At 35.8% G+C, this 57,671-nt stretch carries 58 protein-coding genes and 1 riboswitch (2 of these 59 only partly in view); of the genes, 20 read left to right on the top strand and 38 right to left on the bottom strand.

Going from position 1 to position 57,671, the window contains the following annotated elements:
- Both EG339_RS18480 and EG339_RS18475 read left to right on the top strand, forming a co-directional pair.
- On the top strand, nt 1-1,733 hold the 3' portion of the coding sequence (locus tag EG339_RS18480; RefSeq protein ID WP_123872722.1) for a multicopper oxidase domain-containing protein. 1,012 nt of this gene lie to the left of the window's left edge; only the last 1,733 of its 2,745 coding nucleotides appear in the window; its start codon lies off the left edge, out of view; the stop codon is at nt 1,731-1,733.
- A gap of 27 nt (nt 1,734-1,760) precedes the next feature.
- Nucleotides 1,761-2,396 carry a DUF3347 domain-containing protein gene (locus tag EG339_RS18475; RefSeq protein WP_123871394.1) on the top strand — a complete coding sequence of 212 codons (636 nt, stop codon included), beginning with the start codon at nt 1,761-1,763 and terminating at the stop codon, nt 2,394-2,396.
- 133 nt (nt 2,397-2,529) lie between these two features.
- Here the strand turns inward: EG339_RS18475 and EG339_RS18470 are convergent, their stop codons facing one another.
- From EG339_RS18470 to EG339_RS18455, 4 genes are all read right to left on the bottom strand, one after another.
- Entirely contained in the window at nt 2,530-3,030 is a 501-nt protein-coding gene (locus EG339_RS18470) for a GNAT family N-acetyltransferase (protein ID WP_123871393.1), read from the bottom strand.
- 9 nt (nt 3,031-3,039) lie between these two features.
- Nucleotides 3,040-3,639, bottom strand: a complete 600-nt coding sequence (locus EG339_RS18465; protein ID WP_123871392.1) for a hypothetical protein — start codon at nt 3,637-3,639, stop codon at nt 3,040-3,042.
- 273 nt (nt 3,640-3,912) lie between these two features.
- Nucleotides 3,913-4,779, bottom strand: a complete 867-nt coding sequence (locus EG339_RS18460; protein WP_002979276.1) for a sigma-70 family RNA polymerase sigma factor — start codon at nt 4,777-4,779, stop codon at nt 3,913-3,915.
- Nucleotides 4,780-4,991: 212 nt separating this feature from the next.
- A complete protein-coding gene (locus tag EG339_RS18455; RefSeq protein ID WP_123871391.1) occupies nt 4,992-5,783 on the bottom strand; it encodes a S1/P1 nuclease in 792 nt (263 codons plus the stop codon).
- A gap of 466 nt (nt 5,784-6,249) precedes the next feature.
- On the opposite strand from EG339_RS18455, the gene EG339_RS18450 reads away from it, so the two are divergent.
- The 3 genes from EG339_RS18450 to EG339_RS18440 are packed head-to-tail and all read left to right on the top strand — an operon-like array spanning nt 6,250 to nt 9,290.
- Nucleotides 6,250-7,167: a type VI secretion system baseplate subunit TssG gene (locus EG339_RS18450; RefSeq protein ID WP_225718320.1), complete on the top strand. Its 918-nt coding sequence runs from the start codon at nt 6,250-6,252 to the stop codon at nt 7,165-7,167.
- 54 nt (nt 7,168-7,221) lie between these two features.
- Nucleotides 7,222-8,124, top strand: coding sequence for a TssN family type VI secretion system protein (locus EG339_RS18445; RefSeq protein ID WP_123871389.1), 903 nt, complete (start codon nt 7,222-7,224; stop codon nt 8,122-8,124).
- A gap of 26 nt (nt 8,125-8,150) precedes the next feature.
- Nucleotides 8,151-9,290, top strand: a complete 1,140-nt coding sequence (locus EG339_RS18440; protein ID WP_123871388.1) for a hypothetical protein — start codon at nt 8,151-8,153, stop codon at nt 9,288-9,290.
- A gap of 72 nt (nt 9,291-9,362) precedes the next feature.
- Here EG339_RS18440 and blaIND read toward each other — a convergent pair whose 3' ends face one another.
- Entirely contained in the window at nt 9,363-10,082 is a 720-nt protein-coding gene (gene blaIND / locus EG339_RS18435; RefSeq protein WP_123871387.1) for an IND family subclass B1 metallo-beta-lactamase, read from the bottom strand.
- 235 nt (nt 10,083-10,317) lie between these two features.
- Nucleotides 10,318-10,971: a metal-dependent transcriptional regulator gene (locus EG339_RS18430; protein ID WP_123871386.1), complete on the bottom strand. Its 654-nt coding sequence runs from the start codon at nt 10,969-10,971 to the stop codon at nt 10,318-10,320.
- Nucleotides 10,972-11,056: 85 nt separating this feature from the next.
- On the opposite strand from EG339_RS18430, the gene EG339_RS18425 reads away from it, so the two are divergent.
- Nucleotides 11,057-12,088, top strand: coding sequence for a threonine aldolase family protein (locus EG339_RS18425; protein ID WP_123871385.1), 1,032 nt, complete (start codon nt 11,057-11,059; stop codon nt 12,086-12,088).
- 59 nt (nt 12,089-12,147) lie between these two features.
- Here EG339_RS18425 and EG339_RS18420 read toward each other — a convergent pair whose 3' ends face one another.
- The 9 genes from EG339_RS18420 to EG339_RS18380 form a co-directional block, all read right to left on the bottom strand.
- Nucleotides 12,148-12,648 carry a hypothetical protein gene (locus tag EG339_RS18420; RefSeq protein ID WP_123871384.1) on the bottom strand — a complete coding sequence of 167 codons (501 nt, stop codon included), beginning with the start codon at nt 12,646-12,648 and terminating at the stop codon, nt 12,148-12,150.
- A gap of 264 nt (nt 12,649-12,912) precedes the next feature.
- Nucleotides 12,913-13,470: a DUF4256 domain-containing protein gene (locus EG339_RS18415; protein WP_123871383.1), complete on the bottom strand. Its 558-nt coding sequence runs from the start codon at nt 13,468-13,470 to the stop codon at nt 12,913-12,915.
- A gap of 37 nt (nt 13,471-13,507) precedes the next feature.
- Nucleotides 13,508-13,906: a DoxX family protein gene (locus EG339_RS18410; protein WP_123871382.1), complete on the bottom strand. Its 399-nt coding sequence runs from the start codon at nt 13,904-13,906 to the stop codon at nt 13,508-13,510.
- Between the two features lie 17 nt (nt 13,907-13,923).
- On the bottom strand, nt 13,924-14,502 hold the full coding sequence (locus tag EG339_RS18405; RefSeq protein ID WP_123871381.1) for a YdeI/OmpD-associated family protein: 579 nt from the start codon (nt 14,500-14,502) through the stop codon (nt 13,924-13,926).
- A 100-nt stretch (nt 14,503-14,602) separates the two neighbouring features.
- Complete coding sequence (locus EG339_RS18400) at nt 14,603-15,061, bottom strand: SRPBCC family protein (RefSeq protein ID WP_123871380.1); 459 nt, start codon at nt 15,059-15,061, stop codon at nt 14,603-14,605.
- Nucleotides 15,062-15,148: 87 nt separating this feature from the next.
- On the bottom strand, nt 15,149-15,478 hold the full coding sequence (locus EG339_RS18395) for an ArsR/SmtB family transcription factor (RefSeq protein ID WP_065397959.1): 330 nt from the start codon (nt 15,476-15,478) through the stop codon (nt 15,149-15,151).
- A gap of 123 nt (nt 15,479-15,601) precedes the next feature.
- The gene (locus EG339_RS18390; RefSeq protein ID WP_123871379.1) at nt 15,602-16,084 is read right to left on the bottom strand and encodes a hypothetical protein; all 483 of its coding nucleotides are present in this window, start codon (nt 16,082-16,084) and stop codon (nt 15,602-15,604) included.
- Between the two features lie 3 nt (nt 16,085-16,087).
- Nucleotides 16,088-18,106 (bottom strand): AAA family ATPase, encoded by a 2,019-nt coding sequence (locus EG339_RS18385; protein WP_123871378.1) that lies wholly within the window; start codon nt 18,104-18,106, stop codon nt 16,088-16,090.
- Between the two features lie 46 nt (nt 18,107-18,152).
- A complete protein-coding gene (locus EG339_RS18380; RefSeq protein ID WP_123871377.1) occupies nt 18,153-18,563 on the bottom strand; it encodes a helix-turn-helix transcriptional regulator in 411 nt (136 codons plus the stop codon).
- 149 nt (nt 18,564-18,712) lie between these two features.
- On the opposite strand from EG339_RS18380, the gene EG339_RS18375 reads away from it, so the two are divergent.
- Together EG339_RS18375 and EG339_RS18370 are read left to right on the top strand one after the other, a co-directional pair.
- Complete coding sequence (locus EG339_RS18375) at nt 18,713-18,958, top strand: SymE family type I addiction module toxin (protein WP_164466460.1); 246 nt, start codon at nt 18,713-18,715, stop codon at nt 18,956-18,958.
- 268 nt (nt 18,959-19,226) lie between these two features.
- Nucleotides 19,227-20,009 carry a YdcF family protein gene (locus EG339_RS18370; RefSeq protein ID WP_123871375.1) on the top strand — a complete coding sequence of 261 codons (783 nt, stop codon included), beginning with the start codon at nt 19,227-19,229 and terminating at the stop codon, nt 20,007-20,009.
- Nucleotides 20,010-20,378: 369 nt separating this feature from the next.
- On the opposite strand, the gene EG339_RS18365 is transcribed toward EG339_RS18370, so the two are convergent.
- On the bottom strand, nt 20,379-20,774 hold the full coding sequence (locus tag EG339_RS18365) for a VOC family protein (protein WP_123871374.1): 396 nt from the start codon (nt 20,772-20,774) through the stop codon (nt 20,379-20,381).
- A gap of 151 nt (nt 20,775-20,925) precedes the next feature.
- Between EG339_RS18365 and EG339_RS18360 the strand changes: the two genes are divergently transcribed.
- Complete coding sequence (locus tag EG339_RS18360; RefSeq protein WP_123871373.1) at nt 20,926-21,474, top strand: hypothetical protein; 549 nt, start codon at nt 20,926-20,928, stop codon at nt 21,472-21,474.
- A complete protein-coding gene (locus EG339_RS18355) occupies nt 21,471-22,067 on the top strand; it encodes a hypothetical protein (RefSeq protein ID WP_123871372.1) in 597 nt (198 codons plus the stop codon). Before EG339_RS18360 ends, EG339_RS18355 begins: the two co-directional genes overlap by 4 nt.
- A gap of 519 nt (nt 22,068-22,586) precedes the next feature.
- Here EG339_RS18355 and EG339_RS18350 read toward each other — a convergent pair.
- From EG339_RS18350 to EG339_RS18340, 3 genes are all read right to left on the bottom strand, one after another.
- Nucleotides 22,587-22,886 (bottom strand): hypothetical protein, encoded by a 300-nt coding sequence (locus EG339_RS18350; protein WP_123871371.1) that lies wholly within the window; start codon nt 22,884-22,886, stop codon nt 22,587-22,589.
- A 187-nt stretch (nt 22,887-23,073) separates the two neighbouring features.
- Nucleotides 23,074-23,859, bottom strand: a complete 786-nt coding sequence (locus EG339_RS18345) for a hypothetical protein (protein WP_185147659.1) — start codon at nt 23,857-23,859, stop codon at nt 23,074-23,076.
- 202 nt (nt 23,860-24,061) lie between these two features.
- Entirely contained in the window at nt 24,062-25,555 is a 1,494-nt protein-coding gene (locus tag EG339_RS18340) for a BspA family leucine-rich repeat surface protein (protein ID WP_123871370.1), read from the bottom strand.
- A gap of 331 nt (nt 25,556-25,886) precedes the next feature.
- On the opposite strand from EG339_RS18340, the gene EG339_RS18335 reads away from it, so the two are divergent.
- Nucleotides 25,887-26,465, top strand: a complete 579-nt coding sequence (locus EG339_RS18335) for a Crp/Fnr family transcriptional regulator (RefSeq protein WP_123871369.1) — start codon at nt 25,887-25,889, stop codon at nt 26,463-26,465.
- Nucleotides 26,466-26,522: 57 nt separating this feature from the next.
- Complete coding sequence (locus EG339_RS18330; RefSeq protein ID WP_123871368.1) at nt 26,523-26,951, top strand: GNAT family N-acetyltransferase; 429 nt, start codon at nt 26,523-26,525, stop codon at nt 26,949-26,951.
- 68 nt (nt 26,952-27,019) lie between these two features.
- Here EG339_RS18330 and EG339_RS18325 read toward each other — a convergent pair whose 3' ends face one another.
- From EG339_RS18325 to EG339_RS18315, 3 genes are all read right to left on the bottom strand, one after another.
- Nucleotides 27,020-27,835, bottom strand: a complete 816-nt coding sequence (locus EG339_RS18325) for a ferritin-like domain-containing protein (protein ID WP_123871367.1) — start codon at nt 27,833-27,835, stop codon at nt 27,020-27,022.
- Between the two features lie 25 nt (nt 27,836-27,860).
- The gene (locus tag EG339_RS18320) at nt 27,861-28,574 is read right to left on the bottom strand and encodes a ferritin-like domain-containing protein (protein WP_123871366.1); all 714 of its coding nucleotides are present in this window, start codon (nt 28,572-28,574) and stop codon (nt 27,861-27,863) included.
- A gap of 82 nt (nt 28,575-28,656) precedes the next feature.
- Nucleotides 28,657-29,226: a fasciclin domain-containing protein gene (locus tag EG339_RS18315; RefSeq protein WP_123871365.1), complete on the bottom strand. Its 570-nt coding sequence runs from the start codon at nt 29,224-29,226 to the stop codon at nt 28,657-28,659.
- A 464-nt stretch (nt 29,227-29,690) separates the two neighbouring features.
- Between EG339_RS18315 and EG339_RS18310 the strand changes: the two genes are divergently transcribed.
- Nucleotides 29,691-30,143, top strand: a complete 453-nt coding sequence (locus EG339_RS18310) for an RNA polymerase sigma factor (protein ID WP_262706870.1) — start codon at nt 29,691-29,693, stop codon at nt 30,141-30,143.
- Nucleotide 30,144: 1 nt separating this feature from the next.
- Nucleotides 30,145-30,951, top strand: a complete 807-nt coding sequence (locus tag EG339_RS18305; protein ID WP_123871363.1) for an anti-sigma factor — start codon at nt 30,145-30,147, stop codon at nt 30,949-30,951.
- A gap of 101 nt (nt 30,952-31,052) precedes the next feature.
- Here the strand turns inward: EG339_RS18305 and metE are convergent, their stop codons facing one another.
- A complete protein-coding gene (metE, locus tag EG339_RS18300) occupies nt 31,053-33,356 on the bottom strand; it encodes a 5-methyltetrahydropteroyltriglutamate--homocysteine S-methyltransferase (RefSeq protein ID WP_123871362.1) in 2,304 nt (767 codons plus the stop codon).
- A 175-nt stretch (nt 33,357-33,531) separates the two neighbouring features.
- Nucleotides 33,532-33,716: riboswitch (cobalamin riboswitch) on the bottom strand.
- A gap of 186 nt (nt 33,717-33,902) precedes the next feature.
- On the opposite strand from metE, the gene EG339_RS18295 reads away from it, so the two are divergent.
- Entirely contained in the window at nt 33,903-34,364 is a 462-nt protein-coding gene (locus EG339_RS18295; RefSeq protein WP_123871361.1) for an Lrp/AsnC family transcriptional regulator, read from the top strand.
- 76 nt (nt 34,365-34,440) lie between these two features.
- Here EG339_RS18295 and EG339_RS18290 read toward each other — a convergent pair whose 3' ends face one another.
- Nucleotides 34,441-36,825: a TonB-dependent receptor gene (locus EG339_RS18290; protein WP_123871360.1), complete on the bottom strand. Its 2,385-nt coding sequence runs from the start codon at nt 36,823-36,825 to the stop codon at nt 34,441-34,443.
- A gap of 167 nt (nt 36,826-36,992) precedes the next feature.
- Between EG339_RS18290 and EG339_RS18285 the strand changes: the two genes are divergently transcribed.
- Both EG339_RS18285 and EG339_RS18280 read left to right on the top strand, forming a co-directional pair.
- Nucleotides 36,993-37,346, top strand: a complete 354-nt coding sequence (locus EG339_RS18285) for an ISAon1 family transposase N-terminal region protein (protein ID WP_123869105.1) — start codon at nt 36,993-36,995, stop codon at nt 37,344-37,346.
- Between the two features lie 19 nt (nt 37,347-37,365).
- Nucleotides 37,366-38,304, top strand: a complete 939-nt coding sequence (locus tag EG339_RS18280; RefSeq protein WP_123871359.1) for an ISAon1 family transposase — start codon at nt 37,366-37,368, stop codon at nt 38,302-38,304.
- 120 nt (nt 38,305-38,424) lie between these two features.
- Here the strand turns inward: EG339_RS18280 and EG339_RS24340 are convergent, their stop codons facing one another.
- Nucleotides 38,425-38,709: a bacteriocin-like protein gene (locus EG339_RS24340; protein ID WP_066694205.1), complete on the bottom strand. Its 285-nt coding sequence runs from the start codon at nt 38,707-38,709 to the stop codon at nt 38,425-38,427.
- Nucleotides 38,710-39,147: 438 nt separating this feature from the next.
- On the opposite strand from EG339_RS24340, the gene EG339_RS18270 reads away from it, so the two are divergent.
- A complete protein-coding gene (locus EG339_RS18270) occupies nt 39,148-39,939 on the top strand; it encodes an XRE family transcriptional regulator (protein WP_123871358.1) in 792 nt (263 codons plus the stop codon).
- Nucleotides 39,940-40,039: 100 nt separating this feature from the next.
- Here the strand turns inward: EG339_RS18270 and EG339_RS18265 are convergent, their stop codons facing one another.
- From EG339_RS18265 to EG339_RS18255, 3 genes are all read right to left on the bottom strand, one after another.
- Nucleotides 40,040-41,434 carry an alkaline phosphatase gene (locus EG339_RS18265; protein ID WP_123871357.1) on the bottom strand — a complete coding sequence of 465 codons (1,395 nt, stop codon included), beginning with the start codon at nt 41,432-41,434 and terminating at the stop codon, nt 40,040-40,042.
- Between the two features lie 80 nt (nt 41,435-41,514).
- On the bottom strand, nt 41,515-42,714 hold the full coding sequence (locus EG339_RS18260; protein ID WP_123871356.1) for a GTP-binding protein: 1,200 nt from the start codon (nt 42,712-42,714) through the stop codon (nt 41,515-41,517).
- A 5-nt stretch (nt 42,715-42,719) separates the two neighbouring features.
- Nucleotides 42,720-43,058: a MerC domain-containing protein gene (locus EG339_RS18255; RefSeq protein WP_123871355.1), complete on the bottom strand. Its 339-nt coding sequence runs from the start codon at nt 43,056-43,058 to the stop codon at nt 42,720-42,722.
- Between the two features lie 89 nt (nt 43,059-43,147).
- Between EG339_RS18255 and EG339_RS18250 the strand changes: the two genes are divergently transcribed.
- Complete coding sequence (locus EG339_RS18250; RefSeq protein ID WP_123871354.1) at nt 43,148-43,534, top strand: Fur family transcriptional regulator; 387 nt, start codon at nt 43,148-43,150, stop codon at nt 43,532-43,534.
- A 97-nt stretch (nt 43,535-43,631) separates the two neighbouring features.
- On the opposite strand, the gene EG339_RS18245 is transcribed toward EG339_RS18250, so the two are convergent.
- The 7 genes from EG339_RS18245 to EG339_RS18220 form a co-directional block, all read right to left on the bottom strand.
- A complete protein-coding gene (locus tag EG339_RS18245; protein WP_123871353.1) occupies nt 43,632-44,114 on the bottom strand; it encodes a hypothetical protein in 483 nt (160 codons plus the stop codon).
- A 93-nt stretch (nt 44,115-44,207) separates the two neighbouring features.
- A complete protein-coding gene (locus EG339_RS18240; RefSeq protein ID WP_123871352.1) occupies nt 44,208-45,353 on the bottom strand; it encodes a hypothetical protein in 1,146 nt (381 codons plus the stop codon).
- Between the two features lie 10 nt (nt 45,354-45,363).
- A complete protein-coding gene (locus tag EG339_RS24335) occupies nt 45,364-45,504 on the bottom strand; it encodes a hypothetical protein (RefSeq protein ID WP_164466459.1) in 141 nt (46 codons plus the stop codon).
- 629 nt (nt 45,505-46,133) lie between these two features.
- Complete coding sequence (locus tag EG339_RS18235) at nt 46,134-46,571, bottom strand: response regulator (protein WP_228459021.1); 438 nt, start codon at nt 46,569-46,571, stop codon at nt 46,134-46,136.
- Nucleotides 46,572-46,766: 195 nt separating this feature from the next.
- Nucleotides 46,767-50,264 (bottom strand): PAS domain S-box protein, encoded by a 3,498-nt coding sequence (locus tag EG339_RS18230; RefSeq protein ID WP_123871350.1) that lies wholly within the window; start codon nt 50,262-50,264, stop codon nt 46,767-46,769.
- 55 nt (nt 50,265-50,319) lie between these two features.
- Nucleotides 50,320-51,666, bottom strand: a complete 1,347-nt coding sequence (locus EG339_RS18225) for a sigma-54-dependent transcriptional regulator (RefSeq protein ID WP_123871349.1) — start codon at nt 51,664-51,666, stop codon at nt 50,320-50,322.
- 266 nt (nt 51,667-51,932) lie between these two features.
- A complete protein-coding gene (locus EG339_RS18220) occupies nt 51,933-52,322 on the bottom strand; it encodes a GNAT family N-acetyltransferase (RefSeq protein ID WP_228459650.1) in 390 nt (129 codons plus the stop codon).
- A gap of 203 nt (nt 52,323-52,525) precedes the next feature.
- Here EG339_RS18220 and EG339_RS18215 point away from each other — a divergent pair, with 203 nt between their 5' ends.
- Nucleotides 52,526-53,092, top strand: coding sequence for a hypothetical protein (locus EG339_RS18215; RefSeq protein ID WP_123871348.1), 567 nt, complete (start codon nt 52,526-52,528; stop codon nt 53,090-53,092).
- A 161-nt stretch (nt 53,093-53,253) separates the two neighbouring features.
- Here the strand turns inward: EG339_RS18215 and EG339_RS18210 are convergent, their stop codons facing one another.
- The 3 genes from EG339_RS18210 to EG339_RS18200 form a co-directional block, all read right to left on the bottom strand.
- Nucleotides 53,254-53,481: a hypothetical protein gene (locus EG339_RS18210; protein WP_066691032.1), complete on the bottom strand. Its 228-nt coding sequence runs from the start codon at nt 53,479-53,481 to the stop codon at nt 53,254-53,256.
- 211 nt (nt 53,482-53,692) lie between these two features.
- Nucleotides 53,693-55,210 (bottom strand): TSUP family transporter, encoded by a 1,518-nt coding sequence (locus EG339_RS18205; RefSeq protein WP_123871347.1) that lies wholly within the window; start codon nt 55,208-55,210, stop codon nt 53,693-53,695.
- A 4-nt stretch (nt 55,211-55,214) separates the two neighbouring features.
- Nucleotides 55,215-57,671, bottom strand: the 3' portion of a protein-coding gene (locus tag EG339_RS18200; RefSeq protein WP_123871346.1) for a TonB-dependent receptor. It continues 417 nt past the right edge of the window; 2,457 of the gene's 2,874 nt are visible here — the last part of the coding sequence; its start codon lies beyond the right edge, outside the window — the gene reads right to left on this strand; its stop codon occupies nt 55,215-55,217.

Here is a 57,671-nt window from a genome sequence, read left to right as displayed (position 1 = left end):
TACAGAGTTATTGGGAAGCCATCAAATCAGGAAATCTTGGGACAAAAGCCTTGAATGAATGGAAAAGAATGGAAGCCATGGATGTAAGCGATGTGTATTATGATAAGTTTTTAATCAATGGAGTTCCAAGTTCTGGTTATACTAATCTTAAAGCAGGAGATAAAGTAAGACTGAGAGTTGCCAATGGTGGTTCATCCACTTATTTCTGGCTGAATTATGGCGGCGGAAAAATAAAAGTGGTAGGAAATGACGGAAATGATGTGGTTCCGGTAGAAGTAGACCGATTGATTGTTGGTGTCTCAGAAACTTATGATATTGAAGTGACTATTCCTGAGAATAAAAGCTTTGAATTCCGGGCCACTTCAGAAGACAGAATAGGCCACGCTTCTCTTTGGCTGGGTTCAGGTGAAAAAATAGAAGCTCCGAATTTACCAAGACTGATGCTTTTTGAAGGAATGAAGATGATGAACGGAATGATGGAAATGAGTGGAAATATGAAGCCAATGAACATGACGATGGGAAATCAGATGATGGATATGAACGAAGTAATGTATCCTGAACTTTCGGAAAATCAAAGGAAAACAACAATGAAGCACATTAATGAAATGATGGGTGTGAAAACGAAAGAAGATAAAAAAACTGATGACCATTCTCAACATACCGGAATGGATATGCAGCAGGAGAAAACCATCAAAAGGTTATCTTACAATATTTTAAAATCTCCTGAAAAAACAATACTTCCGGCAGACAGTGTTCGTCATATGAAATTTACGCTGGAGGGGAATATGAATCATTATTTATGGACATTAGACAATAAAACCGTTACAGAGACAGATAAAATTCTGATCAAAAAAGGAGAAATTTTAAGGATTAAGTTGTATAACAACTCTATGATGCGTCACCCGATGCACCTTCACGGGCACGATTTCAGACTCATCAATTCAAAAGGAGAATATTCACCCTTGAAAAATGTGGTAGATATTATGCCGATGGAAACTGTAACGATTGAATTTGCTGCCAATCAGGACGGAGACTGGTTTTTCCACTGTCATATCCTGTATCATATGATGGCCGGGATGGGAAGAATCTTCAGCTATGAAAATTCAAAACCGAATCCCCAGCTTCCGAACAGAAAACTGGCCTGGAAAAACTTTTTGAAAGATAATAAAATGGTAAGCTCTATGGCAATGCTGGATGTAGCAAGTAATAAAATCCATGCAGAAACCATGACGATGTTCGGGCCAAGATGGGCTAATCTGAATGAGTTTCATAGCAACTGGAACTTCGATCATTTTGAAGGAAGTGCAAAAGTGGGAAGATTCCTGGGGAAATTCCAATGGGCATTACCTTATGCTGGATTCAGAGTTCAAAAAAATCATGAAATCATGGAAAGACAAATAGCGGAAGATATGGGGATGGGTTTTCATGGCAAGAAAACCTGGTTCGGACAGCAGAAGGCTTCAAAAAGCAGATATTCATTTATAGTCGGGATGCAGTATGTATTACCAATGTTGATTACTGCAGATGCTAGTGTAGATCAGAACGGGAAAGTATTGCTGGAGCTGAGCAGGGAAGATATCCCGCTTTCCAGAAGATTGAGAGGAAACTTTAGCGTTAATTCAGATGGAGAATTCTCAACAGGAATAAGATATATTGTTCAAAAATGGCTATCCCTTTCCGGAAATTATGATAATGAAATGGGCTGGGGGGCCGGTGTTACATTAACGTATTAATTTTAAAACCCTATTATTTTAAAAATAATGAAAAATATAATAACCGTACTGTTAGTGGGAGCTGCATTATCTTCTTGTACTAAACCCGAAAATAAAATCTCTGAAAATAAAGCTGCACAACCGGAAATTAAAAATTCCGAAAAAACAGAACCTATTGTTGCTTCATATCAAAAAGAGGAAGTAAAAGAAAGTCCGGCAGAAAATAAAAAGGAAATGGTTGAGCTTTCAGCTTTTTCAATACAGCAAATAATCAAAGGGTATCTTCCTTTAAAAAATGCTTTAGCTCAGGATAATTCTCAGAAGGCTTCCGATGCTGCCAAGGGGTTGTTTTCTATATTAAAGAAAATAGATATCAGTAAGACCAGGGCAAAAGACAATTCTGAGTTGCGGGATATTTTGAAAAGTGCATCGGAAAGCGCAGAACATATTGGGGATAACGCTGATGATATTGTACTCCAGAGAGAACATTTACTTTCTCTAAGCAATGATATTACAGGTCTTATAGAAAAAGTAGGAACCGGTGGCTTACAATTATATCAGGATTTCTGTCCTATGTATGATAATGGAAAAGGGGGAACCTGGATTAGTGAAACAAAGGAAATTGTAAATCCTTACGAAGGAACAAAAATGCTCAACTGCGGATCTGTAAAAAAGGTCTTGTAAACACATGGACCGTTTTTTATAATGAAACCTGTTATAGCCGGAAATTAATTCCGGCTATTTTTTGATTAATGCTTTAAGGGATTAAACCCATCATAAAATTCTACAATATATTTCTGTAAACTGAAACAAAAGGTTATAATGTTAAAATATAACTTTCCGATACTTTTTTAAACCCATATCTGTTAAAAAACTGATGGGCACCATGATTATTCACTCCACTTTCCAGCAGAATGAAGCTGATATTCCATTTTTTAGATTCCTCAATGGCTTTTTCCAACAGTTTACTGCCTAAAGACTGGCCCCTTACAGACTGGTCCAAAAGCATATCTTCAAGGATGGCGTACTTTTTAAAAGGGCTGTTGATGACATTGAAAACCATCATTCCCACAATTTCTGCATTTTCATTTTCTGCGATAAGAATATTTAATTTAGAGTTCCCGTCTGAATTAAAATCTGTAAGGAGCTGTTCTGTTAAAATGACATCGAGGTCCGGATTCCAGTGATGGGTGTCTATGGCTCTGCCAGACATCATTTCGCCATGGGAAATATAGGAATCTGTTTTATGGGTGATAAAAAAGTCTACCAGTTCCTTGACGCGTGTTTTATCTGTAAGCCATTTTGTAGTATAGTTCATGAAGCCTTGTTATTTTAATTTTTTTAATTCTTCCAGTAACTGATTCTGTTTCTTGATGAACTGATCCAGGTTATCTGTCTTTAAAGGATGGGCATTTTGATATTTTTCAATTTCAGGTAGCGTTTTTCTGATTTTGAATATGGTATATTGGTCGTAGATCTTGCTTTGATTCGCTTTGGTTTTTTTAATTAGATCTCTGATAGCCTGGTTTTTTAAATTGTATTTATCTGCGCTGTTTTGAATTTCTTTTTCTATTTCATTTTTTGTGGCAGAATCAGTAATTGAGCCAGAAAGATTTTTGGCATCATGATAATAGTTTTCTGATTTATCAATGATATTGGTGTACTCACTAATAACAGTATTGGTTTCACTGTTAATATCTGTTATTCTTTTATCGAGATCCTGCAGTGCTTTATCATTTTTTAAAAGTTCATCATAAATATTCTGAACCAAATTTCCACCACGGGAATAACCACTTTTTGCAATGGATGAAATGGATGATTCTGCATTATCAACAGCGTTTTCTATAGCCGGCTGTTTTTGTGGTTTGTTCTCTCTGCATGAAAGTAAAGACAAAGCAAATGCAGCTGCGAAAAGTATTTTTTTCATTGTGATTGGGTATTGATTATATTTTGTTGTTGTGAGTTTAATAGTATTAGTTGATGGTCTTTATAGATTGTTACAGATGCTTCTCAACAGAATTAAATTCAACATTTTTATTCTTCAGATTTAAGATAACCGTCATACTTCCTATATTATCATTTACTTTTATCTTCAATGTATCATTGGAAAAAAGAGAAGAAGAATCCTGGTTCATCCATACAAAAATAAAAAAACGGAGCCTGAAAACAGACTCCGCCTATAAAATTGTTTGCGCTAAAATTATTTACCCAAATAAGACTTAAGGATCTTACTTCTGGTATTGTGTTTTAGTCTCTTAATTGCTTTTTCTTTGATCTGACGGACTCTCTCTCTTGTAAGATCGAAAGTTTCACCAATTTCTTCTAAAGTCATTGGGTGCTTTCCGTTCAGTCCGAAATATAATCTTACCAAATCAGCCTCTCTTGGAGTTAAAGTGTTTAATGCTCTTTCAATTTCAATCTGAAGAGATTCAAGCATTAAGTCTTTATCAGGACTTGGAGATTCTCCTGAACGTAATACATCATAAAGATTAGAATCTTCACCTTCTACTAAAGGTGCATCCATAGACAGGTGTCTACCGGAGTTTTTCATAGATTCTTTGATATCTTCCTCACTCATGTCAAGAACTTCAGCCAATTCTTCCGGAGAAGGTGGTCTTTCATTTTCCTGCTCAAGGTGAGCGTATGCTTTATTAATTTTATTGATGGAACCAATTTTGTTCAATGGAAGCCTTACAATTCTTGATTGCTCAGCCAACGCCTGTAAAATTGATTGACGGATCCACCATACTGCATAAGAGATAAATTTGAAACCTCTAGTTTCATCGTACCTTTTTGCCGCCTTCATTAATCCTAAGTTACCCTCATTAATCAAATCGGGTAAGGAAAGACCTTGGTTTTGGTATTGCTTAGATACAGAAACTACGAAACGAAGGTTGGCTTTAATTAATTTCTCCAATGCGGCTCTGTCGCCAGCACGTATTCTTTGTGCCAATTCTACTTCCTCGTCCGCAGTAATCAGTTCTACTTTACCAATTTCCTGCAAATACTTGTCTAATGAAGCAGTTTCCCTGTTGGTAACCTGCTTAGTGATTTTTAATTGTCTCATTTATTATTATCCTCAAAAAAGAGTTACTATATAATATACGTATGGAAATATAAAAAGGTTACACAAGTTTTACTTTTTTATTAAATATTTTGCCAGAGAAGAAAAAAAGATCAAATAAAGAATATACATAGGCTTTATACTTTACCAGCATTAAAAGCAAAAAACGGAACCAAAGTTCCGTTTTACCTAATATCTGTAAGAATTTATTTCAATTAGAATAGTTCATTCAATACTTTAGCTAATCGTAAGCCTCCATATAACAACTGTCTTTCAAGGGTATCATTGAATTTGTATTGATAATCGTAAGACAGTTTTGATCCATCAGGAGTCTGTGCATAAATCTTATTGGCAATTTTATGAGAATCATACAGCCAGTCTTCCAGAGTTCCGGATTGAATTTGGGCAACTTCTTCTTTAGATTTAATATCCAGAAGTTTAGAATACTCTGTGTAGCTGTATTTCTGGGAATCTACCAATTTACCATCCCAAACAGAGTGTAAATTTGTTTTATCCCCGAAATAGGTAACATTGATCTTGTTTCCTCCCAAATCTTCTGCTCTTCCCACATGCAATGGCTGGGCAAGGTCTCCCATAATATGAATAAGGAAAATTAACGCGATCTTTCTGTCTTTTGCTGATGTTTTTTCATCTTTAATCTGACTGGATAGGGTATTAACCTGAGTGTAAAGACTAGGCCCTGCCTGCATTTTTAAGTTCTGGTCAAAATTCTTAAAGTCAGTTTGCGGATCAATGTTTACGTAGTGCCATGATGAAGCCTGCTTCCAAACTCCTGTAGTGTCAGATTTGATAAAATCTGGCCAGTTAGCCCAATACGCAAGACGTTCTTTGCCCATTATTTTTTTAATTTCTCTTCTTGCCTTTCTGGAAAGGTGATTTTCTGCAATATCTGCAATTACTCTATGCCCCGTTAATCCCCACGCATAAGAATAAAGTGAAGAGGAAATGAATGCTAAAATCAGAATTTTAGAATAAATACTTTTCATTTTAAATAACAATTTTCAGTCTGCAAAGATACGACCACCTTTCCGAATGAACATACATAATCATGGATTTATTCCAAAAGATGATGTTAATAAAATTTAATCTGAGAAAAATAGGGATTTGTATTAGGTTTGCGGGATGATTTTTGTGATGGGGTTCGGGATAAGGACCGTGAGGTAATATATAATAAGGATGGCAGGTGAAATTTCAACATCCTGTTTTGAACTTTGAAGTAGAAAACGTTAAAATATTGATTTTGAATCGGTAACTTTAAACTTTAACCCTTGAATGAATTGGGCTATTACCGTATTTTTACGGTATTTACTGAAAATTATTCCTTTTAATGTCAATAAATTAGTATTTTTAAAATAAAATTATTGTCAAAATATTTTTTCAAACTTATGAGATATATTATCTTTACAAGTCATAATCACAGGAAACACTATGCATGAGAATAATATTGTAGATATGAACTATAATAAGCTGCAGACAGACTTTAAGGCAGAGGCTGTGGCTGTTAACCTTTTAAAATATCACCGGACGGTAAGCAATATATTTATTGAGAGAGTCGGGGTGAATGACCGTGCTTATCTTAAGGATATTAAAAGCATTTCAAGCAGTTATCTGGGTTTTGATGAAGAAGTGTTCACCATAGAAACTTATAGAGAAGGTATTTATGATTATCTTCCTGAAGGGTTATTTCACCCGCCTTCACTCGGAGCTTCAAGGAAAAATGTGGATACGGTTGTAAGAGAGATCAGAAAGCAAAAAAGAGTAGAAGAGGATGCCCGCAAATTTTTCCGTCCCTTTGAGCTGGAAGTCTTTTTCACGGAGATCAGTGCGCTTCTTAAAGAGTCTGAATTTGATATCACCAGCAATACGGATTCTTTGCTGGAAACAATAAGTGAGCTTTGGCCTCTTATTGATATGCTGGACAGGCAGAACGCTTATATATTTATACATATTCTCCCGTTTTTTCATCAGATTAGAGGAGATAAAAGATGGTTTGAAAGATGTATGACCGCTTTTCTTCAGGTTCCGGTTAAAGTAACTTTTTCTCCCAATGTTATTGATGAAATAGAAAAAAATGATGATTCAATGCTGTTGGGAAATTCAAGATTGGGTGTAACCTATATTCCTAGCGGAAGACATATGGACGGGCAGAGGAACTGGGTAGTGAATATCGGCCCCATTCCTTATGAGGAAATGAAAAAGTATATTCCGGGAAGCCCATTCAGGAAAGTTCTTCAAACACTGTATGATTATTTTCTTCCTGTAACTGTAGATATAGAAGAGAATTTCGTTACAGAAAAGCTGGAATATTCTTTCAGTCTTGAGGATGATGAAAGAAATGCCAGCCGCCTTGGTTACTCTACATTCCTCTAAATTATTTTACTATATTTACAACTACCAACAAAGTATAAATTCGAAAAGAAAAAAATGGAAATTTCTTCAGTAAAAGGTATTTTTTTAAGGTATATCTTAATGCCTTTAATCGCAATTATCATGATGTTTATCCTGGGTATTATCAGGAGAAACAAACCTGCGATCAAAATTAAAGTAATTATTATATACGTCCTTCTGTGCAGCTTATGTCTGGCACTTCCAGGCTTTTTTGGGTTTGCCGGAAATCTTTTTAACCCGTACTGGTATCTTATAGCACAAATTATTTACCTTATTTTTGGAATTATTCACGTTAACCTGCTGCACAAATATTTCAAAAAGCATATTGATTCTCTGGCAATGAGTATTTTGTTTGAATCTATACTTTCATTAACGTGTATTGCATTAGGTGGGTATTTGTTTACCCTGTTATTCAACTGGATGAGTAGAGGAACAGGATATGCTGTGATGGCGGCTACAAGCATGCTGATCTTTGTGGTTCCTATGGTATTTTATTACTGCTATATTCAGTTTATCAGTATTCCTTTTGATATTTATAAAACGTGGAGATACTCTCCGGAGCAAAAGCTTCCGGATTTTGAAGGGGCAGATTTTGACCGTCTGATGGTTCTTAATGTTGAATTAAGTAAAAATCTTGAAGATTCAAACCGCTTCAGAATCAAGGCTAAAACGCTTCCTACAGGAATTACCTTCGGGGACTGGTTTTACAGAGTGGTAGATGATTATAACCACAAAAACCCGGGATCCATCATTCATCTTTCTGATGAAGTAAGAGAACCTTATTACTGGATCTTTTATACTAAAAAATCGTTTTTCAGCTTTAGAAAATATATAGATTTCGACCAGGATATCACTGCAAACAACATTTCTGAAAATGAAGTGGTGATTTGTAAGAGAGTCATTCAGCATGAAGAGGAGGGAGTAGCAAGAAAATCATAAACACAAAAAATTAAAAAGTATTAAACATGATACAGCCTATTAAACATTTTGCAATCAATTGGGTGGATGGGATGAAGGTTTCCCAAAGACATCTTAATGATCAGGATAATTTCTTAATTGATACCATCAGAGATTCCAATTCACTCGGGATCACTACATATAATTACGGGCTTTTGCCTATTTCTACAGAGTATACAGACCGCACTATTTTTGATGTTCATAATACTGCTACCAATGACGTGCAGCTTGTTATCAAAAGATGCAGCGCTGTTACTATGGCAGGTTACCGTATTGAATTAACTGACAGAAGAATCAGTGTGAAATCACTGGCCAAATCAATGAGTGAAGAGCAGGCAGATGGGGAATATTATATCCTTATCTCTGTAAATCCGTTTGATAAAGTGCCTTTTGGAGATATTGACCCGGAAGAAATTCCGCCACGTCACCCGAACGCACAGCCTAATCACCATATTGAACTTCTTCCTGTAACTTCTTTGAATAGCAGCTATTCAGGAGGAAATTACCTGATTATCGGTAAGGTAGATTTAAAAGCAAACATTGCGCAGGTAGACTCTAATTTTATTCCACCTTGTACTTCTGTTCAGAGCCATCCTGCGTTGGTAGATTACTACAGCAGTTTTGCAAAATCTATTGGTAACCTTCAGCAATATGCTTTCAAGATTATCCAGAAGGCATCTCACAAGAACCAGAATACAGCATTAGCTCAGAATGTGAAGTTTGTTTGTAATACAATGGTGACTACTTTTGGAGATATGTATTTCCAATTCAGAAATATCACCCCTTACCAGCCACCGGTATTTTTAATTGAATCTTTTGCAAGATTAGCCCTTCATTTATATAACGCAACACAGCTTCTGGTTCCTGCAGAACTGGAAGAAATGCTCAACTACAGCTTAGAGTGGAGCGAAATTGCACCGCATACTCTGCTTAATCAGCTGTCTATTGTAGCAGAAACAAATTACGATCACCACAACTGTGGAGAGCCTTTACTTTACATCCAGCAGATGCTAAGAAGTTTAGAAACTATTTTCTCTAAACTGAGCGAACTGGATTATATTGGTCAGAGAAAAGAAAATATCATTGTTAATGAGCAGGAAGTCACTACCAATACCAATCCGAAGAGAGGATGGAGCGTACTGGATTAACTTAGTTCTTTATAAAATAGAAATCCCGGATGATTATTCATCCGGGATTTTTTATCGATTATGAAATCAGATCTATTTTTTATTCAGAAGTTCTAGAGTGTGTTCAACATGTCCACCGCCTTTCCATTCATCATGTCCCGGAATAATTAATGTTGCTTTAGAATATTTGGCTTTTAATTTATTTATAGTTTTGGGCCACTGTTCTACATTGGCTTCCTTAATATATCCTAAATCAGTAGCTGAATTACTTTTTACAAGACAGCCACCATCCAATACATTGTATTTAGGGAACCATACCACTACATTATCAGCAGTATGCCCTTCACCAAGAAAATCTACCACAAATTCTTCTCCGCCAATGCGGTACGGTTTTCCGATTTTGATGATTTCTGTGGATGTTGCTTTTCCGTCTTTTTTCAGGAACTCGTTGGTTTTGGCAGTTGCATATGTTTTAATCCCTTTATTATTGAAAAAGCTAAGGTCACCGGCGCGGTCATCATGGGAGTGTGTGGTAAATACCGCTACAACCGGTAAATTATGACGTTTTTTAATGGTATCCATGAGGCTTTGGTACTGTACTTTTTCCCATGGAACATCAAAGAGAACAACTCCTTTTTTAGTAACCAGATACATTGAATTTGCAGAATATTCTTTACCACCAAATACTCCAAAAGTTTTATAAATATGCAGGTTATTTTTGATGGGTGGTTCTATTACAAAATCTTTTACCTGCGCACTTGCAAAAGGGCTCAACAATATCGAAACAATAAAAAAACGGATGCTTTTTTTCATAATTTTAGGGTAATAGTTAAATTTTGGTATTTGTAAGAAAGATGAATCCCAACGGAATCTTCTGCAAACCTAATGAAATTAATTTTTGAAGTTTTTGATAGGAAAAAGTTTAACCGTTTTTTAACAGTTTTGAGTAATGTTGAGCCTATAATAAAACCACGAATGCACGAATATATTTTTAATTCGTGCATTCGTGGTAAAAGCTTTATAAGCAAAGCCATTTTAGTGAGTATGATTATTTCTTTACCAATATTTTTTCCGTAGCCTTTTTACTGAGAATTTCCTTCTTACCTTCAATTTCGATGGTCATTGATTTGTCAAAACTTTCAATTTTAACCACTTTTACTTTGGTATTAAGAAGAAGCTTTCTGTCATTCAAATAGGTTAGAAAAGCATCGTCAGAAAGGGTAACAGAAGCAAAAACAACCATTTCTCCCTCTACGCAGCTGCTTAATTTCTGAAGATCCTGGGCAATAATGTTACCATCTTTATCTGGGATTGGCTCTCCATGGGGATCGAATTTTGGATAATCCAGAATTTCATCCATTTTATCAAAAAAGATCTTGGAATGAACATGTTCCAGCTGTTCTGCAATTTCATGAACATTTTCCCAGCCGAAATTCATTTTCTTCACCAGGAACATTTCGGTAAGTCTGTGTTTGCGAACCACCAGAGCAGCTTCGCGTCTACCGTTTTCGGTAACAATCAAAGGTTTGTAGGTCTCATAAATGACCCATTTTTTTTCTGCAAATTTCTTCATCATATTGTTAACGCTCGGCATTTTTACATTTAAAAATTTGCTGAGTTCGTTAATCGTCACCTTTCCTTCATTGTCAACTAAATGAAACAAAGCTTTCAGGTAATTTTCTTCCGTTAGGGTTGTTTTCAAAATGTTAGATGATTTTCAATACAAATCTAACAAAATAATATGGAAAGATGGCTCTTGTTATTTTAACTTTTTTTACTTTTACTCTATGAAATTTTCATTCAAAAACGACTATTCTGAGGGATGTCACCCGAATATTTTACAGGCTCTTTTGCAATATAATCTTGACCAGCAGGCAGGATATGGTGAGGATGAGTATTCTTTAAAAGCAAAGGAACTTATTAGGGCAAAGATCAATAGCAAAGATTCGGATATTTATTTTGTTTCCGGAGGAACACAGGCAAACTTAATTGTTATTTCTTCTGTTCTTAAGCCTTATCAATGTGCTGTTTCAGCATCTACCGGGCATATTCTTAATAATGAAACCGGCGCTATTGAAGCTACCGGCCACAAAGTTTTAAGCATTGAAACGGAAGATGGAAAGCTAAGGCCATCAGATATTATTCCGGTGTTGGAAAATCATAGAAATGTACCCCATCAGGTTATGCCTAAAATGGTCTATATTTCCAATTCAACAGAGTTGGGTACAGTTTATCAGGCAAAAGAACTGGAAGAACTTTCTGCATTCTGCAAGCAAAATCATCTTTATCTGTTTATGGATGGGGCGAGGCTTGGGCATGGGCTAACCTCAGAGATCAGTGACCTTACATTAGAAAAGGTAGCAGAACTCACAGATATATTCTATTTGGGAGGAACAAAAAACGGAGCTTTGATAGGAGAGGCAATTGTGATCAATAATCCGGTTCTTCAGGAAGACTTCGCCTTCAATATCAAGCAGAAAGGAGCATTGCTGGCTAAAGGAAGATTACTGGGAATACAGTTTCTGGAACTGATGAAAAATGACCTGTATTTTGATTTGGCTAAACATGCCAACCAACAAGCCATGAAGATAAAGCACGCTTTTCAGGCAAAAGGAATTAAGTTTCTTTCAGACACTTATACCAACCAGATTTTCCCGATCGTAAGCAATGAACTTATTCAGGTTTTATCTGAGCGTTTTGAGTTTTATGTATGGAAAAAAGTGAATGAAGAGTTTTCAGCCATTCGTCTGATTACTTCCTGGAGTACAGGTGATGAAGCGGTAAATGGCTTCATTGGCATTATAAATGAGGAATTATAATTTAATGCTGTTCTCAAAGTAGGGAACAGCATTTTTATTTGATTTCAATAGAATGTAGCTTATTTTATGGCTTTATTCACTAATTTGCAGTCGGCAGCAGTCAATTTTGGACCGTCTTTATAGCTGATCTTCTTCTCGTTGGCATATTTAGACTGGCCATCTTCTTCCTTATGATCCCCAATTCCTTCTGTCAGAGCGTTGTCTTTCTGTAGGAAGTAAATGTCTCTTTTGCTTTTTTGTCCTTCAGAAGTAAACTCATAAGTCAGTTTTAGAGTGTCTCCTGATTTAAAACCAGTTACATCGCCTTTTGAGCTGTCTTTTTCACTGTTTTTATAAGACAACTTTCCTGTAATGGTTCCCAGATTATCATCAATAGAGGCAAAGACACTGTCTTTCCCAACCACTCCCACATAGCAGAACGATTTCGGCCCTAATGTATCTACTACAGGCTCTTCTACAGCAATTGTATCAGTATCCGTTTTCGGAGCAGGAGCTTCAGTTTTTTTATTACAATTGATTAAAAAAGCTGAAACAGCACCTAATAAGATTAATTTTTTCATATCCTTAATTATTAATAACCCAATTTTTACGTTGCTAAAATAACAATAGTATTTGTATATTAAAATAGGATATCAACTTAAAAATGTTTTATATGAGAAATTAGTTTTAAAAATAAATTTTTAGTGGAAAAATTTTGAATAAATACAGAGGTATTTAGAATTTTTTATATAAATAAAATATTGCTAAATGATATAAGGGCAGGCTTTAAATTTTTAAATAAGATAAGAATCTGTAAATCTGCGCAATCTGTGGGAAAATTATTCTCAGACTCTTAAGCTTGCCCTGAATCCTCTTGCAGCATAATAAGAATCTGCACCGTTATGATAGTAGAAAACAGTATTGTAGCGTCTGTCACAGAAAACAGCTCCTCCCAGTTCTCTGATTGAAGGTGGCGTCTGTACCCAGCTTGAAGTTTTCTGATCGAATTTCCCCAGCTCCTGGAGGTAGCGATATTGCTTTTCTGTTAAAATTTCAATACCCATTTCAGATGCTTTATCAATGGCGTTGTTTTCAGGTTTGTTGGCCTTTCTTGATTCCCAGGCTGGATAATCGTAGCACAGGCTTCTGCGTTTTGGGCTTTCCGGGGAGCAGTCGAAGAAGAGGTACTCGTCTGTTTTTTGATTGTAGTCTACCACATCAGGTTCTCCTTCTGTTTCTTCCATTTCGTTTAAAGACCATAGTTTTTCGGGATTAGATTCCAGTTTGGCTTGAATTTTTTCCCATTTAAGGCCCTTATGGCGGTTCATATTTTTTTCAAAACGGTTTTTGAGTATTTCTAAAAGGGCTTTGCTTTGTTCAGGTGTTAATGGTTTCCTTTTCATATTAAATTTTTAAGTGATTGATTTTAGACTAAAGTTACTAAGATTGGATGGAAATTTTTCTGTTTGCAGGTCTGAAATACCATGAAATGATAACCAGGGCCAGCAGTAAAACAGCAGGGAAGGTTCTTCCGGCCGTATCCCCAACAATGAGGTGTGATATAACAGCTCCGGACATTACGAAGAAAAATCCTGCGTAAGCCCATTCCTTTAACAGTAACCGTTTTGGGATAAGAATAGCAATAACGCCAAGCAGCTTCCAGACACCAATGATGGTCATAAGGTATGCCGGATAACCGAGATTGGTGAAATTGGCAAGCTCATCTTTGTTTTTCATGAGCTGAACAATGGCTGTGGAGACCATGCCTAAGGCCATCCAAAGCGTAAAGATCCAATAGATGATCCTTGTTCTTTTTTCTGATCGGTTGGGTGTTTCCATATGATTAAGTTTTGTGATTAGTCGTTAAGGCCTTTTCCTTCGAGGATCTGTGGAATGCACTTTTCAATTCTCGCTTCACGGGTTTTGAGCTGTTTAGCGGAGGAAAAGTAGAGTAGGTAAGCTCTTTGCCGGCCTGGTGTTAAAGATTCAAAAGCTTTTTTTAATGTAGCATGATGATCCAGTTTGTTTTGAAGTTCTTCAGCCATTTCGAAATCTTTGGTTTTCTTCATTTCAACTTTAGCTCCGGATTCTTCAATTTCTACGGCTTCAAACATATAAGCCCGAAGCTCATTTTCAAGATCATTGATCTGTTGAAGGTCTGTAAAACGGATTTGCCTTGCCGCCTGTACATTTTCAGACTGCTGAATTAAAATCTGGTCCGGATCTTTCATTAAAGCCCCTTTAAAGAAGAGAAGCGCACAATATTCTTTAAAGCCGTGGATCAGGAAAATATTTTTCCCTTCATAGGTATAACATGGGCAGCCCCATTTTAAATCTTCTACCAATTCGGTGCTTAGGGCAATGGCTCTTAATTTTTCAAATTCTTCTTTCCATTGGGTGGCTTTATTGAAGAAAAAATCAACTTTTGGATTCATGTTGGGTTGGAGTGTTTTGGGGTTAGAGCGTTTGAGAGTTTGAGAGTTTTAGGGTTTTAGCCCATATCTCTCATTTCTTCGTCTATTATCTTACAAAGTCTTACTTAAATAATTCCTGTAAACGGTTATGCGCCATATTAATTCCCTGGGCAAATGGCATTTTCAGGTGCTGGTCTCTGAAGTCTACCGATTTATAGATGGTCTGAATGGTGATTTTGCTGGTGGTATCGGTTAGTTTTTCAAATTCCAGGAACTCCATCTGTACCGGGAAAGGGGTATTTTCCATCTGGAAGGTCCTTATAATTTTCTCATTCTGAACAATATCATGAATAGTTCCATTGGCACTGAACACAACTTCTCCCTGAGGGTTTGCCGTTTCGAAACGATAGCTTCCGTGGGGCCGGGTTTCAAACTTGGTTACTTTGGTTCCCATCCATTGTTCGAAAAGCTCAGCTTCTGTATAGGCTTTGAAAAGCAGTTCTACAGGAAGATCAAATTCCCTGATGATGAAAATTTCCTGTTTTCCGTCTTCCGCGTGGATTTTTGTTTTAAGTTCCATATTTTGAGTTTGAGGGTTTTGGTGGTTGAGAGTATTAGAATGGAAGAGAATTGATACTATTTAAAGTATTTCATCTTTCATCTCTTATTACTTATTGCTTATGTTTTGGTACGCTTTCATCACACTTTCCAGCTTATTGAATTTCTCATCCCACATTTTGCGGAACGGCTCTATAAAATCGGCTATTTCTTTCATTTTATTGGGATTGAGGTGGTAAATAATTTCACGGCCGTTCTGTTCAGATCTCAGCAGCTCGCATTCTGTAAGGATCTGAAGATGTTTGGAAACGGTAGGTCTTGCGGTATCGAAATTGGAAGCAATGGCTCCTGCAGTCATAGATTGTGCAGCCACTAGCATCAGTATAGATCTTCTGGTAGGATCTGCAATGGCCTGAAAAACATCTCTTCTTAAATTCATTGTGTAGCTATTTGACTACAAATATATGTGTAGTTATTTAGCTACGCAAGTTTTTTTTTGAAATTCTGAAATTTAGCTATTAAAAAAACCTCTTGCATTGATTTGTAAGAGGTTTTTAATCTATTATTCTTTTCTTTTTTCTTTTTCTTCTTTAAACAAAAATCCTAAATCCCTTCTTAATTGTTTTCTAAAATTATTTTTAGAGTTGGTAATTTTTTCTATTTGTTCATCAGTATATAGATTTATATTACCAGGATTCTTAAGTAAAGAGTTTTTTAAGTAATAAAAACTATCTAATGCTTCTGGTGATATTATTAAATTAACTTTTCCTTTTTTCCATTCGTTTAATTCATATAATGCTATTGTAATTTTTTCAATATCATAATTACCACCCTTTTCTTTGTAAATCTTATCAGTTATTTCAAATGCTTTAGGATAAATTTCTAACCTTAGGTCATAAAGTTTGCTTGTTAAGTTTCTATTTATTGTTTTTTCAAATTGCTTTTGTAGAAGCTTTTGATTTTTATAAAATTGAAATAGAGTAACTAATGAAATTATGATTGAAGTAAATGCTGTAATTAATGCAGGAGAAGAATAATCTATCATTATTTATTTCAAGCTTTTATTAATGGTTTGAATTAATTTTTTCCAATTTGCTATCTCAGTTGCAGTTAATTTATCTGCTTCATTATTTTTTGTCCATCTGATAAAAGCTTTAGCAAGTTTATATTTAGAAAAATCAGGAATATCATTTTTAAAAATATCAACTATAGGTCTGTTAGGTTGGCTTGCAACTGTAGCTGTTAAGTCAATTCCATATTCGTCTTTTACTATTTTTACTAATGTCTCTCTGAGTAAATCTTCAATTTCGGCTTTAGCAACACCTGAAACAAAATCTTTAGTTCGTAAAATATTTTTATTTCCTAAAGTATGGACTAGACTTTCTTGTTGAGCAGCTTGGTCACCAGCTACATCAGAATCGAGAAGAGCTGCAACCTTTAAATTGTGAGCAAATAATATGGTTGCATAATAAACAACTTTACCTGCTGAATTTGCAAAAACCAATGCAATTTTTTCGTTTAAATTCTCAATTTTAGCATTACTTAGCAATTGAGAAGTAGCATCAATATACCAATAGTCAGTCAATCCTTCTAGAATTAAATTTCTTTGTTGCGAAAATAAGCTTTGGGCAAGATCATAACCAAGGGCTTCTTGTAATGGTAGTAATCCAGCGGGATCACTTGATGAAATTGTTGTGTGAACTTTTGTTCCTTCTTTTCGATTTTTTAATTCAACAACTCGAACTAAATCTAACTCATCAGGACCAACTAAAAATGGTGAATGAGTTGTATAAATTGTTTGATTATGTTCGGCAAGTCTTGAGATCGTATCTCTAAAGTCTCTTTGTTTCAAACCGTGTAAACTCATTCCAGGCTCATCTAATAATAAGATTGCGTTCTTATGTTTATCCATAGCTTCTGCAAAAAAAACGACAAAGAAAGAAACTAACCATTGGAATCCCTCTGAGCGTTGATCTAACTCAATATCAACTCCAATTTCATCTTCAACAACAACTTTTAAATATTGGCCATCAGCTGCTACTTTCAATTTATCAGCTTCAGGTCTATCTGGATTTGGCATCCAAACTTTTTTGATTTCCTCAGTTAAACGAACACTAGCAGCATTTAATTTATAAAACCTTTTATCAAGTTGATCCTTATAGACTTTTAAGGCATCGTATTTATCAGCAGGAGGGCTTTGGGCCTTTCCAAGATCAGAAAGTTCTCGTGCTGTGAAACCCAATAATTTGAGTAAACATAGATTACCATAATCATAATATTGGTCATCAAGCAGATTATTTTCTGTTCTTGTTGCTAAATGCTCCAAATGTACAGATGGTTTAACCTTAAAATAATTGTTGAATAGAATAAATACTGGTAATCTTTTATTTAATATTGAAAGAGTTTTATAATAATTTTCGTTGAACTCAATTTGTTCAATTAATTTATAATAACGATCCTCTTCTTTTTTATTTTCCTCATCAATAAGAGCAAAGTTACTTTCAAGAAATGTTTTCAAATTTTTTGAATTCTCAGTTGAAAGAATTGTTAGATCGTCGAATGATTCAATTATTGGAGTGATTAAAATGCTAGGTTTATTGGATTGTTCTTCGGGGTTTTCATCTGTATATTGCTTATCTAAATGTGCTAAATGCCTCAATAGGTCGGGCTTAATATCTTTAAAGGTTAATTCACTAGGAGCATCAATTAGAGAATGATGACTAGAATTGTCCATATTTTTAGAGAATTCATATTTACAATTTTTAAACTTTTCAGGAATTGCTGCTTTATCATCATCTTCTAATTCAAAGTAACCTGTAACAACTTTTATATCTTTAGGATCTAGTATTCCTGTATCAATATCATTAAATTTTGAACGAGGATAATCTCTTAGCGCTTCAAAACCTTCTACATCATCTGGTTTATTTAATTGTTGTAAAGCTCTAAGTAAAACAGTTTTACCTGCTTCATTAGGACCAACCATTATTGTTTTTAATTTTTCAATTTCGAATTCTCCAGTATCAATTATACTCCTATAATTTTGAACTCTTGCTTTTATTAATCTCATGTATTATAGTTTTTAAATCATTAGTTTGAGTTTATAGTTATTATAATCATTTTCTATCTACCAACCTTTCCAATTTCTCAATCATCTCCTTCTGTTGCTGAAGCATACGCTCATAAAGCTCTACCATTTTATCAAGAGGGTTGAAAGTAGGCTGTACATTTATTGCATTTAAAGTTGATGTATCATTACTTGTAAATGTATTAGAAATAATATTGACCGCCTGTTCCTCATCAAAATTCTCAATCGCTTCCGTAGGCACTTTTAAAATCTTTGCTACCTGTGCCAAAATATCAGATTCTACGGTTTCCTTTTGTTCTAAAAGAGAAACTTTCTTCTGGTTCCAGTCATCGCCCAGTTCAAAAGCTAAGGCTTCCTGTTTAATGCCCAGCATTTCACGGAACCTTTTTATATTTCTACCCTGATGTATTTTTTTATTTTGCATATCTGTGTAACTCATAATAACAAATATAAAGTTTTTACCATTGAAAAAGAAGCCTGTTCCTAAAATAAATTATCTTCTAAAATAGCTGCTTTTTAGCATAAAATATCCACTTTATAACTGGTACATACTCCCAAATATTTCTTCCTTTGATGAAAAACAACAATATGAGAGAAATAGTTATCCGGGGCAAATATAAAATTGTATCCATCAGAAACCTTACGGTTTCCCATAAATCATTTGAAAGAGCATACAGAAGGCTGGTTTTCTTCCCGGAAATCCGTTTGGCAGGGAAGTGGCTGCTGGAGTGTGGCTTTGAACCGGGAGATAAAGTGCTGGTGACCGTTCGGAGAAATCAGATTATTTTAGAAAAGGAAGTGAACTATGAGGATGTGGGAGACGAAGACAATTAGTTTAAATTTTCCCACAGATCGCACAGATTGACCCATATGAATATGGCGAAATATCTTTATAAACTGGCTGATCTCGCTAATTTTGGAGATTTCGCAGATAATTAAAAAAATAAAAATCTGCATAAATCTGTGTAATCTGCGGGAGATTTTTTAATCTTAACAACTTAATATTCTTAATGGTTCAAAATTTATTGATAAAAAAAGTAGTCGTGAAATAACCCTATCTTTGAAACCTGAATGTTTTCTCAACATTAATCAATTATCATAGATGAAATTTTTACTGGACTTTTTATTTCGTGTTTTTCAGCTTTTTACAGAGCCTTATTTTTTAGTGTTTTTTGCTATAGCGATCATTGCGCTGTTGAAAAGAAACAATAAAAGTAAAAAACTGAGAATAGGAATCTTTATAACCACAATTGTCATGGTGATCCTTATAGGAAATGGTTTTCTGGGGAAACTGATTTCCGGATATTTACAGGAAAGTTATCTCAATACTCCTGAAGTGAAGAGTACAGCTGTTCAGAATCCTATAATTGTAGTATTGGGTGGCGGGGTTGTAGAGATTAGCAATACGGAGAAACTGCATACCATGTCTTATTCCAGAATGGTGATCGCTTATCAATTGTATCATGAATTTAAGAAAAATAATCAGCCCTGTAAAATATTAATTTCCGGAAAAGGAAGAGGGCATAGAAGTGAAGCAGAATTATTCAGTGAAGATTTTAAAAAGATGGGCGTTCCGGATTCTGATATCATTAAGGAAGATCAAAGCATGAATACCTATGAGAACGCAAAATATACCAGCCGGGTACTGAAAAGAATGGCTCCTTCAGATTTATTCTTGGTAACATCGGGATTTCATATGAAGAGATCTGTTGCGCTGTTTCAGACCTTCGGATTAAAACCTGTTCCGAAGGCTTCAGATTTTATAGATACTAAAATTACTGTATTTCCCAATAGCTATAATGCTGCATTTACATTCGTTATGTTGAAAGAGGTTGTGGGAATATGGCAGGTAAAGCTGTATAACAGTTTGGGAATGAATAAGTAATATTTTACAGTCTATTTATAAGAACAAACCGGACTCTTGAGTTAGCTCAAGAGTCCGGTTTGCTTTAAAGCATTGTTATTAATAAGTTTTGGCTAAAGCCAAATTGGTTATAATGTTTCTATCGGATGGGCTAAAGCCCATCTCTATTGAATTTATATTACTGTATTTACATCATCAGTTTACTTTCTTCAATGAAATTAAGTTTTGTTTTCTATAAAATTTGTTCAAAATCACCAAAAAAGTCATTAAATACATAAAAATCCAGATAAGCCCAAATAAGCCGTCTTTTTCCATCCTCTACCTATGCTATCTGGCTGAAAATAAAGGACATTTATGGGCAAAAATGGATTTTAATCAAATTTCAGAATTTTACATCTTAAAGACATTAAATTTATGCCCATCTGGGTCTGCAAAAACAAAGCCATAATAGCTATTTCCAAAGCTTTCAGGTTCAGAAACAATGGTTCCGCCGGCATTTCTAACTTCTTCAGCCCATTGGTCAACCTGTTCATTGGTTTCTGCAGACACGGTAAATATGATTTCATTTGAAGTTTGGGAATCACCGAAGGAGACACCTTTTACATTCGTTTCCAGTATATTTTTCAGAAAGAAATGAATGATAAAGTCGTTTTCTCCGAAAAAGAAGCTTACTAATTCATTAGAAGTATAAGGATTGTTGGGTTTACATCCTATGGCTTCATAAAATTTTTGGGTACGTTCAAGGTTGGCAACGGCCAAATTGGCCCAGATCATTTTAGGTTTCATATATTTTATTTTTGGTTAGGATAAAATTAGTTTCTTTTAAAAGGATAAAGGTTGCCATGTGGCAAGATTTTGTATTTTTAATGGGAAAAAGTAGGAGGAGAGAGGTTTATGATGGTATAATTTAACATAATATATTGTAGGGAAATTAGTAATGAAGTTAAGAGATAAAATAGAACCGGATTTTGAAACTGCGGAAAAGCGGTATCCTGAAGTTTTAAAGCTTATTTTAGATTATACAGACTGGTGTGATGAACATGGAGATGAAGATTCTGTTGAATATAAAAAGCTGGAAGAGAGGCTACATATAATGACCGGAAAGGAAATGTCCCGTTTCAATCTTTGGGAATGGTGGGAAGAAGATGGGGCAGAGCACTTGTCTTTTGATATCAGCTTACCAGATCCGCAGATTGTTGAAGATATTACAAAGGATGAATTGGCTGACATAGTAAGAAGAATGAAAACGTTTGAGATTCCTGATCCGGATGACCAGTCTTTTAAAGGGATGTTTTACAGCTATATATGCTTCGGAAGCAATTATTTTCCGGATTTTTTGAAACTTAATTTTAAAGATTATCATATTAAGCTGTTTCAGTCTCATCAAGATAAAGAGGGTAATTATTATGAATACAGACATGAAGAAATAACAGATATATTATGGAATGGCGGATTGAATTATAATGCAATAAAAAATAACAGATGAATGATACTATTATTAATAAAATAAAAGCCTTAGGAGGAAATACGGAGGCTGCAGATCCCGGTAAAAGCTTTGTAGAGAACTGGAAGAACATTACTTTTAATCATTATTTATACGATAAAGACTGGGATGTTTACGGAATTGACCAATTTTATGAATCCAACAAAGAACTACATCAAAATAATCAGGAAAAGTTCTATGAAAACCTGCTGGCACATTATTTTTCAGCCCATGATTCTGCCTATGGACAGTATTTTGTGAAAGATTGGATGTTTACACCTTTTAAAGAAGGTTCTGAAGATCATGAGGAATTTGAAGATTTAATTGATCAAGACTATGTAGAGGAAATTGTAGGGATTCCTAAGCCGGAATTTATGTGTGTCATGTATTCTTATGGATATCCGGATCACTATTTTGTATGTACCACTGATCCTGACGAGTATAATCCAACAGTTTACAGCACAGATCATGAAGTTTATTTTGATGAGCTTGAAAATGAAGGAAATTTTGAGATGTTTTTAGACCGGTTTATGACGAAGGAGGAATTTAGGGAAGTCGTTAAAGATTATTTGACAGAAAGGTTTAATTTAACATAATATAAGCCTGAACTTTCAGATGAAAATTTTTAGAATATAATGGCTCAGAATCGCTTCTAAGGAATTATAAAATTATTTAAGGGAAATATCAGGAACTTCAGGCACTGTGGTCATTCAATTAGCAATAGACTGTTTTAAATCAGCTGTAGTCAGCGTTTTAAATTTTATAAACCAGAAAATTATAGGATCTGGCTGGAGAATTTATAATTTCATTTACAGAAATTGTAGAATGGTAATTACTCGATTCAGAATTATTTCTGAATGCATTGTGTTTACAACAGTTAAAATAGTATAGCTTAAACAGGCATTTTTATAGTTATTAAGCGTTCAGGCGATATAGGCTCTGGATTATACACTGTATAAGCTTATACAGGGATAAAATGACAGATAATGCTCTCCTTTGCAATAATACTATTTTTCCTATAATTTATATTATGTTAAATTGAATATATTTATGAATTTCAAAATATTCTTTCCAGAGCTCCATTTCGTTGATTCAAATCCTTTATTACTTTGGAACTACAATTTTATTCTTGAGGCTATTTCATCGAATTTTTCAAGCAACAATAGTTTATAAAGTTCAGCAACTTCTTCCCAATCTATAGCTTGATATCTAGTTTCTTGTTCTTCAAAGATTACGGAAAGTGACAGATTTTTGTTTACTTCGATCACATGTTCATTATCGGTTATAACTGAAACCCAAAAAGCTCCATGTTCGTCATCCATTAATTGAATGTCTTTTATCGCTTTTACAATATCCTTTTCTCCAATATTGTCTTTCTGATAACCGCCTGCATATTGTATGTAGTTTTCTATCATTACATTTTAACTCCCTTATTACTTTTCATTAGATGGTTTAGCGTCCATAACTTTCTTTAAACAAAAGTTTTACCTCGTAAAGTTTATTTACATAAAATTGGTAAGTTGTGAAATAAATTGTTGTTTGTGAAAAAGTTCACTCAACTATAAAAAACATAGTGCACTCTCCTATTAATGATTGTTCATGCTAATGAAGCTCAAGCTCATCAAAATCCTTTATTTCAGATAATTTCATAAGATTATTGACTTTGATGGTTTCCCAGGTATCCCTATACTTGACTTCATAATTATTTCCATCATCATCTTTATTTAAATTGTCTTTTGTGAGCTTCTTTTTGGTCAGAAAATTAATGCTCACTTCATATTGAGGTACCGGGCCATTGCTTGAATAAGAATCATAGCCAATAAGCTCCATGTCTCCATTTTGATACCTAAAAGTATATCCCCAGTTTCCATATCTTCCGTGTCCATAATTGATGTGTAAATTTCCTTTTTCAATACTTACACTTAACTCAGGAGCAAAATAGGCACCGCCATCCTCATTTTCGGAGGAAAAGCAACTGTAGTTTTTGGAAGCTAATTCATAGTAATTCCCTTTATTCAAAAGGACAATAATCCCTCTTCGGTTTCTATCTAATGTACCGCGATCTTCGTCCTGTATAATTTTACTTTTGTCTGTTCCTTTAATGATAAGCACTGCATCTTCAAGGCCATCTTTATTCAGGTCTCCTCTTATTTCATCCCAGCCTTCAGCTGAGATACCTCCTTCATATTTGTTGATTACATAACCTTTCGGTACAAAATCACTTGGATTTTTCTTTCCTTCAGTATTTTCAGGTGATTGATTTACAGGAGTATTGCTCTGTTCCGTTTTTTGATTTTCTGTATTTTTGTTTTCAGTTGATTTCTGCTTTTCATTTTTACAGGATTGCAATGCAAAAGCAACTGCTAGAAATATAAATACTTTTTTCATATAGATTCAACCTTGAATGAAGTTAGATTAGCATATTTAGGAAACTTATTTACTAACGAGTATAAATAAATTTTACAATTTTATAAAACTCATTCCAATGACTGAATTTTTAACAGATTCAGCCCCAAAACCATTGGCATTGGAGCTGAATTGATATCAATAATCATTTTGAAAACTGATGTCCAGATTAAATAAAAGCAGCTTATTTTTTAATGATTTTAGTGAAAATCGTATTGCTTTTCAATAAATAGTTCCCAGACGGATATTCAGTAAGGTCAATACGGTTGTTTCCTTTATTTAAAATCACATTTTTTATCATTTTACCTGTAATATCATATAAATAAGCATTCTCGTTAGTAGTGGATTCAATAGTAATTACTCCTGTTGTCGGATTTGGATAAGCCGGAATTTTTATTTGTTTTGAAGTTTCTGATGTTGATAAGTTGGTGTTGCAGCTCGGGTTATAAGTGTCTCCATTAATGGTAAAACCTTTGTTCGTTAATTGAGCTCTTGCCATTATAGCTTGCGGTGTAGAATAAGTTAACCCCGCTGCTTCTATGACTCCAATTGCGGATCCTAAGTTTGATAATGTAGGATTATTGCTGAGAGCAATTAGAAATTTATTATAATTAATACATGATAAACCGGAATTGTTAAATCCGAAATACACATAAGCCGAAGGAACATTTTGAAACTTGATATTCCAGGTAGAAAGATCCTGATCAAAAAGCGAAGCACCATTAAACATCATAAAACCATAAGCTCCCCCAATTTTACTAACATCCCAGTTTCCAATAGGCTGATTAAATGATGATGCATTGGTAAACATTTGATCAAAACTTACTACTTTACTGGTGTTCCAATTATTAAGAGGCTGATTAAAGGATTTAGCATTGGAGAACATATAACGGAAATTGGTTGCATTGCTTGTATTCCATGAATTTAATGGCTGGTTGAACGCTATTGCATCCTGGAACATTGAAATGAAATTGGTTCCGGAAGAGGTATTCCAGGCAGAGATATTTTGATTAAAAGAAGATGCGTAAGAAAACATATCCCGAAAATCTGTTACTTTTGCTGTATTCCAGGTCCCAATAGGCTGATTAAACAATTTTGCCTTGCTAAACATGCCGTTCATATTCGTAATGTTGCCTGTGTTCCAGTTAGCAAATGAAGAATTACCAATCAAAGATGGACAATTAAAGAACATTTTGGATACATTGTTGATTTGTGTCAGGTTAGGAACATCTGTAGCGGTTACATTAAGGTTTGGACAGTTCGAAAATCCTTGATCGAATTGCTGAAGCCAAAGGATATCGCCCCATTGGCTCACTTCGAAGAGTTCCGGATTTCCACCGGAATTCATAGATGCGTTAGCTTTAAATCCATAAAATATTCCATTACCATTGGATGCCTTCACTTTGTAGGTTGCCTGGATAGGATTTGGATTCAAAGAAGTTTCAAAAGAAATGGTCATAAAAATAGTGCTGTTTGAGGTTACAGAGAGTACCCCGTTATGTTGGGGATATCCTACTTCTTCCCAGCTAATGGTATAGTTGGTTCCTGTACCGCCAAAAGATATTGAATTATCTATGGTTCCACTGATGTTAGGCTTCCATAAAGTAATAAATTCATTCTGTGCATAAGAAATAAAAAATAGAAAAAGAAAAATGATTACTAGTTGTTTTTTGTACATAAATTAAAATAATAGTTTAAAGTTAAAATTGGTTTAATAAGACTGTAACTTCCCGGGGTTCTTGATCTTATCTCTAATACAAAGATATAGACGCATAGCGACAGAACGTGTCGTATTATAATTTTAAAAGTATTTTTTTAAAAAATAATATTGATTTTATTTGCCTGATAATTAATAATTTATGATTTATTTTTCTAAGCGTAAACATCTGTGAAAATCTGAGCAATCTGTGATAAAAAAAATAAAGATTTTAGAATTGTATCACTTTATTTTTATCCGGTTTTAACACATATCAAATAAAATGTATATTGTACTCTCCTATTGTTAAATTATGCTGTTAGAAAAATTATTCAAAGAATTTAAGGTAGACATTCATAGATTCAACTCAACTGATTCTGAGTTGTTTGACCAGTTTTTTGAAAGAATTTTGGTTAAAAAGAATACTTTTCTCATCAAAGAAGGTGAATGGGAAAAATACAGTTATTTCATTTTCAATGGAATCGCCCGTTGCTGGACTTTAAATCATAAAGGTGAAGAACAGACTTTCTGGTTTTGCAAAGAAGGTTCCTTTTCTTTATCTAACATCTCTTTTACTTTGCAGGAACCCTCTACTTTTAATGTACAAACCATCACAGATTGTGTAATATATAAGATTGATTATCAGCAGGCGGAAAGACTTTACAAAGCCATACCGGATTTGAAAACGGTTTTTGAAGATCTGACTGCCAGATTGCTGAATAAACTTCTCAACCGGAATATAGATCTGATAAAATACTCTCCGGAAGAGTATTACCTGCAGATGATGACAGAGTATGGAACTACTTTCAATGATATTCCCTTAAAAGACATCGCTTCTTATTTGGGAATCACTCCGCAGGCGCTCAGTAGGATACGTAAACGTATTTTTTAACCCAGGTTCAGTGCTGTTTACTGATAAATATGGACTTTTGCACCATACAACTATATTATGATTAGAGAAATTACGGAAAAAGATTACCCACAATTGATGAGTATCTGGGAAAGTGCCGTCCTGAATACTCACGATTTTCTAAAAAAAGAAGATTTTAATTATTATAAAGAACAAATTTCCGGATATTTTGAGCATGTTACTTTAGTTGGATTCGAAGAAGCCAATGTTTTAGCCGGATTTATGGGCGTTGCAGAAGGAAATCTTGAAATGCTGTTTATCCATAATGATTATCGCGGGAAAGGAATTGGCAAAAAACTGATCCGTTATGGGACGGACCGTTTAGAAATAACCAAAGTAGATGTAAACGAGCAAAATATACAGGCTGTCGGGTTTTATAAGCATATCGGTTTTCATGTTCTGGGCAGGTCAGAATCAGACGGACAAGGGAAAGAATATCCAATTTTACATATGGGTTTAGAGTTATAATTGAAATAATTTATAAATTCAAAAGCATCCCAGGGGATGCTTTTGAATTTTATAATATTGATTTCTTACTATACAATAAATAGTGAGGCTATAGCCTGTGCATCACTCCCACTCAGGAATTCATCGTATGCTGCAGAGCCGGCAGCTGCTCCGAATGCTGTTCCGGTGTTATAGCCGGCCTGGTTAACATTATCTTCCCCTTTGTAGACAGGATCAGTTGCTGATGGCATATTGCCTCCGTTGGCAAGCTCAATCCAACCTTTATTAGCTCTCATTCTTCTAACCTGTGAAGCATGCCTTGCTTCTACAGAGTGAATTTGTAATGCCGCCTGAAGAACAACTTTATTGGACATAACATTTCCAGCCTGCCCTTTATAAGCTCTTACTCCCGTATCTTCAAAAGCCTGCGCCAGAATGAGAAATTGGTTGTAATCCGTAAATGGAGAAAAATTACCGTTTGCCGTAAAATCAAAAGTTGGCTTGTTTCCGGGTGTCACTCCCAAAGAAGTAAGGGTACTTTTCAGAAAGCTAACATGGGCAGATTCATGTTTGGAAATCTGCATAAAAACAGTTCTGTCTGCATTGGGAATTAATCCTGCTGCGGATAATCCCATAGCATAGTATTCGTTTTCAAGATATTCAAGGACCAAAGCGAGTTGTAAAGCATCTGTTAAAGTACTTTTAAGAGCTGCTCCGGTAATCTTTGTGTTTACCGTTTCCGCTTTTGCTGACGTAGTCATTAAAGTGCCTAATCCCAGAGGAACAGCGGCAACAGCTGTCTTTTTTCCCAATACGGATGCTTGGGTAATAGCTTCTAATCGGGATGCTTCCGTTGTGAAAAATTTATCATGAGAAAGCTTATCTAATAATTTAAGAATGTTCATAATACAAGTTTTTGAAGATGAATAATTAGTTAATACCTCTTTCTTTCCATGTAAAGCGGGTTTTTATAAACCCTCCTGCAGCCATCACAATGTCTTTTGGCTCTTTAGCAAGATCAAGACCATTGGCGTCTATCACATCATCACCGGAAAAATCAGCAGATCCGGGATTGATGAGATTCCTGATAGCAGAAGCATGTCTTGCTTCTACAGAAACTATTTTTCCTGCAATAACAAGATAATCCGCATTTGAAATATACTTTCCGGCACCGTTATAAGCAGCAACCCCTGTGTCTTCCAGTGCTTTGGCAGTAGCGAGTACAGAATTTCTGTCATTAAAATTTACATTAGGGTATTGAAAGTCAAGTTTTGGAAGCACATTTTGGGTAGCACCGCTTATTGCTGCTTTAAAAAAGTCTCTGTGGATTACTTCATGATGGTAGAGATCAGTAAAAATCTCTTTTTCAATACTGGAAATTCCGGTATAAAAATTATTCACTACTTTGGTGTAAAAATCAGCCTCCAGCTGCTCAAGGGCGTACGCATAATTTAAAACGCCTACATCTCCGGCTCCTAAATCAAAGATCCTGCTGTTATCCATCATCTGAAAGTCATCATCATCATTACAACCTATCATTGTGAGTCCTGCAATTGCCAATCCTACTCCACTCAATTTTAAAAAGTTTCTTCTGCTTGTATCAAGAGTGGCCCCCTGATTAGAAACATGAATCATTTTTTTCATAATATTAATTTTTAAAGTGTTTGATAAATGATCGGAAGAAAAAAACAGCACACTTCAAATATGCTGTTTATATTTTGCTTCACTACGGCATAAGAACCGTATCTATTACATGAATAACCCCGTTAGACTGATTCACATCTGCAATCGTCACTTTAGCGCTGTTTCCTTTCGCATCTTTGATGTAAAGGTCTTTTCCTTTTGTCCAGAAGGTAAGTTCCTCACCCTGTACTGTTTTCATCATGCTTTTTCCGTTCCCAGATTTCACTGCAGCCCAGATTTCTTTGGCACTGTATCTTCCTGGCAGAACATGGTAAGTTAATATGCCTGTAAGCGTCGCTTTGTTTTCAGGTTTCACCAGGTTTTCTACCGTTCCTTTTGGCAGCTTTGAGAACGCTGCATCTGTAGGAGCCAGCACTGTGAAAGGTCCTTTTCCTTCTAGTGTTTCTACCAGCCCAGCAGCTTTTACTGCGGCTACTAAAGTCTTATGATCTTTAGAATTGACGGCATTCTCAATAATATTTTTAGAAGGATACATAGGAGCACCTCCTACCATTACTGTTTTTTCTTTCATCATCTGTGCAGTTACCTTCCCACTCAAGACGAATGATAAAGCTACCATTGCTAAAACTGTGATTTTTGACTGTGTTTTCATTGTAATGATTTTTTTAATGAATTATTATTAATTTGTGTTCTTAATGTCATTTACGAGTTTGGATTTATTTTAGATTGAAAAAAAGTAAAATATTTATTAAGTAACAGGTAATCAGGTGTTTATTTTTTAACTTGCCCGTGTTTAGAAAATTATCTGCTGTATATGATGAGTTGTAAGGTTCCGATTTAAAAGACTGTTTATATCTTGTATTAGCAACGGTTATTGCTCTCAAATTGCCCAACAACTTTAAATTTTCATATTGAATACCTGTTAAATAATATTCTTTAAATCATTTAAGGAATAAAAGATTATTTGGATTTTGTTTGATATATGTATTATTTTATTACATTTGGTGAAAAATAAAAACTATTAAAACAACCTTTTCTGAAGAAGAACTTATCGTTTTATTAAAAGAAAAAAACGAAAATGGATTTCATTATCTGTATGATCACTATTCCGGTGCGTTGTATGGTATTGTTCTTCGTATTGTTCAGTCTAAAGAATATGCCGAGGAAGTTATTCAGGATGTTTTTGTTAAAATCTGGAATTCTATTCATCAATATGATGCTTCTAAAGGGAGATTTTATACCTGGATCATTAATATTGCAAGAAATACTGCTATAGATTATCTGAAATCTAAAGGATTCCAGAATGAGCTAAAAAACCAACCCCTTCCCGATTTCGTATATAATACTACAGAACTTTCAACAGTCAATAATTCAGTTGATTATATTGGATTTAATAACGTTCTTGAAAATCTGGAAGTTGACAAACAGGAACTCATCAATCTTTCTTATTACCAGGGATATACACAGCATGAGATTTCTGAAAAACTGAAGATACCGCTTGGAACTGTAAAGACAAAAATGCGGAATGCATTAATGAAATTAAAGGACTTGTTAAAAGATTATCAATAAATTGAACACTAAAGAATACATATCATCCGGAATTATAGAATCTTATATTCTAGGTCATGCTTCTCCTGAGGAAGCAGGTATTTTGGAATGTGTGAGAAAGAATAATGCTGAAGTAAAGGCCGCTTTTGAAGAGGCTCAAAAAACCATGGAAAATCTCGCTACAGCACAGGCTATAGCACCTCCAGGTGATTTGAAATCTAAAATTTGGAGCAAGATCCAGCAGGAACAGAATCCAGAAGAAGAAAAAACTCTTTCTGAGGAAATTTCTACCGCCTCTTCTCCGGAAGTGTATGAAATTAAAAAGACAGCTCCCTGGAAAACTTTAGGGATTGCTGCTTCTGTTTTATTTTTAGCAAGTATTGCCGGGAATCTTTTCTGGTTCAGTAAACAATCTGAAGTGCAAAAAGAAATTGCAGTTATGAAGACTGAGAAACAATCCCAGGATCTTAGAATTCAAAAAATGAATCAAAAAATTGCGATGTTTTCTAATCCTGATATGCAGATGGTTATGTTAAAAGGTGTAGAAAATCATAAGGAGGCAAAAGCAATGGTTTTCTGGGACAAAAAGACAAAAGACGTTTATCTTAATGCAGAAAATTTACCTAAGGCCCCTGCAGGAATGCAATATCAGCTTTGGGCTATAGAAGATGGAAAACCTGTAAGTGCAGGAATGTATTCAGAAGATAAAGACAGCCAGGTTGCTTTGGCTAGTATACCTAAAGCGCAGGCCTTTGCGGTCACTCTTGAAAAAGAAGGCGGAAGCCCGGTTCCAACAATGGAAAATATGTTTGTAATGGGAGGAATTTAGTGAAAGGCAGTATATTCTAAATTACAGCATTTCTGCTTCAAAAATAAAAAAAATAAAAGCATCCGGCCGGATGCTTTTATTTTTTATGGACTTGAAAGTATTTAAGATGCAAATTCTACAGAAACTTCTTTAGCGGCAGCTACCATCGCAATTAAAGCTTTTTCGGTTTCTTCCCAATGTCTGGTTTTTAAACCACAATCCGGGTTAACCCAAAGCTGCTGGGCAGGAATTACCTGTTGGGCTTTCATCAGTAATGCTGTCATTTCTTCCTTGGATGGAACTCTGGGTGAATGTATATCATAAACACCAGGGCCAATTTCATTAGGATATCTGAAGTCTGCAAAAGCCTGTAAAAGTTCCATTTGCGACCTTGAGCATTCTATCGTTATCACGTCAGCATCCATATCAGCAATATTCTTAATGATATCGTTAAATTCTGAATAGCACATATGGGTATGGATTTGGGTAGTGTCTTCTACTCCACTGGCTGATATTTTAAAAGCTTCTACAGCCCATTTCAGATAATTCTGCCAGTCGGTTTTTCTCAATGGAAGCCCTTCACGGATGGCAGGTTCGTCAATCTGAATAATTCGGATTCCCGCCTTTTCAAGATCCTGAACTTCATCACGAATGGCCAGGGCAATCTGTTTACAGGTTTCAGAACGCGGCTGATCATCACGTACAAACGACCATTGTAAAATAGTAACAGGTCCTGTTAACATTCCTTTTACCCATTGGTCTGTTTGAGATTGAGCATATTGAGACCAGTAAACCGTCATAGGCTCCGGACGGGAAACATCTCCAAATATGATGGGAGGTTTTACGCAACGGCTACCGTAGCTCTGTACCCATCCGTTTCTGGTGAAAATAAAACCTTTCAGCTGTTCTCCGAAATACTCCACCATATCATTACGCTCATACTCTCCGTGAACAAGAACATCAATTCCTATGTTTTCCTGCCAGCGGATCGTTCTTCTGGTTTCCTCTTTTAATAAAGCATCATACTGTTCTGCCGTTAATTCACCTTTTTTAAATTTAGCCCTCCAGCTTCTTACTTCGGCAGTTTGTGGAAATGATCCTATAGTGGTTGTAGGAAATAATGGAAGCTGTAGCGCTTTTTGCTGTTGTTCTTTACGGATGTTAAAAGCATTTTTTCTTTGCGAATCCTTTTCTGTAACGGATTCAGCTCTTAGCTTTACTTCCTTATTATGGATAAGTGGTGAAGTTTTTCTGTGTGAAACTGCTTTTTTATTAGCTTCAAAGTCCTGCAGAATGTTATTGTCTGTTGTTCCGGAAGCCAATTCTTTAAGGACTGCTACTTCTTTTACCTTTTGTTTGGCAAAAGCCAGCCAGTTCTTTATTTCGGGTTCAAGGGCCGTTTCAAAGTCTAAATCACATGGTGAATGCAGCAGAGAACAGGATGGTGCAATGAAGACTCTTTCAGGTCCCAGTTTTCCGGCTGCTTTGGCTATCAGTGAAAGAGATTTTTCATAATTATTCTTCCAGATGTTTCTTCCGTCTACTACTCCAAGAGATAAGCTAAGGCTTTCAGGGATACCGTGGAGAACATCCTCCAGCTGTTCCGGGCATCTTACCAGATCAATATGCAGTACATTCACCGGAAGCGAAACGGCAAGAGGTAAATTATTCCTTAATCCTTCAAAATAAGTAGTTACAATGAACTTAAGCTTTGGAAAAAGCCTTCTGAGTTCAGCATATACAAAAGTGTAGGTTTCTTTTGCCTTTTCAGTGATATCCAATGCTAAGAATGGTTCGTCAAACTGAATCCATTCAGCACCCTGAAGCTGAAGCTTTGATACTATTTCAATATAAACAGAAAGTAGATTATGAGCGAGATCCAGTTTATCAAATCCTTCTTCTTTTTCCTTTCCTAGCAGCAAATAAGACACTAAGCCGATGATAACAGGCTTTGCATTGATTCCTGCCTGTTTAGCACCTGCAAATTCATTGAATATTTTATCTGAAGTTAATTTAAATTGTTGATTTTTAAAAAACTCAGGAACAATATAATGGTAATTGGTATCAAACCACTTGGTCATTTCCATGGCTGTAATATCCAATCCGTCTTTCTGATAGCCTCTTGCCATAGCAAAATAAAGATCCAGTTCAGAATTGTTCTTTTTAAGTGCTACTTCATGGTAACGTGCAGGGATAGCGCCTACCACAAGGCTCATATCCAGCACCTGATCATAGTAAGAAAAATCATTGCATGGAATAAGATCAATTCCTGCTTCTTTCTGAAGGTTCCAGTTTTGGCTGCAGATTGTTCTTCCTGCGGTAAGAAGTTCTTCCAAAACAATTTTGCCTGACCAATACTGTTCGCAGGCTTTCTTAAGTTCTCTTTTGCTACCAATACGCGGATAGCCCAGAATGTGAGTTTGCATTTTTACAAATTTTAGATTACACTTTATCTTCAATGCTCTTTGAAATGCTTCGAATGCCTGTACGGATAATAAACTCTTTTGAAATCAATGATATAAGCAATAGGTACAATTCTCCAAAGAGAAATGCACTGTACTATATCATCTGTATGACTCAAAAGCTTCAGACCGCGAAAGCATTGTCAATTCAGTAAAGGCAGGTCTCCTGGCTTGTAACAGTTCCGTCATCCTTCCCGCTTTTGGCAGTGGATATACAAGGACGGAAGCCTTTGGTGTGTTACTTACAGTTGCGCGACAGCTCGTGATTCTCACACGATTCCCTATTAATCTACCTTCAGTAAAACCTTTCCTGTTTGATGAAGATGGTAAAGAACATATCTGTTATCAATACAAAGAGTAACAGATTTTAATTTTGTGTAAAATTATTAAAACAGAATATATTATTAATTAAATATATTTTATTTAGTTAATTTAGCTTTTAAAGTATCTTTTTAAAGAATATAATTCTGTAAATTTGAAAGATTATAAATTGTAAAAGAATAATATTCTGTGGAACAACTTGATGATAAGGATATAAAACTACTGAAACTGCTTCAGAACAATGCCAAATTAACCGTTAAAGAACTTGCTAAGGAGATTAACCTGTCGCCTTCTCCCGTTTTTGAAAGAGTAAAGCGGCTAGAGCAGGAAGGTTTTGTGAAAAGATATGCAGCTGTACTGGATGCTGAAAAGCTAAACCGGGGATTTACGGTGTTTTGCCAGATCAAATTAAAGATCCATGACCGGTCTGTGGGATATGATTTTGTAAAAGAAATTATGGAAATTCCGGAAGTGGCAGAATGCTATAATATTTCCGGCGATTTTGATTTTCTCCTGAAAGTTCAGGTCCGGGATATGAAACACTATCAGGATTTTGTTTTTAATAAACTAGGCTCTGTAGATTCTATTGGAAGTACCCACAGTACATTTGTAATGGCTGAAGTAAAGAATAACCATGGGTTAACTTTATAAAAAGGGAGCTGTTAAAATTGGGGCATTCACAGTTTAAAAATAATCATGTTTCATGTGTTCTGCCCCAAAATACAGATTATATTGTTATTTTTATTCCGGCTGAGATATTAATACCTGGTAACGGACTTAGAAACTTTAGCTGTGAGTTTTGAAGTCTTGCTTCAGAATTCAACAGATTATTTCCCGTGATATAATATTCCAGATTTCCTATTCCTAAGCTATCGTCTTTATAAGAAATGCGCACATTAAGCAATGAAAATGCAAACATTGGAAGTTCAGGATTAATATTCTTTCCTAAGTATTTTTGTTTTAAATAATGATCCAAAGCAATATTGATACTGAAATTCTGTACATTTCCTTCCAGATTGAAACCAAAGCGGCTGGTAGGCATATTGGGCATATAATCACCATCGCTCCATTTTCTTATTGAACTATCGGCAACACTGATATTTCGTACCAGATCATAATACGCTCCTATTTCCCACTTTCCCATTTTATTAAAATCAATTTTGTAAGTAGCTTCAGCTTCAATTCCATTGATTTCAGTATCATCGGCACGCCATTCTTTGACAAGGAAAACTTCGCGGGAAATTCCGGTGTGGGCCAGATAAATATAATTTTTATAGAAAGTATGATACCAATTGGCAGATACACGAATATTCTTCAGATTAATTCCTGCCCCCAGTTCTATTGTTTTTGCTGTTTCTTTATCCAGTTTGTCATCTCCGTTTTCTTCTGTCAGAATAACAAAATGATTATTTCCTGCGTAAAGTTCATTCACTTCAGGAGCTCTTTCGGAATAATTATACTGGGCTTTTAGATAAGCTTTTTTAAAGATGTTCCATTGAGCTGAAGTATGCAGCTGGTGAAGTGTAAAATCTCTATCGCTGAGTTTTCCTCCTGAAAGCCCACGGCTTCTAACAAATTTTTTATCTGCATCTGCTCTGCGTTGAACATGGTCATTTCTATAACCCAGATCCAGTTGAAAGCTGTTGAAGTCAAGATGCTGCATTGTAAATATGCCGATTTCACGACTTATATTATCAGGCAAATATCTCTGCTTCCCATTTCCGGTCATGTCTCTATACTGAACATCAAGACCTGTGGTTCCATTTAAGAATTTCAGCTTCTGCTGTACCATTTCTAAACGTCCGTTATGCTGATTCACTTCGAATTGGTTGGCTCTATGACGATCAATGAGTTCAGAGTTTTTTGAAAATACTCCCATGTAATTCAATTTTATACTGGAAATGGGAAAGTTGGTAAATTTATAAACGGATTCAAACATCGCTTTATGAGATAAACTTCTGATATTGATAGGAAGATACTCTATTTGAGGCTGAGGCTTTCCGTGGGAATGCTGCGGCATTTTGGAGAGAGTATAGCCGGGAACGCCAAAATATGAATAAGAGTTTTGATAGGCCACACCAGCATAGAACGTTTTTCCTATATAACTTGTTCCAACATAAAAAGAATTACTTTCCGAATGGCTGTTAGGAATTTCTCCATCTTTTGTTTGAACATAATCTCTGATATTATTGACTTCATCTTTATAGCGGTCTTTCACAGGATCCTGACCAGCGATATACAATTGATTCTTAGGGTTGGGATAGTGTTTACCATCAGAAGGATTGTAATAGGTAGGGCTGAATGTGTAAAGATCTCCTTCAGAAAGTTCATATTCTATCATATGGTCTAAAGCAAACTGACTGATGTAAGGAAAAAGACTTTTATTGAGTACATGTCTTGAATCTACGTTTACCTGGCAAAGAGATTGTAAAATACTATTAAAACCTACTAATGATGGGTCATAGCATCTGCTGTCCTTGGATTTTCCTGGAATTCTGACAATTTCCTGTTTTTGATTAGCCCCGCCTACGGACCATGCCCAGTTTTTTGTGATAACTCCTTTTGCTGAAAATGCCTGTTTTTGTCCACTATTGCTTCCGCCTTCAAGCAGTCCGCGAACATTCATCTTTTTATTGGGCAACTGACGGGAAATATAATCTGTTTCAATATCAATAGCTCCTCCAATGGCCTTCCCTCCATAAAGAACTGACGCTGAGTTTTTATAAACAGTAATGTTTTGAACACTGTTCATTTCTATATCCGTATTAAAATCCGGGCTTATTCCGGAAAGGTCATTTACTGCTACTCCGGTTTCCAGTATTTTTACACGGTTTCCACTGAGACTTCTGATAACAGGAGCTCCCGCATTGGGCCCATATCCAGAGTTTTGAATACCTGGAATCCTTCTCAATGTTTCACCTAAAGTGTTGGACTGAATGAAGTCCAACTTCTTTCTTGAAATAGTTACATTGTTATCATCTGATTTTCCCTGAATCTGGACAGATTCTATGTCTTTTATAACATTCTTTCCAGGATTAAGTTTCTGCGCTTTCAGTAGTGATGAGGAATAAATAAGTGAGCTTCCTATCAAAAAATAAAGGCTCTTTTTCATGTGCATATTACTTTAATTATCTGGCAAATCTAGATAATTAAATTTATTAATGCAACATTGTTGCCTTATTGTTCTTGTCAGTAAGGTTAAACAACTAGTAGATAGTTGGGTATGTTGGCTCAGTCTCAAAAGTTGGGGGGAATGTTAAGTAGTTTTATCTTTGCATCATGTTAAGCGATCACGACCTTCTTAAATTATTACTTCCGGAATTTTTAGTTGAACACTTTGATATCCTCAAAGCAGAAACTCATGATGCAGAACTTCATATTTATTTCGAAGAAAGAAACAGTATTCCCCATGAATTTAAAGAAAGGAGACTTGAATCCAAGGGCTTTTTACCTGAAATCATTGTAGATGATTATCCATTACGGGGTAAAATCGTAAAGCTCCATGTGAAAAGAAGAAGATGGACAGATAAATCCTCCGGTGAGATCCTTCAGAGAGACTGGCAGCTTGTAGCGAAAGGCACACGCATGACAAAGGATTTGGCAGTCTTCTTAAAAAAAATTAGCAGACACTAAAGCTCTTCCCCTAAAAGTTATAGCAGAATTTTTCGGGATCAAAGGCAAGACCTTCCAGAGGCAATACAAGAATAATCTCAGCGAATATCATAGCTGGGAACAAAAACCGCACGCAGAGGACTGGATCATTTACCCTGGAAATATCTCAGCCTCCTTATCTTTAGACGAAGTAGCATTATCTGATGGAGAACTTTATACCGTTCTTACCTCCAAAAAAGCAAAAGGGAGAAAAGGAAGTATTGTTGCTATGATAAAAGGTACCCAAAGTGATTTTGTCATCACACATCTTTTGAAGATCAGCAGAAAACTTCGGATGAAGGTAAACGAAATTACATTGGATATGGCGGGTTCCATGAAGCGTATTGCCCAACGCTGCTTTCCTGATGCAGTACAGGTTATTGATCGTTTTCATGTTCAGAAGCTGTCCATAGAGGCCCTTCAGGAGATCAGGATCAGGCATCGCTGGGAGGCTATTGAAATGGAAAACAATCCTCTTAACAGTCACTCAGCTGAAACAGAAGTTTTTACAAATGGAGATACCCGGAAACAGCTCCTGGCAAGAAGCAGGTATTTACTATATAAAAGCCGTGAGAAATGGACTCTGTCCCAGAAACAAAGAGCTTCGATCCTTTTTACCCAGTATCCTGATCTGGAACAGGCATATGAATTGACTGATGGACTTAGAAAAATTTATAACCAGAATATTTCGAAATCTGTAGCCATGACTAAACTAGCCCATTGGTTTAGAAATGTGGAAGAAGCAGATTTTAAATCTTTTTCTACCTTAAGAAAAACAATAATGAATCATTATAGAAATATTCTCAACTACTTTGATCAAAGAAGCACCAATGCTGCTGCTGAATCTTTCAATGCGAAAATAAAAAACTTCAGAATGCAGCTCAGAGGAGTAAAAGACAGAACCTTTTTTATCTTCAGATTAGCTAAACTTTTTGCCTAGTCCCCAACTTTTGCACTTGATCCGGTATGTTTTTATTTATTTGAAATGCTCTTTTATGAAAATAATAAAACCGCTCTTTTCAGAGCGGTATACCTTTTTAACTTTTAATGGAGCTGCTGATTAGCAAGTAGAACCACATTCTAATAATTTGATGTGGATTACACCATTAACTACGCACTGTGTTTGGCATAAAGCGTTTCCTACAACGGTACCTACACCGCCGATAACTCCACCTACTGTAGAACCTACACCGCCAACAACACCGCCAACGATAGTACCTACTCCTCCGATAACGCCACCAACAACGCCACCTAGACCACCGATTAATCCACCGATTGGATCAAGTAATCCTTCTCCTGAAATAGATTTTAGTTCGTTTCTGTCTAGTTTTTTGAAATTTTTCATGATTAAAATTTTATATGATTAATACATCACAAATATATGATAAATAATAATAAGCTCATATTATTTTGAATAAAATAATTAAATAATTTTATCATTTAATATTTTGTTAATATAAATGTTTAATATTATGAATATCGTTTTTTAATTGTATCTGGCTGATTTACTAAATTTTAAAAAACATATTTCAAATTTTAAATATTGGAGTTAATATTTTTAATCTAAATGAATTTTTTTATGGTTAATATTTAAAATATGTTAAAATGAGGTTGACTAAAGCTAAAAATGAAGGTGAAAGCAGGTAAAAAAGGTGCTTTTTCAACCCGTTGTATTGGCTTTAGTTAACAAATTATAAAATTCTCCAAATTTTATGGCAAAAGCCATAATGTATTATTGATAACAGCAGGCAAAATTCGTATTTTTGCGGACATATTTCTATCAATGTCAATTTTTTCAAATAATATACGCTCCCTGAGAGCGAAGAGAAAGCTTTCTCAGCAAAATGTAGCAGATGACCTTGCAATCTCCCGGGTGAGATATTCTAAATACGAAAACGGAATTTCAGAGCCTCCTATTGAGCTTCTTATTAAGATATCCAAATATTTTCATGTAAGTATAGATCTGTTATTATCTGTTGATCTTCAAAAATATTCTACGGAAGATATGCTGAAACTTCCGGATAACAGAATTATTCTTCCGGTGGCAGTGGATGACCTTGGAAATGATACCATAGAAATCATTCCGCAAAAAGCTTCCATGGGATATCTGGAAGGTTACAGCGATGTAGGATATATTGAAAGTCTTCAGCGTATTGCCCTCCCCTTCTTAAATAATGGAAAATACAGGGCTTTTCCCGCAGACGGAGATTCTATGCCGCCTTTCAGAAATGGTTCATACATTGTAGGAAAATATGTGGAAGGGGTTAGCGAACTGAAACCCGGAAAGACTTATGTTTTCATTACTCAGAATGACGGGATTACCTATAAACGTTTTAAAGAGCATAAAGGAAATGCTATTTGTGTGAGTGCAGATAACTCTTTTTATGAGCCCTATGATATTCCGCTTGAGGATATTGTAGAAATCTGGCAGTATGCTTCAGGAATTTTCCCTGAAGATTTTGAGCCGGGAGATTATGAGAGTTACAATTTCAAGGAAATGTTCAGGGAATTAAGACAGGATATCAGAGAATTGGACAAAAAGGTTTCTGCACGCCGTAGAAAGTCTTCAAAATAAATATACCGGTTTGCCGGATACAATAAACAGGCTCTTCAATTATTTTGTAGAGCCTGTTCTGAAACCAAATTAAAAATGATATATGATATGAAACTTTCAGTTATATAGGGGATGCTTCCAGCATAAGATGATGCAGATCTGTATTTTTGATGTAAGGCTGTAAAAGCTGACTTCCCGGTCCGTAGGCCGCTACTTCTACATAATCTCCTGAGTGGTCCATACTGATCCAGCCTACTGAGTTCCGGTTTTTTTGAATTTCGGAATAAAGTTTAAATGGCAGTTTCTTATAATTATAAAGTCCTTCTTCTTTCTCAAGCCCGTTATAAAAACTTTGTAAATGCCTGGCTTCCTCATCTGTCAGAATAAGTTTGTTAGCTTCATAGATCCAGTCTTTAATATCTTTTGCAGAATAATCTTTATGAATTCTATTCAGGATATATTCATTGGTATATTGATAGTTTGAAATACTGTTGAAATTTTTTGTAGCAGCAGCTCCATAAATGGTTCCCGGATTGGCATTTCCGTGATCTGTAGTAATAATTACTAAAGTATTTCCATCTTTTTCAGCAAAATCCATTACTTTTTTTATTGCTTCATCAAATGCCAGCTGATCATGAATCAGTGCTGCTATATCATTGGCATGAGCAGCCCAGTCTACTTTTCCTGCTTCAATCTGAAGGACAAAACCTTCAGGATGTTCTTTCATCTGATCAATAGCCGCGCTGGTCATCTCCGCTAAAGTAGGTGTATTCTGAAGCTCTTTAAGATGAGTTCTGTCAATACTGTAAGGTAAAGCTCCTGTACTGAAGATGCCTAAAACACTGTTTCCTTTTGTGATGTTTTGAAGATCTGTACGATTCTTTACAATCTGAAAGTTCTTTTTTCTATAAACGGAATAAAGGTCTTTCTGATCTTCTCTTTTTAAAGGGTTAAAAAATTCATCTCCGCCTCCCATCAGTACATCGAAGCCCAGCTCTGCATACATTTCAGCAATTTGAGATTCTGCATTTCTTTTGGCGGAATTGATACAGAAACCGGCAGGGGTAGCATGGGTAACAGTAACTGTTGTAACACAACCGATCTTTTTCCCGGCTTTTTTATATTTCTGCCATATTGGGACATGAACTTCACCATTTGCCCCTATATTTAAGGCACCGTTTTGTACCCTTATTCCGCCTCCAAAAGCAGAACTTGCAGCGGCAGAATCTGTTACGATAGAGTTTGCAGAAGCTGTATCCATCAATGCGCGTGAGACTTTCTTCTCACGATATAAGCTGAGCCATTGACTTTCTTTTCCCAAAATATTCCTGGAATAAAGATCCGCCATTGAAAGCGTCCCGAGGCTCATTCCATCGCTAATCATGAATATGATATTTTTTGCCTTTCCAGCTTTTGGATGTCCTGTATTTTTGCTTGAACTCCAAAGCTCAGACGGTGAAAGGGATAATAACCCGGTAAGTAATGCTGAGCCTTTTAGAAATTTTCTTCTATCCATATAGTATAAAAAATGATAGACTAAGTTATTTTTATATTTTTATTTAATGATACTTAGTTGCATTAATAAATGGTTAAATTTTAAATATGCTGGGGAAACGGGTCTTCAAAATCTATCTTTTGGTCAAATAGTTCCTTTTCCTGGTCATTGATAAGGCAGATGGAAAGGTCCTGCAGGATTTGTTCTTTATCCAGATACTGTCCTATAAAAACCAGTTCATTTATTCTGTCACCCCAGTATTTATCCCATCTGCTCTCAATAAATTCCTGATTCTCTACAAATGATGCGTATTGCACCCTATGGCTCATAGGCATACTGCTCCACCACACTCCTGCCTTCTCCAGGCGAAATGAGCCTCCTGCCTGGGAAAAATTTAAAGCATCATCTGATCTTGAGGCTAACCAGAAAAGCCCTTTAGCCCTTAATATGCCTTCGGGATAATTATTGAGAAATTCCCAAAGCCTTAGCGGATGAAATGGCCTTTTATCTCTAAATACCAAAGAACCTATTCCGTATTCTTCTGTTTCAGGGGTATGATGTTCAGATTGTAATTCTTTTTGCCAGCCTGCTGACGCCTGTGCTTTATCAAAATCAAAGAGTTTTGTATTTAAAATATGCTGAGGATCAATTTTGCCAAATTCTGATTCCATAATGGCAGCTTCAGGGTTGAGTTTCTTGATTGCTGATTTCAAAAAGCCAAGTGTTCCAGAGTCAACTAAGTCTGTTTTATTTAAAATAATAACATTGGCAAACTCAATCTGATCTGTAAGAAGATTGACAATAGTACGGTGATCTCCTTCAATATCCGTAAGATCACGGTCTGCCAACCGTTCATGGGAAGCAAAATCTTTCATGAAATTAAACCCATCTACTACTGTTACCATGGTGTCTATATAGCTGAAACGGGAAAGGTCTATTCCATTTTCTTCGTCAGTATAAGTAAATGTTTGTGCTACGGGAATAGGTTCGCTGATGCCTGTACTTTCGATCAAAAGATAGTCGAAACGGTTTTCGTGGGCTAAACGTTCCACTTCTACCATAAGATCTTCTCTCAACGTACAGCAGATGCATCCATTACTCATTTCAACCAGTTTTTCTTCCGTTCTGGAAAGGGTATTCTGATTCTCTACCAACCGGGCATCAATATTCACTTCGCTCATATCATTCACAATAACAGCTACTTTTAAACCTTGTTTATTATGCAGAATATGGTTTAATAAGGTTGTTTTTCCGGCTCCTAAAAAGCCGCTGAGTACTGTTACGGGGAGTTTCTTCTTCATATTTGCTAATGTTTATGATTTTTAAAGTTGATGATATGGGCTGTAATGAGTCCTGCGGTTCCTGCATAGATTAAAGGCAGATGAACTTCAAAGATCAGGTCAAATAATATGGAAGCAGCAATTAATCCGATGGAAGACCAGAATAAAATCCGTAACCAATTATTGGGTATTGTTTTTGTTTGTCTGTAAACCACAAGGGTTCCGATAATAAGAAATATCAGGTCGATATACGGATTATGTGATATTCCCAACGGAATGATAAGCAATAAAGGGAAAACAATGCAGTGAATCAGGCATAAAACGGCGGCAGAGATTCCTACGGCATCTAGAATTTTAGACTTCATAAAAAGATGAGGATTTAAATTTGTTATTGTAACTTTGTTGCAAATGTAAATATAAAAATTTAAATAACGCAACTTAGTTGCATTAAAATATGAAACAGGTCAGAAATACCCACGCCAAAACTGAAATTTTAAATCTCATTAATGGATCTGAGGTGGCTTTGAGTCATTCGGATATTCAGAAGAAATTAGGTGATCTCTGTAACAGGGTTACCATCTACAGAGTTTTAGAAAGACTTGAAAATGAAGGTGCTATCCATAGGATTGTGAATGTGGATGGCGTTGTCAATTTTGCAAAATGCATAGGAAAATGCACCCATGAACAGCATTTTCATAACCATGTTCATTTTAACTGTAAAAAATGTCATTCTGTTACCTGTATTGAGAATGCAATCCCGGAAATCAGTTTACCGGATCATTTTATTGCTGAGGAATACAATTTTATTATCAGTGGAATTTGCCCGAAATGTAATGCTTAGTTTCTGATAATACCTTTATAAACAAAAAGGCTATTATTCTGTAAAATAAAAAACTCCTTAAAAAAATTTAAGGAGTTTTATTTTTTTAGAATACCTGCTATAAAGGAGATATGTACACTTCTATTTTAGTACCGTCATAGTTAAAAGTTCCATCAGAATTGATTTTTCCAAGAACCCATTTCATATCTACCGGAACAGACCATGCTGAACCTAAGGAAAACCCGTTGACTGATCTGATCTCATTCCCGTTCCCTGTTGTAACGGCTGAATGGAACCAAGTCTTATCAATAAGCCTGTAGAAACCAATGGCTTTTCCTTTAGGTATTGGGGAATAACCGTCCCATTTTTTTCCTCCGGAATAGTTGAAGGTTTCTAACCATTTTTGACCTGCTGAACCTGCCAATTGATCCGGACTGATCTTGGCCCCTCTCATGTAAAGAGTATAAGCAACCACATCGTGGCATACTCCTTTGCTGTACTTTGAAATATTTTCTGCTCCTGAAAGAACGGCATGAGCTACTGGTGCCCTTTCAGATAAAGATAACTGAGCCTTCCTGGCTCCTTCTGGTGTTACTGACATATTAATACTGTTTGTTTGGTTGCTGTAAAGATAGTCTTTTTTGCCCAAACTGGCATTGTAACCGCCAGGTCTTTTCCTGAAAGTGTCTGTTATTTAATCTTTTGCCTGGGAAACCCTTGTGATATTATCAATAATAACATCCATGGCTGTATCTGATTTAATTTTAATAGTATACCCATTAGTAAAAGAAGATGAGTCTGCTACAGTAGTGAGATAGAAAACAAGGTTTCCTGTAGTGACCCCATTAGGCGCAACGGCTGTCTGGTCTATTGAAAATGTATTGTTCGTATTAGACATATTAACTGTTACAAATGCTACCGAACCATTATTTTTGTTTTCATATTTGGCAATAATTCTCCATGTATTAACCTGCCCTGCCACTGAATTATCAAGAAATCTACCATTACTTTGGTCATAGATATTGGCTACGGCTGGAGATGCAATGTTTTCAGGCCAGCTTGTTGCGGGGGCTGGTGAAAAATCTGTTATAATATTAACCGGAGTCTGGTAGATGATATTTTGATAACTGTTTAAAGCAATTCCTCCTGATGTTCTAAAAGCAAACGAAGGTTTTATTCCTGCACCACTGTTCATCTTTACAACTCCTTCATTGGCTGTTGTAAGGGTTTGTGAGGAAATCATTGTGCTCCATTGTGTTCCATTATAATAACGTAATGTTTTATTGGATGAATCGTATATAACCATTCCTGCTACAGGATTGTTTATATTGGCTGGCGGATTTGTATTTCTGGGTAATACAAGTGTTGAATTTGCTGAGCTGATATCTATAATCCCTTGTGGTGAATTAGTTCCAATTCCAAGTTTCCCATCCGAATCTATCCTGACTCTTTCATTATCATTGGTTTTCAGAATCAGAGGCTGCGCATTGGTACTTCCTATAAAGTCTGTGGCAGAAAGATTATTACCTGTTGCCTTCCAATTAGAGGATAATATTGAGTGTAAAGTGAGGGCATCAATAACTTTAGTCCATGAAGAACCGTTACTCAGATAAATACCTGGTGTTACATCGTTGGTTGTAGCAGTATTATAAAGAAACATTCCTTCACTGTATACATTGGATGTGGTGGAGGCAAGTGCTACTTTATTCAAAAGTAAACCTTTATTGGAAGAACCTAAGGTAATATCAGAATTCGGATCTGGAGTTGTTGTTCCTATACCTACCTGAGCTGATGAAAGAACTGTATAAATAATGCTGATCAATAAGCTGATTTTTTTCATAATCATATTTTTAATTGTTAATGGTACTGCCAAATCCAGCAGCTTTCCTATAATCCCCCGGAATCAGGGCAGACTGCAGAACTGTGCGGGAAATCAGATCTTTATCAAATGCGAAAGAGGGATTTCTCATTTGTAAAATAAACTTTTTCATTGTGTGTAGTTAGAATCATGGGTTAATGTTTGGAGTATGGTAATAAGATTGTTGTTTTTAGTTAATTCCAGATGTTCTTTGTGTTTATTTTATGCCAATATCAATTAGTTTTTTATATTCTTTGGTAAGGAATTTTACGTCCGTACACCGGGAACGGGTAAAAAGAGGGGCGATGATGTAATATTACCGAGGTTTTTCTCAATAATTAAGGATAAATCGGAGATGACCGTAGATTTCCCGGCACCACCTGCCCCACTTAGTGTAATAATAAACTCTTTTTCAGAAAACAGATCCATAAAATGGTGGATGAGGTTGGGGAAATGACTCAATCCTTTATATATAGGACCTTTGTTTTTTTAAAGCTTTTATTATTACTTTTTCATCATTTGTATAAAGAGCCAAACAGTACTTTGTCTAAATTATTTCCTGACGTTTTATTGAAGCTGTATTTATAATAAATTGTGTTTTTTTAAGGTTGTCAGATTTGTTTAATTTATAAGACAGGAGAATGTATTTGGCTATGTCTTCTTCCGAAACTTTTTTGATTCCGGAATATCCTGATACTTAATTTCTGTTTTATTTTCCATAGGTTTTTTTGATATTGATTCTGGTTTTTATCGCTTATTTTTTTAGAAAAACAAGGAAAAAAGGCGGAAGATGCCATTGTTTCTGTTGCCTTTATCAATTTCTTCCTGTATCTTTAGAATTCTGTTGATTGAGTTCTGCATTTTCTGGCATACGGTGTGGTCTTTTACCAGATAATCAAAAGCTCCATATTTCAAAGCATCTACTGCAATATTGATTTCCTTTTGCCCGGAAACCATAATGACGTAAATATTGGGATTATATCTTTTAATTTTTTTAAGGGTTTCAAAACCGTTCATATCGTCCATATTATGATCCAGGAAGATAACATCAGGCTTAAGGTCAAGACTATTCAGGCATTCTTCTCCGGTCGCAAAATAAAGGATATCAGTATAGTTGAGGTTTTTCAGATACTGTTCATAAGCATTTGCACAGAACAGATCATCATCTACAATAAAAAATTTTAATTGATTACAGTTCATTATGTATAATTTCCAAAATAAAATCATATACAATGCCTTAATTTAAAATATTGATTATCAGTTATTTGTGTTTTTATTATTTCCATTTTATGGAAAAGAAGCTAATTTTTGGAAAAAAATGACCATAAATCAACAAAAAAGCCTCATGTTGTAATACATGAGACTTCTGCTTCTTTTAGGACCTGTCAGTTAAATCTACAGCTCATTTGCTTTTAGAAGCTGTATGACCTCAGAAAGAGTTTTTTCTATTGTGTCAGAAAGGTGCTGCATTTCTGAAAATAGTTCAGGTGTTTGCTTCTCCGCTTTTGCTTTTGTTTCGAGTGTTTTGATATCTTCAACAATGGAATGAATGCCCATACCTTCTACTCCGGGTCTTATTTTATGCATCAATTTAGCCACATCATGATAATTTTGTGATTGAAAGGAGCTATGCATTTGTATAATAGCACTTTCTGTCTGACTGATGAATATGGATATCATTTTTTTTACAAATTCTTCATTGCCTCTGCTTAATGTACGGATAGCACCAAGATCATACAGATGGGAATCAGAAGTTTCCGTAGTTTTATTTTTATAACCTGAAGCTTTTGAAAGCTTGGTATATTTGTAAAGTATATCCAGAAGTATTTCTTCCGAAAAAGGTTTTGTAACATAATCATTCATGCCCGCAGATTTACATTTTTCAATTTCTGTTTTGAACGCATTGGCTGTAAGGGCAATAACGGGAGTGGTTAAGAGGTATTTTTTTCTGAGGATTTTAGTGGTTTCTATTCCATCAAGCTCCGGCATCTGGATATCCATCAGAATAATATCAAACTTTTCTTTCTTTAAGATCTGTATTGCCTGGTTTCCGTTTTCGGCTTCTGTAACATTACATTTAAAATTCTGAAGTGTATTTTGAGCTACTACCCTGTTCATTTCATTATCTTCTACCAGCAGAACTTTAATCCCGGCAACAGAAGTGGTAGGATGTTTTTCCTTTTTATCAGTACTATGCTCAAGAAATCCTTTATAGAGTGTTAAAGTAATTTGTATGACCGTACCTTTATTTTTTTCACTTTCAATATTGATTTTACCATGCATTAGCTTTACTAATTCCTGGGTAATAGCCATTCCAAGGCCGGTTCCTCCAAATCTTCTTGCAATACTTTCATCTTCCTGATAGAATTTTTTGAAAATTTTGTCCGCAAAGCCCTTGCTCATTCCAATTCCTGTGTCAGAAACAGTCAACCTGATCTTCTGAGTGGATGGATGATCTTCCAATACATTGCATTCTACTTTAATTTCACCTTTCTGGGTAAACTTTAATGAGTTCCCGATCAGGTTGAACAGGATCTGTTCTATCCTGAGCTGATCTCCTTTGAAAGCAGAGGCCATATCCGGTGAATATTGCGAATAGAGTTTTAACTCTTTTTGTTTTGCTTTGGGACTTAGGATGCTAATGATACTGTTAATAGAGTCTTTTAAAGAAAAATCTTTCACCTCAAGGGACATTTCACCTGATTCAATTTTAGAAATATCCAGAATATTATTAATAATTGATAGAAGATGCCGGGAAGCCTGAGTACTGTTTTCTACAAGAACAGCCTGAGAGGAAGATAGTTTTTGTCTTTCCAGCTCACGTAAAAATCCGATAATGGCATTAAGAGGGGTTCTTATTTCATGGCTCATTGTAGCAAGAAACACTTCTTTGGCTTTTGAGGCCTCCTGAGCTTTCTCTTTTTGCTTTTGCAAATCTTCTTCCAGCCTTTTCTGATCTGTGATATCCAGATGTATTCCTATGGAACCTATAAGATTACCTTTATCATCATAATTGGGCGCGCCGCTTATGGCCCACCATCTCAGTTCTCCTGCTTTATTTTTTACAGGTACCTGATATACGCTGGAAACTCCGCTTCTACGGAGTTTGATTTGTCTTTTTACCAGTTCCATATCCTTTTCATGGTGTATAAAAAGTTGAGCGGGATTTCTGCCTACAATTTCTTCTACTTCATAACCGGAAACATTACAGAAACTCTGGTTGGCATATTGTATGACCTCATTCATATCCACTTCAAGAAGTCCCAGGTTCATATTAGCAATCATATTGCGGTATTTCTGTTCCTGCAGCTTCATATTATGTTCGGCTCTTTTTCTTTCTGAAATATCCTGGATAAAAGAACAATAGAACTCTTGTTCTTCCTGTTGAAATGAAATAATGGCTATTTCCATGGGAAATTCTTCACCGGATTTTTTGATAGCCGGAAGCTGAATCTGCCTGTTAAGAACTGAGTTCTTTTCATCTGCCACATATTTTTTATAGTTCTCTATATGTTTCTGCGGAATAATGGTCTCAAAAATATTCCTGCCTATAACTTCATTTTTCTGCCAGCCAAATATTGTTTCTGCGCTTTTATTCCAGAATATAATTTCGCCGGCGGAGTTTATCGTAATAATGGCATTAATGGCAGAATCCATAATCAGTCGGCTTCTTTCTTCACTCTGCAGTAAAAGATTCTGGTTGGTTATTTTTTCTGTAACATCTCCAAATTTCCAGATATGACCATGCTGTTTGTTCCTTGTCTCAAAAGTATAATGATCAATTTCTAAAAATCTTCCATCCAATGTTTCAGCAAGTCTTCCCGTGACATTCTGATCTTTGCTTTCTGCAATTATTTTTTCCGAAAGATTATCTTCTTTGAAGAGATTATTTATTTTTATCTCATAGAGCTTTTTGCCAGTGATCTCCGATGGAGTTCTGCTGATTTTAAATATTTTACAGAAAAGATCATTGGTGAAAAGAATATTTCCCTGAGGGTCTTCCATCAGTATTCCGTACTGAAGATTGGAAATAAAGGTTTTGAGCAGATCCAGAGTTTGGGTAAGGTTGCTTTTAATTGCAAACCGTTCCTGAGCATTCACCAGAACTTTCGAAAAAAGAGTAAGTAATTCTGTTTCGGTATCATTAAAACGATGGAGTTTTCTTGTCCAGTCAAAGCCAATGAAACCTGTACATGATTCTTTTGACATCATAGGTATTACCATAAGGCTCTTGATATCCTGAGAAGAAAGGAGCTCCTTAAGATTTCCGTCATTTAAATCCTTTACATTGGCTATCGCAATGCTTTTTCCTGCAATATTAGCTTCTACCCATTCCGGGATTGCTTCAAGATGGATATCCTGCAGGTTATCCATCTGAGGGATAATTCCGGAAGAACAGTACTCATAAGTGTTGGAGCATGTTCCTGCTTCAAAATTATAGCTGAATATATAAGCTCTGTCGGCTTTTACAAAGTCTGCCATTTCTTTGAGCGAACGGTTCATGGCAGCATCTATCATTTCGAAAGAAATATTAATATAATCTGATGAAATATTCATCAACAGCTTCTTGAACTTATTCTGCCCGTTCAGTGCTGCCATTATTTCTTTTTTTTCCTGTATCTGGCGGGAAATATAACTGATAAGCTGAGAACTGTTACGTAAAGAAATGGCTTTGATATCCTTATCTAAATGCTCAGTTTCTCTATAAATATATTCAATAGATTCTTGCTGGATCTCTTTTTCCATTGCTGCGCTATCATTAGACTTATCTTTTTCATAAGATTGATAAGACAGGTTGACAGCCTTAATAAACTGACTAAGAGCCGGATCTGAAAGATGATCTTGCCTAAGATACTTTTTTATTTGACTTTCAAGTAATTGATGAAATTCCATGATGTCTTTTGGGGATTGGTTATACTTTAGAAAATCAGGATCTTGAATGCAGAAATTATTTGTTCTGTAAAAGATTATAAATAGTTGATTTTCCAATATCTAAAGCCTGTGCAGTTTTCATAACATCATTATTATTTTTCTTCAAATGGTAAAGAATAATTTCAGTAGTAAACTGTTTAAGCGTTTTTTCTGCAGAAATAAAAAGATCTTCTTTGTTTCCGATGGGATTAAAATGAATGTCTTCCGGCTGTATTTCTTTGTCATCTGCCATAACACAAGCCAGATCAATGACCGACTTAAGTTCACGGACATTTCCGGGAAACGGATATTTTGTAAGCTTGCTGATTGCTCCATTGCTTAATGTCAGTGGATTCATTCCGTTTTCCTTGGCAAATAACTTGATGAAGTGCTTGGCCAGAATAATAACATCCTGATCTCTGTCACGGAGAGGAGGTAATTCTATAGGTAAACCTACAATTCTATAGTACAGGTCCTCCCGGAAATTGCCTTTTTTTACTTCTTCAGCAAGATTTTTATGGGTTGCAATAATAAGCCGGGCATCAAATTTTATTTTTTGGGTTCCGCCTATTCTGGTAACTTCTCTTTCCTGTAAAGCTCTCAGTAATTTGCTTTGAAGGTTGATGTCCAGTTCTGCTATTTCATCCAGGAAAATAGTACCTCCATCTGCCTGTTCAAATTTCCCGGAACTTTTGGATAAAGCTCCTGTGAAAGCTCCTTTTTCATGCCCGAAAAACTCACTTTCAATAAGTTCTTTCGGAATTGCTGCCATATTGATGGCGACAAATGGTTTATTTTTACGGTCAGAATTATAATGAATGGTTTTGGCCACTACTTCTTTTCCGGTACCGGTTTCACCTGTAATAGAAACGTTAATATTGGTTTTTACAGCCTTGCTGATTTTTTTGAAGACCTCTTTTATAGCCTCACTTTGGCCTATTATGTTTTTCTCAAAAGAGTATTTTTTTTCGAGTTCTTCTTTCAGATCCTCCACTTCTTTTTTCAGAGAAATGGTTTCTTTTACCTTCAGGATACTGTTCCATAACATTTCTTTGGTGTGTTCATTTTTCACAATATAATCATGGGCACCGGACTTTAGAAAATTAATTGCTGTCTCTATATCATCCTGCCCACTAATAATAATGATCGGGATAGAAGGTTGGGCTTCCTTGAGCTTTTTAAACAGCATATCCCCTCTCATATCAGGCAGGCCAAAATCAATACAGATAATATCCGGATTGAGATATAGGGCGGATAAACAATCTTTCGCCGTGTCAAATGTAATGATCTCATGATCAGGATTGAGGGAGAGATGATACTTTAACATTTCGCTAAAAAACAAATCATCTTCCACAATGAATATTTTTGTGTAATTTGGTTTCATAAGTAATTATAAAAACAAATTTATCAATAATATGTCATTTTTTAGTTATAGACAGTATTTTATTTAAAAAATACATTTTCTTATTTACCGTAATTATTAGCTTGTTGCTATTGAATTGATTTTGAGTTAATTGATTTTATAATTTGATTCTCTAAATAGAGATTTTTATGAGATCGTTACATCTTTTGAAGAAGTTTTAATGCATCTGAGTTTTTATTGTACTAACAGATCAGGGTTATATTCAGCTTATGTAAAAATACGGAAGTCTACACTTCCAGCTGGAAGAGTCCCATGGTAGCATTATGATAATGATCCGGACGGCCTTCTGTATCAGTCATTTTTTTATCTTCAAGATAAGTAAATCCGCATTTTACGTAATAATCTGTTAATCTTTGATTTCCTGCTGTAGTATCCATTCTTACATATAATCTATTATGTTGGAGGGCAAATAGTTTTGCCCATTCTACAATCTGTTCAACAAATTTCTGTCCCCGGAAGTTAGGATTGGTAGCAATTCTATGAATGTAAACAGCAGGATCTTCATTCTTTTCTGCCCAAACCTGATGATCATCGAAAGTAATACTCCATACACAGGCTACCTGCCCATCTGCTGTAATTTTAAAGTGACGTCTTTCACAGATTTCAGTTTCAATCATATTCCGATCAAACTCTGGTCATTGTACTCCGGATACGGTTTTCTTAAAATCGGAAGCCATTTTATATAAATTGAGGACTGCTTCAATATCCTGCAGAGCTGTATTCGCTATCATTATTCCTGTTATAAGACGAAGATACGGAAAATGCATCGGAATATTTCTTATTGTTATTCAGAATGGGTATAAATACTGTTAGATTGCTTATGTTGCGTTGGGAAACGTCAATAAAAATACTATTTTTATCGGCTAAAAAGAAAAGACCAAGTATGCCGACTGATGCTTCTCATAAGCTGATTCCGATGACCACCTTCGTGCTTGAATATTATGCCCACGAAGGATATGCCGATCTTCAAACCTTAAGTTTGATGAACAATTATGCTAATTTTTTAAAGCGATCCCTTACTTTGGGAATGTTTGTTCCTGTTGATCCTGACGGAAATGTATTAAAGGAACCGAAAAATTATGCTTCATGGAAATCATTGGAGCATAATGACAGTGATGATGAAAGAACAGATATGGCAGGTTTTGAAGAATATGGTGAATACCAGAAAGCAGAACGTAAATGCATGTTTGAGGGTTTCAGAGTAGACTACAACGGTTATTCAAAAGTAAGAATTGTAGCTTCTTACAATACTTCCATAGAATTGTCATTCAATAAAAACGATCTTATTCCTGCAGGCTTTAACGATGTGGAATCATTAACTGTTTTTGATGATATCTTTTTAACTTCAAATGCTTTAAAGCTGATCGGTATAAAGGATAAAGAATAATACACCTAATATGTACTGCTGCTAAATTTAAGGGAGCAAAGAGATTAATTGATTCAATCGATCTGATGAAGCAGAATGGTATCAGCTTAGTCGATCGCTTTGTCATTTTTTCTTTACTCCCCCTGAAGTCTTAGGCTTTCATATAAAGCCTTTACATTCTCTTATCTGATGCATTCACCAGAACGACATTGATATCCTGATGGACACATTCCGTTAATACAGGGTCCTGCAACATCCGGATAGCATTTTTCATCTGCCCTGCAATGAGTATTGGGAGGGCATAATCCAATTAGATTTCCGATACAAACACCTACAGGAAGTGGTAAATTAATCTCAATACCAATGGCTCCGGCAATGTTTTTTAATGTTTTTCTGTTTAATTTTTTCATGGTTGTCGTTTTAAAAGTTGTTGTTTGGATAAGGATCATACTTGTTATTGAATATATAACAGATCAAAGATAACTTTCCATTAATGAAGACCATACAGTAGTTTTACTGAATTTACAGGAGGAAATTATGACTGGAAACTGGCAGTTACTGTTCAGGTTACTATTTTTGAAAGCTGATCCAAATAAAACTTTCCTTTACTGCTTCCTGACTTTATAATAATGATTTAAAAATAGTTGTGAGGCTCATCAGAATAACGACTATTCCCACCACTACAAACATTTTCTTCGTAGGAAGTCTGGATGTAAGCATCGCAGAAAATGGAGCAGTAAAAACTCCACCCAGCAGAAGTCCCAGAACAATATTCCAGTGATGGATCCCAATGGTAAAAATAAAAGTAATGGCACTTGTTAAGGTGAGCAAAAATTTAGCAACTGTAGAACTTCCCACAACATAACGGGGAATTCTCCCCTCTTTAATCAGTGTTCCGGTTACTAAAGGCCCCCATCCGCCTCCTGCAAAAGAATCTATAAAGCCACCAAGAAGCCCCAGTACTCTCAGATTGGTTCTTCTTTTGGTTTTTATACGGCTTTTATTTTTGTCTTTAAAGGCATTTCTGAGAATATTGAATCCCAGATATAAGGTATAACAGGCAATAATGGGCTTTACGATATGGGCATAATGTTCGCCGTAATGAGATAAAGTCAAAGCACCGATGATTGACCCCACAATAGCTAACGGAAATAATACCCAAACCATTTTCTTATTAACATTTCCCAGTTTGTAATGGCTGAATCCTCCGGCAGCGGTTGTAAAGGATTCAGCAGAATGAATACTTGCGCTTACAACGGGAGGAGGAACGTTCAGCAATAATAAGATAGTGGTACAGATTACACCATATCCCATCCCCATAGATCCAGCGACAATTTCAGCCATAAATCCTGCAAACAGCATCCAGTAAAAGATATGACCGTCTTTGCTGAGAAAAGTCTGAATATCATCTGAAAGATCAAACTGATACACCACAAGCCCTAAGATTCCGAAAAGAACCATTACACCTATGATGGCAAGATAAATATTGGCTTTCCTCTGGGCTGTTTTAGTAATGCTGATGAGTTTTTCAATCTCAAGATCAGGCTTTGCCGGGGAAAGTTTTCCATCAGACAGATATTGAGTTGTAATTTTGTTAAGTTCTGTCACCTTATGGTCAAAGTCTCCTTTTAGCTGGTTGCGTATGCTCTGCATATTATTCAATACAAGATCCATCTCATCAGGAATGGTTTCTGTGAAGGTTTCCCTGAGTCTTTTAGCGATGGTTGGTGATTTTCCATTTGTAGAAATAGCAATTTTAAGGCTTCCTTTTTTAACAATGGAGCCTAAGTAAAAATCACAAAGTTCAGGTTTGTCTGCAATATTGACCAATACGTTTTTTTGATGGGCATCTTCACGAATTTGTGCGGCTAATTCAATATCATTCACTGCAATAATCGCTACATCAATATCATTAAAATCATCACCGTGATAAGCTCTTTCATATAATTTTAGATTGGTAAATTGATTCTGTAATGCCCGAACTTCGGGAGTGATCTCTTTAGCAACTAATCTTATGGAAGTTTCAGGAGAATTGCCCAATACCGATTCCAGTTTTTCAAGGGCTATTTTTCCGCCACCGATGATGAGTAACGCTAAGGTCTCAAGTTTTAAAAATACAGGATATAAGGAATTGCTCATAATATTACAGTTTTAAGTCATACGTAAAAGCGAGATAGTATAAACCTCCTATTTCAGGACCTGCCGCATATTGGAAGTAACGTCTGTTCAGGAGATTGGTGGCTCCGATTTTTACATTAGCATGAATTTCAGGAATCTTCCAGGTTGCCTGTGCATCTATCGTATAATAAGCCGGGATCTTTCCTGAAGCCAAAGGACTTTCCCAGTCAAAAGCATTCTGCCATCTTGCTACTACCGTAAATCCGATATTCTTAAAAACTTCCCTGTTCCCCACACTTACATTTACCATCCATTTTGGGGTGTTGAAGGCAGTAATAAACAGGTCGGAAGTATTGTTGGAAGCCAGGTCATTATAGGATACATTGGCGTTGACATTATAGTTTTTAATTACATTGTAACGGATCCCAAAAGAAGTTCCATAGCTTTTGTAAGTACTGTTGCTGTTGGTATAAACCCTGTATCTGTCCTGTTTGCTTCTGTCCAGCATGGCCAAAACCGCTGTATTGCTTCCCACCTGGCTGTTTTTGGGCACGGCTACTTCCACCTGTCCGAGGAATCCTTCGTAAATATTATAGTAAAAATCCCAGTCCAGAGCCAGTTTATTATTAAAGAACACCGATTTATAACCTATTTCGAATGAATTGATCTTTTCCGGCTGTAATTTTTGAAGGTTGGCAACGGCTAAAAGCTGTTTATTATCCTGTGCAGCCTGGTTTTGGGTTTTTCCGCCATCTACATCAGCATTTACTGCAGCAGTAAACCTGTCAATGGATGCTAAGGTATATGAGTTTTCCAGATACCCAAGCCCGTCATTCACTTTTGTGAGTCCGCCTACTCTTCTTACATTTCCGTTATTCACGAAGGAAAGGGCTTCAAATAAGGATGGAAAGCGGTAACCATTTTGAAAAGAAGCTCTGAAATTATGCTGTTTCACAGGAGAATATACAACGCTTATTCTCGGATTTAACTTGGCTTCAAATTCAGGATTTCTGTCGATACGGAGCGCAGCATTGATTTTTAGTTTTTCATCAAAGAAAAGCTTGGTAACTTGTGCGAAAGCTCCATATTTCTGATAGATAACATCTTTACCGAAAGTACCGTTGGATAAAGGGATATTTCTTTCATTAACAGGTCTGGTGAAATCTACAAAATTGTTTCCATCAGGAGTGATGCTGTATAAACGGTAATCTATTCCGGCCAAAAGATTAAAAACCTTTACAACTCTGCTGAAATCATAGGTAAGTTCCCCCTGGTAAAACCTGGATTTCTGTTCCAGTTTTGCACCACCTGTTGCAGGGGCTCCGGCAATTCCGGCATTGGCAGAATCCCAGTTGTTGATTCCGATGATGGTATTTTTTAGCTGTTCAAAGGCGGCAGTTCCGGGTACAGCTCTATTCTTATCAGCTACTTGGCGGGCAAGAATAAGAGCCTCATTCAGGTTCGTGCCTGCATCGAGATTACTTTGAAGAGCCGTTTGGAAGATGCTTTTCCAATTATTGTTAGAAAGGTTTGTTAAATCAAGGTTATCTGCCAAAGGTTTCAGATTATAGGAATCTCCTGTATTCTCTATGGAAACATAGGCTCTGAAAGTAAGTTCTTTACCTGTAAGTTCTACTTTATGGTTTTGTACGGTTGCATTCTGTAAACGGATCTTGTTTCCCCTCTGGAAAGTTCCGTCCAGTAAGCCGTAACGGTAAACATACGACGCTTTCCACTGATCTCCAAAACGATAATATAATCCGGCATCAAATTTTATATTCTTTACTTCCGGGCTTACCAGGTCTTTTTCCAGGTATCCTGTTCTGGAAACATTGAATGTGGCAGGTTTTCCGTTATAATTTACTTTTACTGCTACTCTGTTGTTTCTTTCATCACCGTATTTGTTCCAAAGATCTTCTGCCGGGTTATTGGCTAAAGAAAAATTAGGATTGGCCGTAACCAGTGAATTGGGATTCTGATCGGTCTGATTATTTGAAACCCAGTCGGTTCCTGTAAAATAGGAAGCGTTTACTTTAACGGCAAAGTTTTTATTGAATACTTTGGCAAATCTGACAGCACTTTCTCCCAGAGAACTTATTGTATGGTTGTAGTTATCTACATGATTCACTCCACCACGAAAATAGACACTTATTCCCTCAGAAGTAAATGGATCTTTGGTCTGGAGGCTTGCCAATCCGTTGATGGCGTTCATACCGTATAATGCGGAAGCAGCTCCCGGAGTGACTTCCATAGACTGAATATCCAGTTCTGTAGGCCCAATAGCATTTCCCAGTGGGACTCCTAGGGTTGCAGACTGTACATCTACTCCATCCACCAACTGCATAAACCTGAAATTATTAGGAGAATTGAATCCTCTTGAATTAGGGATTTTTAAAGTAAGGCTGGACGTTAGCAGCTGTAGTCCTTTTACATTCTCCAGGGTTTCATAAAAGGATGCAGCCGGACTTTCGCGGATTGTTTT

Source organism: Chryseobacterium bernardetii, from assembly GCF_003815975.1.
Lineage (GTDB): Bacteria > Bacteroidota > Bacteroidia > Flavobacteriales > Weeksellaceae > Chryseobacterium > Chryseobacterium bernardetii.
This window is presented reverse-complemented; position numbering and strand designations above follow the sequence as displayed.

What these genes read in the sequence shown, in the direction of transcription:
- EG339_RS18405 (WP_123871381.1), bottom strand. Translation starts at nt 14,502, where the DNA reads ATGAATCCAAAAGTTGATTTTTTCTTCAATAAAGCCACCCAATGGAAA.
- EG339_RS18390 (WP_123871379.1), bottom strand. Translation starts at nt 16,084, where the DNA reads ATGATAGATTATTCTTCTCCTGCATTAATTACAGCATTTACTTCAATC.
- EG339_RS18370 (WP_123871375.1), top strand. Translation starts at nt 19,227, where the DNA reads ATGAAATTTTTACTGGACTTTTTATTTCGTGTTTTTCAGCTTTTTACA.
- EG339_RS18355 (WP_123871372.1), top strand. Translation starts at nt 21,471, where the DNA reads ATGAATGATACTATTATTAATAAAATAAAAGCCTTAGGAGGAAATACG.
- EG339_RS18375 (WP_164466460.1), top strand. Translation starts at nt 18,713, where the DNA reads ATGAGAGAAATAGTTATCCGGGGCAAATATAAAATTGTATCCATCAGA.
- EG339_RS18330 (WP_123871368.1), top strand. Translation starts at nt 26,523, where the DNA reads ATGATTAGAGAAATTACGGAAAAAGATTACCCACAATTGATGAGTATC.
- EG339_RS18395 (WP_065397959.1), bottom strand. Translation starts at nt 15,478, where the DNA reads ATGAATTTAAGAAGAGATGTTTTTCAGGCCATTGCAGATCCTACCAGA.
- EG339_RS18235 (WP_228459021.1), bottom strand. Translation starts at nt 46,571, where the DNA reads ATGAACTGTAATCAATTAAAATTTTTTATTGTAGATGATGATCTGTTC.
- EG339_RS18345 (WP_185147659.1), bottom strand. Translation starts at nt 23,859, where the DNA reads ATGAAAAAAGTATTTATATTTCTAGCAGTTGCTTTTGCATTGCAATCC.
- EG339_RS18335 (WP_123871369.1), top strand. Translation starts at nt 25,887, where the DNA reads ATGCTGTTAGAAAAATTATTCAAAGAATTTAAGGTAGACATTCATAGA.
- EG339_RS18290 (WP_123871360.1), bottom strand. Translation starts at nt 36,825, where the DNA reads ATGAAAAAGAGCCTTTATTTTTTGATAGGAAGCTCACTTATTTATTCC.
- EG339_RS18360 (WP_123871373.1), top strand. Translation starts at nt 20,926, where the DNA reads ATGAAGTTAAGAGATAAAATAGAACCGGATTTTGAAACTGCGGAAAAG.
- EG339_RS18230 (WP_123871350.1), bottom strand. Translation starts at nt 50,264, where the DNA reads ATGGAATTTCATCAATTACTTGAAAGTCAAATAAAAAAGTATCTTAGG.
- EG339_RS18220 (WP_228459650.1), bottom strand. Translation starts at nt 52,322, where the DNA reads ATGATTGAAACTGAAATCTGTGAAAGACGTCACTTTAAAATTACAGCA.
- EG339_RS18340 (WP_123871370.1), bottom strand. Translation starts at nt 25,555, where the DNA reads ATGTACAAAAAACAACTAGTAATCATTTTTCTTTTTCTATTTTTTATT.
- EG339_RS18420 (WP_123871384.1), bottom strand. Translation starts at nt 12,648, where the DNA reads ATGAAAAAATTAATCTTATTAGGTGCTGTTTCAGCTTTTTTAATCAAT.
- EG339_RS18460 (WP_002979276.1), bottom strand. Translation starts at nt 4,779, where the DNA reads ATGAGACAATTAAAAATCACTAAGCAGGTTACCAACAGGGAAACTGCT.
- EG339_RS18380 (WP_123871377.1), bottom strand. Translation starts at nt 18,563, where the DNA reads ATGAGTTACACAGATATGCAAAATAAAAAAATACATCAGGGTAGAAAT.
- EG339_RS18365 (WP_123871374.1), bottom strand. Translation starts at nt 20,774, where the DNA reads ATGAAACCTAAAATGATCTGGGCCAATTTGGCCGTTGCCAACCTTGAA.
- EG339_RS18255 (WP_123871355.1), bottom strand. Translation starts at nt 43,058, where the DNA reads ATGAAGTCTAAAATTCTAGATGCCGTAGGAATCTCTGCCGCCGTTTTA.
- EG339_RS24340 (WP_066694205.1), bottom strand. Translation starts at nt 38,709, where the DNA reads ATGAAAAATTTCAAAAAACTAGACAGAAACGAACTAAAATCTATTTCA.
- EG339_RS18385 (WP_123871378.1), bottom strand. Translation starts at nt 18,106, where the DNA reads ATGAGATTAATAAAAGCAAGAGTTCAAAATTATAGGAGTATAATTGAT.
- metE (WP_123871362.1), bottom strand. Translation starts at nt 33,356, where the DNA reads ATGCAAACTCACATTCTGGGCTATCCGCGTATTGGTAGCAAAAGAGAA.
- EG339_RS24335 (WP_164466459.1), bottom strand. Translation starts at nt 45,504, where the DNA reads ATGAAAAAGTTTATTTTACAAATGAGAAATCCCTCTTTCGCATTTGAT.
- EG339_RS18455 (WP_123871391.1), bottom strand. Translation starts at nt 5,783, where the DNA reads ATGAAAAGTATTTATTCTAAAATTCTGATTTTAGCATTCATTTCCTCT.
- EG339_RS18205 (WP_123871347.1), bottom strand. Translation starts at nt 55,210, where the DNA reads ATGAGCAATTCCTTATATCCTGTATTTTTAAAACTTGAGACCTTAGCG.
- EG339_RS18270 (WP_123871358.1), top strand. Translation starts at nt 39,148, where the DNA reads ATGTCAATTTTTTCAAATAATATACGCTCCCTGAGAGCGAAGAGAAAG.
- EG339_RS18400 (WP_123871380.1), bottom strand. Translation starts at nt 15,061, where the DNA reads ATGGAACTTAAAACAAAAATCCACGCGGAAGACGGAAAACAGGAAATT.
- blaIND (WP_123871387.1), bottom strand. Translation starts at nt 10,082, where the DNA reads ATGAAAAAAAGCATCCGTTTTTTTATTGTTTCGATATTGTTGAGCCCT.
- EG339_RS18315 (WP_123871365.1), bottom strand. Translation starts at nt 29,226, where the DNA reads ATGAAAACACAGTCAAAAATCACAGTTTTAGCAATGGTAGCTTTATCA.
- EG339_RS18465 (WP_123871392.1), bottom strand. Translation starts at nt 3,639, where the DNA reads ATGAAAAAAATACTTTTCGCAGCTGCATTTGCTTTGTCTTTACTTTCA.
- EG339_RS18245 (WP_123871353.1), bottom strand. Translation starts at nt 44,114, where the DNA reads ATGTCAGTAACACCAGAAGGAGCCAGGAAGGCTCAGTTATCTTTATCT.
- EG339_RS18475 (WP_123871394.1), top strand. Translation starts at nt 1,761, where the DNA reads ATGAAAAATATAATAACCGTACTGTTAGTGGGAGCTGCATTATCTTCT.
- EG339_RS18350 (WP_123871371.1), bottom strand. Translation starts at nt 22,886, where the DNA reads ATGATAGAAAACTACATACAATATGCAGGCGGTTATCAGAAAGACAAT.
- EG339_RS18445 (WP_123871389.1), top strand. Translation starts at nt 7,222, where the DNA reads ATGGAAATTTCTTCAGTAAAAGGTATTTTTTTAAGGTATATCTTAATG.
- EG339_RS18265 (WP_123871357.1), bottom strand. Translation starts at nt 41,434, where the DNA reads ATGGATAGAAGAAAATTTCTAAAAGGCTCAGCATTACTTACCGGGTTA.
- EG339_RS18425 (WP_123871385.1), top strand. Translation starts at nt 11,057, where the DNA reads ATGAAATTTTCATTCAAAAACGACTATTCTGAGGGATGTCACCCGAAT.
- EG339_RS18250 (WP_123871354.1), top strand. Translation starts at nt 43,148, where the DNA reads ATGAAACAGGTCAGAAATACCCACGCCAAAACTGAAATTTTAAATCTC.
- EG339_RS18240 (WP_123871352.1), bottom strand. Translation starts at nt 45,353, where the DNA reads ATGAAAAAAATCAGCTTATTGATCAGCATTATTTATACAGTTCTTTCA.
- EG339_RS18450 (WP_225718320.1), top strand. Translation starts at nt 6,250, where the DNA reads ATGAACTATAATAAGCTGCAGACAGACTTTAAGGCAGAGGCTGTGGCT.
- EG339_RS18225 (WP_123871349.1), bottom strand. Translation starts at nt 51,666, where the DNA reads ATGAAACCAAATTACACAAAAATATTCATTGTGGAAGATGATTTGTTT.
- EG339_RS18285 (WP_123869105.1), top strand. Translation starts at nt 36,993, where the DNA reads ATGTTAAGCGATCACGACCTTCTTAAATTATTACTTCCGGAATTTTTA.
- EG339_RS18325 (WP_123871367.1), bottom strand. Translation starts at nt 27,835, where the DNA reads ATGAACATTCTTAAATTATTAGATAAGCTTTCTCATGATAAATTTTTC.
- EG339_RS18470 (WP_123871393.1), bottom strand. Translation starts at nt 3,030, where the DNA reads ATGAACTATACTACAAAATGGCTTACAGATAAAACACGCGTCAAGGAA.
- EG339_RS18440 (WP_123871388.1), top strand. Translation starts at nt 8,151, where the DNA reads ATGATACAGCCTATTAAACATTTTGCAATCAATTGGGTGGATGGGATG.
- EG339_RS18320 (WP_123871366.1), bottom strand. Translation starts at nt 28,574, where the DNA reads ATGAAAAAAATGATTCATGTTTCTAATCAGGGGGCCACTCTTGATACA.
- EG339_RS18215 (WP_123871348.1), top strand. Translation starts at nt 52,526, where the DNA reads ATGTTGCGTTGGGAAACGTCAATAAAAATACTATTTTTATCGGCTAAA.
- EG339_RS18410 (WP_123871382.1), bottom strand. Translation starts at nt 13,906, where the DNA reads ATGGAAACACCCAACCGATCAGAAAAAAGAACAAGGATCATCTATTGG.
- EG339_RS18260 (WP_123871356.1), bottom strand. Translation starts at nt 42,714, where the DNA reads ATGAAGAAGAAACTCCCCGTAACAGTACTCAGCGGCTTTTTAGGAGCC.
- EG339_RS18415 (WP_123871383.1), bottom strand. Translation starts at nt 13,470, where the DNA reads ATGAAAAGGAAACCATTAACACCTGAACAAAGCAAAGCCCTTTTAGAA.
- EG339_RS18210 (WP_066691032.1), bottom strand. Translation starts at nt 53,481, where the DNA reads ATGAAAAAATTAAACAGAAAAACATTAAAAAACATTGCCGGAGCCATT.